The sequence below is a fragment of the Comamonas humi genome, from assembly GCF_054782535.1.
Genome location: NZ_BAAGSH010000021.1, coordinates 1 through 52,741 on the forward strand (window position 1 = coordinate 1; position 52,741 = coordinate 52,741).

Below are 52,741 nucleotides of genomic sequence, written 5' to 3' on the forward strand. Positions count from 1 at the left end.
GAACGTGTTGAACACGTTCCCTTTTACTGCATCAATTGGCTTTCTGGCTTAACTGACTGGCATTGACCCTCGCGGGTGGCTTTTGGGTCGCACGAGGCGCTGAAAGGATCAGCGCTTCTGGCGGTACTTCTGCAGGGCGGCAACCTGGGCGGCCAGCACAGCCAGCTCGGACTGGGCCTTGGCCAGGTCCAGATCGCTCTTGGCCAGCTTGACGGCTTCTTCAGCCTTCTTCTTGGCTTCCTGGGCTTTCTTCTCGTCCAGATCCTTGCCGCGCACGGCGGTGTCGGACAGCACCGTGACACGGTCCGGCTGCACTTCCAAGATCCCCCCGGCCACGAAGATGAATTCCTCGCCGCCATCGGGTTTCTCGATACGCACCGAACCCGGCTTGATGCGGGTGATCAGCGGAATGTGGCGTGGGTAGATGCCCAGCTCGCCCATCTCGCCGGGCAGCGCGACAAAACGCGCCTCGCCGGAAAAGAGGGACTCTTCTGCACTGACCACGTCAACGTGGATGGTGTTCATCTTTGCTCCTAGAAACAGTGGGTCATCGAACAGGCGCCGCCACTACCGAGCGGAAGCGCCTCGTACGCATCAACCCACCTTCTTGGCCTTTTCCATCGCTTCGTCGATGGTGCCGACCATGTAGAAGGCCTGCTCGGGCAGGTGGTCGCACTCGCCGTTCACGATCATCTTGAAACCACGGATGGTTTCGGCCAGCGGCACGTACTTGCCGGGCGCGCCCGTGAACACTTCGGCCACGTGGAACGGCTGCGACAGGAAACGCTGGATCTTGCGAGCGCGAGCCACGGTGAGCTTGTCTTCGGGAGCCAGCTCGTCCATGCCCAGAATCGCGATGATGTCGCGCAGTTCCTTGTAGCGCTGCAGCGTGCCCTGCACGGCGCGGGCCACCTTGTAGTGCTCTTCGCCGACGACCTGCGGGTCGAGCTGGCGGCTGGTGGAGTCCAGCGGGTCCACGGCGGGGTAGATACCCAGGGCGGCGATGTCACGCGACAGCACCACGGTGGAGTCCAAGTGGGCGAAGGTCGTGGCAGGCGACGGATCGGTCAAATCGTCCGCAGGCACGTACACGGCCTGGATCGAGGTGATCGAGCCGACCTTGGTCGAGGTGATACGCTCTTGCAGGCGGCCCATTTCCTCGGCCAGCGTAGGCTGGTAGCCCACGGCGGAAGGCATACGGCCCAGCAGAGCGGACACTTCGGTACCGGCCAGCGTGTAGCGGTAGATGTTGTCCACGAAGAACAGCACGTCACGACCTTCGTCACGGAAGGCTTCAGCCATCGTCAGGCCAGTCAGCGCCACGCGCAGACGGTTGCCCGGCGGCTCGTTCATCTGGCCGTAGACCATGGCCACCTTGGACTCGCCCAGGTTCTCCTGGTTCACCACGCCGGCGTCCGACATTTCATGGTAGAAGTCGTTGCCTTCACGGGTACGCTCGCCCACACCAGCGAACACCGACAGACCGCTGTGGGCCTTGGCGATGTTGTTGATGAGTTCCATCATGTTCACGGTCTTGCCCACGCCGGCGCCACCGAACAGACCCACCTTGCCGCCCTTGGCGAACGGGCACACCAGGTCGATCACCTTGATGCCGGTTTCCAGCAGTTCCTGCGAAGGCGACAGTTCGTCGTATGCAGGAGCCTTGCGGTGGATGGAGGCCGTCAGGGCCTGGTCCACGGGGCCGCGCTCGTCGATGGGGTTGCCCAGCACGTCCATGATGCGGCCCAGAGTGGCCTTGCCCACGGGCACGGTGATGGAGTTGCCGGTGTTGGTCACCATCAGGCCGCGCTTGAGGCCGTCGGAAGAACCCAGCGCAATGGTACGCACCACGCCGTCGCCCAGCTGCTGCTGCACTTCGAGCGTCAGCGCGGAGCCTTCGAGCTTCAGTGCATCGAACACCTTGGGCATCTTGTCGCGTGGGAACTCAACGTCCACCACAGCGCCGATACATTGAACAATCTTGCCTTGTACTTGAGCCATTTCGTCGCTCCAATATTGATTTCAGCGAAGCTGCTTACACAGCGGCGGCGCCAGCCACGATTTCCGACAACTCGGTCGTGATCGCCGCTTGACGCGTCTTGTTGTAGACCAGCTTCAGCTCGTTGATCACGTTGCCGGCGTTGTCCGTCGCAGCCTTCATCGCGACCATGCGCGCGGACTGCTCGGAGGCCATGTTGTCGGCCACTGCGGAGTAGATCACCGACTCCACGTAGCGCACCAGCAGCTCGTCGATCACGCTTTGCGCATCGGGCTCGTAGATGTAGTCCCAGCCGTGAGCCGGCGCGGATCCCTGCATCGCCTCGGTGGACAGGGGCAACAGCTGCTCCACCACCGATTCCTGCTTCATCGTGTTGATGAACTTGGTGTAGCACAGGTAAACCGCCTGGAGCTTGCCTTCCGCATAGGCGTCCAGCAGCACCTTGACCGGTCCGATCAGCGACTCGAGATGAGGCGTGTCGCCCAGCGCGGTGGCGTTGGCCACCACCTTGGCGCCCACGCGCGTCAGGAAGCTCAGGCCCTTGCCGCCAATGGCGACGGCCTCGGCACTGACACCTGCGGACTGCAGATCCTTGAGCTTGTTCGTCACGGCACGCAGCACGTTGGTGTTCATGCCGCCGCACAGGCCCTTGTCGGTGGACACCACGATCATGCCCACCTTCTTGGCGTCATGCGACACCATGAAGGGGTGGACATACTCGGGGTTCGCCTGGCTCAGATGAGCCGCAATTGCGCGAATCTTGTCGCTGTATGGACGGGCCGCCAGCATCCGTTCCTGCGCCTTGCGCATTTTGGATGCGGCAACCATTTCCATGGCCTTGGTGATCTTCTTGGTGTTTTCCACCGATTTGATCTTGCCGCGTATTTCCTTGCCTGCTGCCATGATGACTCCTCGCCTGAATTAAGCGAAGGACTTCTTGAATGCAGTGATGGCTGCAGTCAGTTCAGCTTCGTCCTTGCCTTCCTTGTCGAAGGCACGGTTCTGGTTCAGGCGGTCCAGCAGGGCACCGTGGCTGGTCTTCAGGAACTGGTGCAGGCCCGATTCGAAGGGCAGCACTTGCTTGACTTCGATGTCGTCCATGAAACCCTTGTTCACTGCGAACAGCGAAGCTCCCATCAGCGCGGTGGACAGCGGGCTGTACTGCGCCTGCTTGAGCAGTTCGGTCACGCGGGCACCGCGGTCCAGCTGCTTGCGGGTGGCTTCGTCCAGGTCGGAAGCGAACTGCGCGAACGCAGCCAGTTCACGGTACTGTGCCAGGTCGGTACGGATACCGCCGGACAGGCCCTTCACCAGCTTGGTCTGGGCAGCACCACCGACGCGCGACACCGAGATACCGGCGTTGATAGCGGGGCGGATACCAGCGTTGAACAGGTTGGTTTCCAGGAAGATCTGGCCGTCCGTGATCGAGATCACGTTGGTCGGAACGAAGGCGGACACGTCGCCGGCCTGCGTTTCGATGATCGGCAGCGCCGTCAGCGAACCGGTCTTGCCCTTGACTTCACCCTTGGTGAAGGCTTCCACGTAGTCGGCGTTCACGCGAGCTGCACGCTCGAGCAGACGGCTGTGGAGATAGAACACGTCGCCGGGGAAGGCTTCGCGTCCCGGGGGACGGCGCAGCAGCAGCGAAACCTGGCGGTAGGCCACGGCCTGCTTGGACAGGTCGTCATAAACGATCAGGGCGTCCTCGCCGCGGTCGCGGAAGTATTCGCCCATCGTGCAGCCGGAGTAGGCCGACACGTACTGCATGGCAGCGGATTCGGAAGCGGTGGCAGCCACGACGATGGTGTATTCCATCGCGCCGGCCTGCTCCAGGGAGCGCACCACGTTCTTGACCGACGAAGCCTTCTGGCCGATGGCAACGTAGATACAGGTCACGCCCTGGCCCTTCTGGGCCAGGATGGTGTCGATGGCCACAGCGGTCTTGCCGGTCTGGCGGTCACCGATGATCAGCTCGCGCTGGCCACGGCCCACGGGCACCATGGCGTCGATCGACTTGATACCCGATTGCAGCGGCTGGTCCACGGACTGGCGTGCGATCACGCCAGGAGCGACCTTCTCGATCACGTCCGTCATCTTGGCGTTGATCGGACCCTTGCCGTCGATCGGCTGGCCCAGGGCGTTCACCACGCGGCCCACGAGTTCGGGGCCCACGGGCACTTCCAGAATGCGGCCCGTGCACTTGACGGTGTTGCCTTCGGAGATGTGCTCGTATTCGCCCAGAATCACGGCGCCGACGGAGTCGCGCTCGAGGTTCAGTGCCAGGCCATAAGTCGGCTGGCCATCGGCGGTTGCCGGGAATTCCAGCATTTCGCCCTGCATCACGTCGGACAGGCCGTGCACGCGCACGATACCGTCCGTCACCGACACCACCGTACCTTCGTTACGGACATCAGCGCTGCCTGACAGACCCTCAATGCGGCTCTTGATCAGTTCAGAAATTTCTGCGGGATTGAGTTGCATCACTCTTTCCTTTTCATTGTTTAGCCGAATCCTTCAACTGCTTTAGGCAGTGAGGGTCGCTTTCATTTGTTCCAGACGGGCCTTGACGGACGTGTCCAACACCTCGTCGCCCACCACCACGCGGATACCGCCAATCAGCGAATCGTCCAGTTGGGCTGTCAGGTTGAGCTTGCGGCCGAAGCGCTTTGCCAGCACGGGCTCCAGAGCCTGGAGCGCGGCCTGATCCAGCGGGAATGCGCTGTACACCAGCGCATCCGAGGAGCCATTGCGCTGGTTCACCAGCGTGCGGAACTGCACAGCCACTTCGGGCAGCACTTCCAGACGGCGGTTTTCCACCAGCGTGCGCAGGAAGTTGCGTGCCAGATCGGACAGTGCCGCGCCACGAGCCTGCACCACCCCGGCCACCACGTCGATCACCTGATCGTCCGTGGTCTTGGGGCTGTCGGCCAGCTGGCGCATTTGGGGGTCGGCGGCAACCGCCGCCAATACGTCCACCCACGACACGGCGTCGTCCAGGCTTGCGCCCTTGTCGGCGCAGGCCTTGAACAAGGCTTCGGCGTAAGGGCGGGCAATGGTGGCGATTTCTGCCATATCTTGCTTCCTTACAGCTCGGTCTTCAGGCGGCTGAGCAAATCGCTGTGAACAGCGGGATTCACTTCCTTGCGCAGAATCTGCTCGGCACCCTTCACGGCGAGGGCAGCCACTTGCTCGCGCAGGGCTTCACGCGCCTGGACGGCTTGTTGCTGGGCTTCGGCACGGGCGGCGGCAATGATCTTGTTGCCTTCATCGGTGGCGCGGGCCTTGGCTTCTTCCACGATGGCTTGGGCACGACGGTCGGCATCCGCGATGCGCGACGCTGTTTCATTGCGCGTCTGGGCCAGCTCGGACTCCACACGCTTGTTCACAGCCGTCAACTCCGACTTTGCCTTATCAGCAGCAGCTAGACCATCGGCGATTTTCTTTGCTCGCTCATCCAACGCCTTGGCAATAGGTGGCCACACGAACTTCATCGTGAACCACACCAGAATCAAGAAGACTATGGCCTGAACGAACAGGGTCGCGTTAATACTCACGGCAACACCTTTCTATCTAGGGCGTTGATCGGAGCTTAGGCCAGTGCGAAGGGGTTGGCGAAAGCGAACAGCAGAGCGATAGCCACACCGATCAGGAATGCAGCGTCGATCAGACCGGCCAAGATGAACATCTTGGTTTGCAGTTCGTTGATCAGCTCAGGCTGGCGAGCCGAGGATTCCAGGAACTTGCCGCCCATCAGAGCAATACCGATCGAAGCGCCGATAGCACCCAGACCAACGATCAGACCACAAGCCAGAGCGACGAGACCGAGAATGTTTTCCATGATGACTCCTGAGATAAAAAGAGAGAAAGGTTAAGAGAAAAGGGAAAGGTCAGTGAGCTTCATGCGCCTGGCCGAGGTAGATCAGCGTCAGCATCATGAAAATGAAGGCTTGCAGGGTGATCACCAGAATGTGGAAGATCGCCCAGATCGCACCCGCAATGATGTGCCCCACGGGGAGCAACACACCAGAGAGTGACATAGCTGCTGCCCCACCCATCAGGGCGATCAGCATGAACACCAACTCACCAGCGTACATGTTGCCGAACAGTCGCATGCCATGCGACACGGTCTTGGCAACGTATTCGATGATCTGCATCAGCAGATTCACAACGCCCAGGATCAGGGCGAAGATGGGATTCTTGCTGGTGCCGAAAGGCGCGGTCACCAGTTCGTGCGCCCAGCCGCCAGCGCCCTTGATCTTGACGCTGTAGTAGAAGCACAGCATCAGCACGGCGAAGGCCAGGCCCAGCGTGGTCGACAGGTCGGCCGTGGGCACGACGCGCAGGACGGCGTGGTGGTCGCCCTGGGCGTGCTGCCACAGCCAGGGCAGCAGGTCGACGGGCAGCATGTCCATCGCGTTCATCAGGAAGATCCAGACGAACACGGTCAGGGCCAGCGGAGCGATGAACTTGCGGCTCTGGGCGTTGTGGATGTTGGCCTTGGCCTGGTTGTCCACCATCTCGACCAGGATTTCCACCGCGGCCTGGAAGCGGCCGGGCACGCCGGACGTTGCCTTGCGGGCAGCCAGCCACATCACGAAGATACCCAGCAGACCGATGATCGAGGCGACCACGATCGAGTCCAGATTGACCACGGAGAAGTCAATGATGGTCTTTTGCTTGATGTTCTGGAGATGCTGCAGGTGGTGAACGATGTATTCACTTGCAGTTGGAGCGTTCGCTTCTGCGGCCATCGGACAACTCTTCTCTATTCACAAACAGTTATTTGGATCTGGTCGACATCCATAGTGCCAACCAGTACGTTTTCATCACTACCACCAGCCCTATCACCAGGGCCAGCCAGTTGAGGTCTCGCACCAGCTTGGGCGCCACTGCCAGCAGCACCACCGTCAATGCGAGTTTCGCGATCTCCAGGCCAAAGAACCGGACCATCGCGGCAGAGGCATGCCCAGGGGCCAGACGCATCCGCAGTCCCCTGGCAAACATCGCCGACGGGATCACTACCGCCAAGGCTCCGTAGCCGGCCGACAGCGCAATCGCCTGCTGCTGCCAGACCAGCCCGGCCAACAATGCCAGCGCCAATCCAACCGCCACCTGCCACCACACCACGCGCATCACCGATATTGGGGGATGCCGCTTACGCCACTCTTGCGCTTCTTGCGCGGTGAGGGGCTTGAAATCCGGTTCCTCGACCTCATGTTCATTCTCGGGAGCACGATTCATCTGACCCAGGCTCCTTGGAACGACACAAAGCCTCCCATTATAAGTAAAAACCCGTTGCAATCGGAAGGCGTTTTTGCGCCCGTTCCTTTTTCAACCGACCCTGCGTCGCTGCCGTGACCGCGTATATTGGCTGCATTTCCTGGCGGACGCAGCCCTTCCCGGCCCCTGCACGACGCAGCCGCGATCCTAACAGCTTCCAAAAACCTGCCAGTCCATAACCAACCTGCAGTACAGCAATATGAGCGACACCTCCAGCACCGCATCGGACCCCCGCAAGGACTCCCTCATCGAGTATCCATCGCAGTTTCCCATCAAGGTGATGGGGCTGAACCAGGACGGTTTCGTGCACGCGATCACGCAGCTGGCCAAGGAATATGACCCCGGCTTCGACGCCGCCACCATCGAGCTGCGGCCCAGCAAGGAAGACAAATACCTGGGCATCACCATCACGGTGACGGCCACCAGCCGCGAGCAGCTCGACAACCTGTACCGGGCGCTCACCGCGCACCCGATGGTGAAGATCGTGCTGTAAGGACCGGCCCATGCGCACGCGCTTTCTGGGCCGCGCGGACTATGTCGCCACCATGTCCGCGATGCAAAGTTTCACCGAGTCCCGCGCACCGGATGTAGAGGACGAGCTATGGATTTGCGAGCACGCGCCCACTTTTACCCAGGGGTTGGCGGGCCAGGCCTCGCATCTGTTGCAGGCAGACAACATTCCGGTGGTGCAAACCAACCGCGGCGGGCAAATAACCTACCACGGCCCAGGGCAAGTGGTGGCCTATCCGCTGCTGGACCTGCGCCGCGCCGGCTATTTCGTCAAGGAATATGTCTATCGACTTGAGGAAGCAACGATCCGCACGCTGGCGCACTGGGACGTGGTGGGCCACCGCGTGGCGGGCGCGCCGGGCATCTACGTGCGCCTGGATGACCCCGGCAGCCATGCGCTGCTGCCGCAGCGCCCGCAGTTCCGCCCGGCCGGCAGCGCGCCGCCGGAGCCGAGCTTCGACGGCCTGGGCAAGATCGCGGCGCTGGGCATCAAGGTGAGCCGGCACTGCACCTACCACGGAGTGGCGCTCAACGTGCACATGGACCTCGAACCCTACCGCCGCATCAACCCATGCGGTTATGCCGGGCTGCAGACGGTCGATCTTTCTACAATGGGCGTCCATACCAGCTGGGAAGCCGTGGCCGACGTGTTCGCGGCCGAGTTGGCATCCCGCCTAGCCCCCTGAATACCCGCCGTGAGTCCCCACCATGAGCTCCTCTGAAGTCGTCCGCGAAGCCCAGTCTGCCGCCACCTACAACCCGCTGGCCAAGCAGAAGGCCGCCGCCAAGCTGTCGCGCATCCCCGTGAAGGTGGAGCAGGCCGAGGTGCTGAAGAAGCCCGAGTGGATCCGCGTGAAGGCGGGCTCGCCCACCACGCGCTTCTACGAGATCAAGGACATCCTGCGCGAGAACAAGCTGCACACGGTGTGCGAGGAAGCCTCGTGCCCCAACATCGGCGAGTGCTTCGGCAAGGGCACGGCGACCTTCATGATCATGGGCGACAAGTGCACGCGCCGCTGCCCGTTCTGCGACGTGGGCCACGGCCGGCCCGACCCGCTGGACGTGGACGAGCCGCTGAACCTGGCGCGCACCATCGCCGCGCTGAAGCTGAACTACGTGGTGATCACCAGCGTGGACCGCGACGACCTGCGCGACGGCGGCTCGGGCCATTTCGTCGAGTGCATCAAGAACATCCGCGAGCTGTCGCCGCGCACGCAGATCGAGATCCTGGTGCCCGACTTCCGCGGCCGCGACGACCGCGCGCTCGAGATCCTCAAGGCCGCGCCGCCCGATGTGATGAACCACAACCTCGAGACCGCGCCGCGCCTGTACAAGGAAGCGCGCCCGGGCTCGGACTACCAGTTCTCGCTGAACCTGCTGAAGAAGTTCAAGGCACTGCACCCCACGGTGCCGACCAAGAGCGGCATCATGGTCGGCCTGGGCGAGACCGACGAGGAAATCCTGCAGGTGATGCGCGACATGCGCGCGCACGACATCGACATGCTGACCATCGGCCAGTACCTCGCACCCAGCAACAGCCACCTGCCGGTGCGCCGCTACGTGCACCCCGACACCTTCAAGATGTTCGAGGAAGAGGCCTACAAGATGGGCTTCACCCACGCCGCCGTGGGCGCGATGGTGCGCAGCTCGTACCACGCGGACCAGCAGGCCCATGCCGCCGGCGTGACCGGCCACGAAGCGGCCTGAGTCTTTTCCGCCCCGCTGCCGGCTCAAAAACAGGAGCGGCTAGCGCTTATTGTTGCTGGGTTTCAAATGCTTTTCACATTGAAATCCAGCAGGAGCAAGCGCTAGCCGCTCTTCTTTTTATTAAATCCTCACCCTACACCGAGCGGTCGGCCGTCGCCTCGCGGTCCCCTTCGCGCCAGGACCGGCGCAGCTCGGCCATGTGCCGCAGTGCGGCCTGCGCCATGGTCCACCAGCCGAAGGGCCGCGGATCGGCCAGCATGCTCATGGCGCGCGCGTAGTCCAGCATCAGGCCCGGCGTCCAGGCCATGGTCATCGCGCGCTTGCGGATCTGCGCGGCCACCCACAGCTCGGGCGTGAGCAGCAGGCGCAGCAGCACGAGCCAGCCGAGCCGCTCGCCATGCAGGCGGCGCGCGGCGCCGTCGAGCGCCGCCTCCAGCGCCCGGGCCACCGAGGTCGAGCAGTTGCGGTAGGTCAGGTTGTAGGTCGCGTCGCGCCGATATTCCTGCCAAAAGGCCCGCAGCTGCGCCGGGTCGTAGTTGCGGATGCGCACCTGCGCGGTCGACGGCTGCCAGGCCGCGGCCTCGGTGGCGTAGTCGGGCTGGAACACGCCCGGCACATGGTTGTCGGGCGAGGCGCGCAGCGTGGCGCCGAACTGGTCGGGCGAGCGGTCGATCTCGGTCGCGGGGTAGAGGCTGATGTACACGCCCTCGGGCGACTCCAGCGCCGCGTGGCCGGTGGAGACCACGCCATTGACATCCATCGCGGCGATGTAGCGGTCCACCAGCGGGTAGCTGCGCGTGTCGGCCTTCGCCGAGCCGGAGGGCGTCCACACATGCACCGTCAGCGCGGGTTCACCGGGCGCCGGCGGGCCGTCGAACAGCACGGCACGGGGAATGGCGGCATCGAGCGCAGCGGCTGCCGTGGGCACGCCGTCCAGCACCACCGGATTGACCACCAGCCGGCGCGCGCGCCGCGCCAGCGCCACCAGCTTGAGCCCGGCAAAGCACAGGAACAGGCCCAGCCCGTAGGGCAGCGTGCCCACGTAGTGCGTGGGATAGGGCTGGAAGAAGAAGATGGCGATCAGGATCTCGGCCACGCCGGCCGCGAACACGTATTTCCAGCGCTGGTAGCGCACCACCGAGCTGGCCATGCACTGCAGCAGCCCATCGACCAGGAACAGCGCGCCGAACAGCATGGACAGCAGGAAATGCCCATGGTGGTGCCCGGCCAGCACCAGCGCCCCCACCAGCACCGCGAACAGGCCCTTGCCCAGCCGCAGCAGGCGCTGCCCGCCCACGCCGGAGCGGGCCACCAGCAGCGTCGCCATGCCCTCCAGCACGAACAGCAGGCCGAAGAAATGCAGCGGGAAAAAGAGCGCGCCATCCAGCGCGTCGATGAAGACCGCGGCCCCCGCCACCAGCAGCAGCACACCGGCAACGAACAGGCCGCGCGAGCGCTCGCGCAGGAACTCCACGCCGAGCAACAGCAGGATCAGCTTGGCCATACCGCAGGCAGCCGCGCCCGGTCAGTAGGCATGCTTGCGCATGGCCGCACGGTCCATCGAGCGCTGCACACCCTGCTCCTCGATCGCCTGCTGCTGCAGCATGCATTGGTCGTAGGTGGGCGTGCCGCGGGCAATGCCCAGCCCGTCGCACTGGCGCCGGTAGTTGTCGGCCGCCATCTGGTCCAGCGAGGCGCAGCCGGACAGCGCCGCAGCCGCCAGCAGGCAGCCGCCCAACAGGCGCAGCAAGGGTATGGTTGAGGGCATGCGATCGGTCTCCCGGGATTGATTGAATGAGTGAATGGAATAATAGAAAGAAACGATTGCGACCGCAACCCATCCGCTGCCGCAAACCCACACCCACTCGGAAAGGCCGCCATGCTCCGCCCCTGCTCCATTCCGTTCGCCCTCGCCCTGGCCACCGCCTGCACCCTGGCCCAGGCCGCCGGCGAGCCGCCCGCCATCGCGCAGAGTGCCTGCCTCGACAGCGCCACCACCACTGCCGGAATGCAGGACTGCGTGGCCTCGGAAAACAAGACGCAGGATGCGCGGCTCAACCGCCTCTACCGGGCCGTGATCGCGCAGCAATCATCCGCCAGCCAGAAGGCGCAGCTGCAGGCTGCGCAGCGCCAGTGGCTCAAGTTCCGCGATGCCAATTGCGTGTTCTATGCCGCGTCCACCGGCGGCAGCATGGCCACGCTGGCCGCCGACGAATGCGTGCGCGCCACCACCACGCGCCGGGCCGACGAACTGGAGCAATTGCTGCGGCCGTAGGCCGCGCGGCCCTCAGCCGCAGGAGCCCAGCGCCCCGCAGGCCGTGCAGTAGTCGCAGCCGTCCTTGCGGATCACCGCGTGGGCGCCGCATTCGTGGCATTTCTTGCCCGCCATGGTGTGGATCAGCGGCGCGGAGACCACCGGCGCGGGCTCCGGCTCCAGCAGGCTGGCCTGCATGCCGGGCAGGCTGTGCTGGCGCCGGCGCTCCAGGATCTGCTGCACCGCGTAGGCGATGGCGGCGACCTCGGAGTCGTGCCACATCGGCACGCGCGTGCCATCGGCCTTCTGGTAGGTGCCCAGGCGCACCGGGCCGCGGTCCCAGGCCACCTTGCGCATGTCGGCCAGCGCGCGCTCCAGGAAGCCGCCGCGCGCCGCCAGCGACAGCAGGCGCATGCTCGACGTGATCCACTGCTGCGACTCGCCGCTCTGCCCCACGGGCATGAAGAACTCCACCGCGCGCTCGACTAGGCCCTTGCCGTCGGCGCTTTCCATCGGCAAAAAGGAGATGACGATGTAGAGGCGCTGTGCGCCTTCCTGCGTCCAGTACTCCACCTTGTCGACCACGGCGGCCAGCTCGCCCTCGGGGCGGCGCTCGATCACCACCTTCATCGGGTCGATGGGCGGCACGGCCGCGGCTTCCGGCACCGCAGCGGGCGCCGAGACCGGTGCCGGCGCCGTGGTCTCCAGCACCGCGCCGAGGATGCTGTTGGGGCGGTAGGTGGCCAGTCCCTTCAGGCTGGCGCGCCAGGCCTGCAGGTACAGGCCCTTGAAGTCCTCGTAGGGGTAGTCGGCCGGGATGTTGACGGTCTTGGAGATCGCCGTGTCCACAAAGGGCTGCACCGTCTCCATCATCGCCAGGTGCTCGCCGGCCGTCATCGAGAGCGCCGACACGAAGTACGGCGGCAGCGCGTTCACGTCGCCGCCCAGCTCGCGGTACAGGCGCCAGCTGTGGTCCTCGACCTGGTACTGGCTCTTGCTGCCGTCGGCCTCGCGCTTGTTGCGCGTGTAGGTCCACGAGAACGGCGGCTCGATGCCGTTGCTGGCGTTGTCGGCAAAGGCCAGGCTCACCGTGCCGGTGGGCGCGATCGACAGCAGGTGGCTGTTGCGGATGCCGTGCGCGCGGATGCGGTCCTGGATGTCCTGCGGCAGCCGGCTGGCGAAGGTGCCCGGCGCGAGGTAGCCGTCGGCGTCGAACTTGGGAAAGGCGCCCTTCTCGCGCGCCAGCTCCACCGACGCGCGGTAGGCCGCATCGCGCATGCTCTCGGCAATGCGCCGGGCCATGCCGCGGCCCGCCTGGTCGCTGTAGCGCAGCGTGAGCATGGCCAACGTATTGCCCATGCCGGTGAAGCCCACGCCGATGCGGCGCTTGGCGGCCGACTCGGCCAGCTGCTGCGGCAGCGGCCAGAAGGTGAGGTCGAGCACGTTGTCGAGCGCCCGCACCTGCGTGGCCACCACCTGCGCGAAGGCCTCGAAGTCGAAGTCCGGCAACCCGCCGAAGCCGAAGGGATTGCGCACGAAGCGCGTCAGGATGATAGGGCCGAGGTCGCAGCAGCCGTAGGACGGAAGCGGCTGCTCACCGCAGGGATTCGTCGCCGCGATGCCTTCGCAGTAGCGCAGGTTGTTGTCCTGGTTGATGCGGTCGAGGAACAGGATGCCGGGCTCGGCGAAGTCGTAGGTCGACTGCATGATCGTGTCCCACAGCGTGCGGGCGCGCAGCGTCTGGTAGACCCACTGGCCGTCGGCACGCTGGAAGGCGCCCGCGGCCAGCAGCTTGGCGCCGGGGCGGCCGCCGTGCACGAGCTGCCAGTCGGCATCGGCCTCCACGGCCTGCATGAAGGCGTCGGGCACGCCGACCGAGACGTTGAAGTTGTTCCAGCGGCCCGGCGTGCGCTTGGCGGTGATGAATTCCAGCACGTCCGGGTGGTCGATGCGCAGCACGCCCATCTGCGCGCCGCGGCGGCTGCCGGCGCTCTCCACCGTGGAGCAGCTCTGGTCGAAGACGTTCATGTAGCTGCAGGGGCCGGAGGCCATCGAGGCCGTGCCCTTGACCTCAGCGCCGCGCGGGCGGATGCGCGAGAAGTCGTAGCCCACACCGCCGCCGCGACGCATGGTTTCGGCGGCCTCGCGCAACGCCTCGTAGATGCCGGGGTAGCCCTCGTCGTCCACGCCCTGGATGCAGTCGCCCACCGGCTGCACGAAGCAGTTGATCAGCGTGGCCTGGATGTCGGTGCCCGCCGCGCTCATGATGCGGCCCGCGCCGATCGCGCCGGCCTGCAGGTTGGTGAAGAAGCGCGCCTCCCATTCGGCCTGCAACTCGGGTTTTTCCACCGACGCCAGCGCGCGTGCCACGCGGGTGTACAGCTCCTCGATGCGGGTCTCGCCGCCCTTGAAATATTTCTCCTGCAGCACGTCGAGGCTGATGGCCTGCGGGGCAAGCGAGAGCGCGGGCTGCGCCAGGTGGTCACGCTTCATGCGGGCTCCTTGGGTCGTTGGTCCAAAATCGCATTCTGCGCCATCCGCCTGCCGGCGTGTTGCCCCTGATCAAGCCCCGCAGAGAACAAAGACCCTGGCCGCCCCATGCCCTTTGGGAAAGAGCCGCAGCCCGCGCGGCCGTCCCCAAGCTGCGACAATGGCGCGCTTATGACCAACGCATTCATTCTGACGCTTTCGTGCCCCGACCGCCTGGGGCTGGTGCACGCGGTTTCCGGCTTTTTGCTCGACAACGGCGGCAACATCGAAGAGGCCGCGCAGTTCAACGACCCGGCCACCGGCCTGTTCTTCATGCGCGTGCGCTTTGCCTGCGACGCCGACTGCGCCTCGTTGCGCACCGACCTCGCCGCCTTCGCCGCGCCCTACGAGATGCGCTGGCAGCTGCACCCCGCCAGCGAGGCGATGAAGACCGTGCTGCTGGTCAGCCGCCAGGGCCACTGCCTGAACGACCTGCTGTTCCGCTTCAAGAGCGGCCTGCTGCCGATCGACATCCGGGCCATCATCAGCAACCACCGCGACTTTTACCAGCTCGCGGCCAGCTACAACATCCCGTTCCACCACATCCCGGTCACCGCGGCCACCAAGGCCCAGGCCGAGGCCAAGCAGTACGAGATCATCCAGGCCGAGGGCGCCGAGCTGGTGGTGCTGGCGCGCTACATGCAGGTGCTGTCCAACGACATGTGCAGCAAGCTCTCGGGCCGCGCCATCAACATCCACCACAGCTTCCTGCCCAGCTTCAAGGGCGCCAAGCCCTACTACCAGGCCCACGACCGCGGCGTGAAGCTGATCGGCGCCACCGCCCACTACGTGACGGCCGACCTCGACGAAGGCCCGATCATCGAGCAGGACGTGGCCCGCGCCGACCACACCGACACCGTCGAGGACCTGACCGCCCGCGGCCAGGACACCGAGAGCCAGGTGCTGGCCCGCGCCGTCAAGTGGCACTCGGAGCACCGGGTGCTGATGAACGGGCACAAGACGGTGGTTTTCAAGTAAAAAAGACCTCTAGCGCTTGTCCAACAAGCGCTAGCAGCTATCTTTTTGATATTAAAAGCTCAATACAGCCTGCGGCCCAGCAGGCTGACCAGCCCGATCGCCAACACGCCGCCGAGCAGGAACTTGCCGTAGTCGGCCCAGCTCGGCGCGGGCGATCCTTCGGGCATCGCGGTGGCGGACATCTCCCGCACCGGGCTGTCCGACACCACCTTGCAACCGCCGGCCGCGCAGGCATCGGCGAGCTGCACCACGGCCACCGTGGTGCTGGCCTGGCAGTGCTGCGCCGTCGCGGGGCTGCAGTTGGAAAGATCGTGAGCCTGCGCGCTGGCCCCCAGAGTGGCCGCGCCCCACAGGCACAGGACGAAAAAATGCCGCATGAATCGATTGAAAAAATCTGTCAATCGACTGTAGCGACAAACCGGCGCCCCGAATCTGAGCAAATCTGAGCATTACCGTATTGGCAACACCAGCCGCAGGCACACCGGCTCGTCGCCGCCCGCGGCCGCCAGCGCCACGCTGCCGCCCAACCGCTCGGCGATGCGCCGCACCAGGTACAGGCCCAGCCCCGCGCCCGGCTGGTGGCGGGCGTTCTGGCCGCGGTAGTACTTGTCGAACAGCTGGGTTTGGTCCTCGGGCGCGATGCGCGGCGCCGGGTTGGCGATCTCGATGTGCAGCCCGGCCCCGGCGCGCGCCGTGCGCAGCTGCACCACCGCGCCCGCGGGCGCATGGCGGTCGGCATTGGCCAGCAGGTTGCGCAGCGCGATCTTCAGCAGGCCGGCATCGCTCATCAGGCGGTCGGCGCCCGCGCCGAAATCGCAGGCCACGCGGCCGGGCGCAAAGCCCTCGCACAGCTCGGCGGCCAGCGCGCGCAGGTCGCAGTCCACGAGCTGCGGCTCGGACAGCGAGGCCCGCAGCCGGTCGTCGCTCAGGTAGTCGTCCAGCAGCGCCAGCAGGCGCTGCGCGGCCTCGCGGATGTGGCGGCTGCGCGCCAGCTGCTTCTCGGGCGGCGCGTCGAGATTGCGCCCCAGCTGCTGGGCCGAGGTGGTGATGATGGCCAGCGGCGTGCGGAACTCGTGCGACACCATGGCCACGAACTCGCGCTGCTCCTGGTGCACGCGCCGCTCCAGCGCCAGCGCCTCGCTCAGTTCGCTCTCGCGCCGCTGGCGCTGGGCCAGCTCGGCCTCGAGCTGCACCTGCTGGCGCTCGCGCGCCTGGCGCCGCAGCTCGTGCCCGCCGATGATCCACACGCTCAGCAGCAGCATGTGCGCCAGCGTGCCCAGCGCCGCGGCGTTGGCCACCAGCTGCTCGGACACCACGGCCAGCAGCGGCACCACGCCCAGGTTGCGCAGGAATGCCACCAACACGCAGGCATCGAAGATGCCGAACGCCACCAGGAAGAAGCCCGCCGGCCGGTGGCCGCGGCGCAGCCACAGCCACAGCGCCAGGCCCAGGAAGCCCAGCATCAGCGCCATGAACACCATCTGCAGCGGCACGATGCCCCAGGCATAGCGCAGCAGCAGGGCCGCCAGGGCGCAGGCGATGCAGAACAGCCACACGCTGCGCACCAGCACGGGCACGGCGTGCGGATAGCGCCGCGCCAGCGCGAGCTGCCGGCAGGCCAGCTGCACGCCCACCGCCACGGCGCTGCACAGGCCCAGGGCCAGCAGCCGGTCGCTCCAGGCCACGGGCATGCCCGTCAGCTGCTGCAGCAGGCCCAGCCACAGCACGGCGTTGAGCACGCAGCTGCTGACATAGGCCAGGAACAGCCCGCTCAGCGCCGCGCGCGTGGCCCACCAGAACACGCCGTGCACGCAGATCAGCAGCAGGTACACGCCGAAGTACAGGCCGAAGACCAGGGCCTGGCGCCGCGTGTGGTTGTCAAAGTCCAGGCGCTGCCACACATCGAGCCGCAGCGCGATCGCGTTCTTGGACTCCAGCCGCACCAACAGCTCGTGCGCGCCGGCGGTGTCGGCGTCGAACACGATGGCGGGGCTGCGGTAGTCCACCGGCCAGGCGCGGCGCGGCACATCCTCGCCGCTACGCCCGAGCAACCGCCAGCCGCCCTCCTGTCGGCGCGCGTAGACCTGCACGTCGTCCAGCAGCGCATTGCTGAGCACCAGCACCCAGTCGCCGGGCTGGGCCACCTCGAGCGGCAGGCGCAGCCAGACGGCCGACGTGGTGAAGCCCGCGTTCAGGTGGCCGGGCAGCGCCTGCCAGCCCGGCGCCTCGGCCGCCTGCGCGGCGCTCCAGCCGCGCGAGGGGTCGTCCAGCCGCTGCAGATGGCCTGCCGTGGCCTGCATCGGCTCCTCGCCGTCCAGCCGCAGCACCTGCGCGCCGGCCAGCAGCGGCCAGACCCAGGCGAGCAGCACCAGCAGGCGGATCAGCAGCGGGGTTGCGCAATAATGGCGCATGGTTGATGGTTCGGGATCCATGGCAGACAGCGAGCGTAACTCGGAACGCCTGCCCTCCCCCATGCCGCACGTCATCCTGCTCGAAGACGAGCCCGTGCTGCTCGAAGAGCTGGGCGATTTCCTGGGCACGCTGGGCTACACGCCCTGCGCCACCGCCAGCCTGGCGGAGTTCGAGCGCCGGTTCGACCCCACCCTCCACCGCCTGGCCATCATCGACATCGGCCTGCCCGACGGCGACGGCCTGCAGCTCATCCAGCGCCTGCGCAGCCATGGGCAGCATCTGGGCATCGTGGTGTTCAGCGCGCGCAGCACCAGCGCCGACCGCGTGCGCGGCCTGGCCGCCGGCGCCGACCACTACCTGGGCAAGGGCTGCGACCTGGACGAGCTGGAAGCCACGCTGGCCGCGCTGGCGCGCCGCCTGGGCCTGCAGCAGCGCCAGCCCCAGTGGCGGCTCGAGCTGGGCCCGCGCCGCCTGCTGGCGCCCGGCGCGCCGCCGGTGCCGCTGTCGCAGCAGGACCTGCAGGTGCTGCAGTGCCTGATGCGCGAGGCCGGCGCCCAGGTCAGCCGGCGCCGCATCGTCGAGGCGCTGGGCGCCGACTACCTCGACTACGACCAGCGCCGCCTCGACACCCAGATGCGCCGCCTGCGCCGCAAAGTGCTGGAGGCCAGCGGCCAGGAGCTGCCGGTCAAGACCCTGCGCAACACCGGCTACAGCTTCTACCTGCCGGCCACCATCGCCGATTGAACCCGCCGCCATGTCCACCCCACCCGGCAAGCCCGCCCCCGTAACGCCCGCCAGCAGCCTCGCGCGGCGCATCCCGCCCATCCAGTGCCTGCTGACCTTCGAGGCGCTGGCGCGGCTGCGCAGCGTGACGCAGACCGCCGACGAGCTGTGCGTCACGCCCAGCGCCGTCAGCCACCGCATCCGCCAACTCGAGCAGGTGCTGGGCGTGCGGCTCTTCGGCCGCGCCGACTTCTCGCTCACCACCGAGGGCCACGCCTACCTGGCCCATGTGCGCGAGGGGCTGGACTCGCTGCAGCGCTTTCCCGGCTCGGCCACGCTGCCCGGCAAGCGGCGGCTGAAGATCGCCGTCACGCCCACCTTCGCGCGCGCCATCCTCATCCCGCGGCTGCGCCAGTTCACCGATGCCTACCCCGAGATCGACCTGTCGCTGCACGTCGCCATCCCGCTGCTCGACGTGATTGCCGAGGACGCCGACCTGATGGTGCGCTACGGCGCCGGCCGCTACGCCGACGTGGAGCACCTCGAGCTCGCGCGCGACGAGGTCACGCCCATGGCCTCGCCCGCCTTCGTGCGCGAGCACGGGCCGTTCGAGTCGTTCGACGACATCGCCGAGCTGCCGCTGCTGCGCAGCGCGCTCGACCCCTGGCGCACCTGGTTCGCCGCCTGCGGCCTGCTCTGGCCCGAGCCGCACGAGGGCTCGCAGTTCAACGACGTGGGCCTGATGTGCGATGCCGCCGCCGCCGGCATGGGCATCGCGCTGATCCGCCTCAAGCTCGGCGCGCCCTGGCTGGACGAAGGCAAGCTCGTGCGCCTGTACGACAAGAGCGCGCTCAGCCCGCACGCGCACTACCTGTGCTGGCACACCGGCACCATGGACCGCTGGGAGTGCAGCGCCTTCGCGCAGTGGCTGCAGCAGGCCATGCGCTAAAAACCATAGCTTCTCGCGCTTGGTGTGCAATGGCTTCAATGCCATTCATATCGATAAACCTTGTATAGCAAGCGCCAGCAGCTCTCATTTTTGACAGAACCCGCCACCGGTTGCAGCCGATTCACGCCCCGCCCGCAAAAACTCTCACGGGCGCGGCGCGCCGGGGCCGGCGCCAATGGCGGTACAGTTGGGGCCATGTCCTCCATCGCCGAATCCCCCGCCACGGCGCCTGCCGTCGACCGCGCCGCGCGCCAGCGCGAAGTGGTGGCCGCGCTGCGCAAGCACCTGCCCGAGCATGCCCTGCTGTGGCACGACGAAGACACCGTGCCTTACGAATGCGACGGCCTCACCGCCTACCGCCAGCGCCCGCTGGTCGTTGCCCTGCCCGAGACCTACGAGCAGGTGCAGGCCGTGCTGCGCGCCTGCCACTCCATCGGTGCGCCGGTGGTGGCGCGCGGCGCCGGCACCGGGCTGTCGGGCAGCGCGCTGCCGCTGGCGCTGGGCGTCACGCTGTCGATGGCGCGCTTCAACCAGATCCTGCGCATCGACCCGGCCGCCTGCACCGCCGTCGTGCAGTGCGGCGTGCGCAACCTCGCCATCAGCGAGGCCGCCGCGCCGCACGGCCTGTACTACGCGCCCGACCCGAGCAGCCAGATCGCCTGCACCATCGGCGGCAACATCGCCGAGAACTCGGGCGGCGTGCACTGCCTCAAGTACGGCCTCACCGTGCACAACGTGCTGCAGATCAAGGGCTTCACCATCGAGGGCGAGCCTATCGAGTTCGGCTCCGAGGCGCTGGACGCGCCCGGCTACGACCTGCTGGCCGCGGTGATCGGCAGCGAGGGCATGCTGGCCGTGGCCACCGAGGTCACCGTCAAGCTCATCCCCAAGCCGCAGCTGGCGCGCTGCATCATGGCCAGCTTCGACGACGTGCGCAAGGCCGGCGACGCCGTGGCCGCGGTGATCGCGGCCGGCATCATCCCCGCGGGCCTGGAGATGATGGACAAACCCATGACCGCCGCCGTCGAGGACTTCGTGCGCGCCGGCTACGACCTCACGGCCGAGGCCATCCTGCTGTGCGAGAGCGACGGCACGCCTGAAGAGGTTGAAGAAGAGATCGCCCACATGAGCCAGGTGCTGCGCGCCGCCGGCGCCACCGCCATCAGTGTGAGCACCAGCGAGGAAGAGCGCCTGCGCTTCTGGAGCGGGCGCAAGAACGCCTTCCCCGCCAGCGGCCGCATCAGCCCCGACTACATGTGCATGGACTCGACCATCCCGCGCAAGCGCCTGGCCGACATCCTGCTCGCCATCCAGGACATGGAGAAGACCTACGGCCTGCGCTGCGCCAACGTCTTCCATGCCGGCGACGGCAACCTGCACCCGCTGATCCTGTTCGATGCGAACGACCCCGACCAGCTCGCGCGCTGCGAGAAGTTCGGCGCCGACATCCTGGAGACCAGCGTGGCCATGGGCGGCACCGTCACCGGCGAGCACGGCGTGGGCGTCGAGAAGCTCAACAGCATGTGCGTGCAGTTCTCGGCCGAGGAAAACGCGCAGATGCTGGCACTGAAAGCCGCGTTCGATCCGCAGGGCCTGCTCAACCCCGGCAAGGTCATCCCCACGCTGAACCGCTGTGCCGAGTACGGCAAGATGCTGGTGCGCGCCGGGGCGATCAAGCACCCTGAGCTCGAAAGGTTCTGAACCCATGCAGGCGCTGCAAGGCATGGCCTGGCTGCTGGTGCTGCAGCTCGCCGGCGAGGCGCTGGCGCGGCTGCTGGGCCTGCCCTTTCCCGGCCCGGTGGTCGGCATGCTGCTGCTGGCGCTGGCCCTGCACTGGCCGCTGGTGCGCGAGCCGGTGCAGACCGCCGCGGGCTTCCTGCTGTCGCACCTGTCGCTGCTGTTCGTGCCGGTGGGCGTGGGCGTCATCACCCACCTCGACCTGCTGCGCGACTATGGGCTCAAGCTGATGCTGGTGATCGCGCTCTCCACCTGGGCCGGCATGGCCGTCACGGTGCTGCTGGTGCGGGCGCTGATGCGCAACCACACCGCCCCCGCGAAGGACGCCCCCGATGCCTGATTTCGTCCAGCTCTGGGTCTACCTTTCGTCCGCGCCGCTGTTCGGGCTGACGGCCACGCTCGTGGTCTATGTGCTGGCGCAGGCGCTGTATGCGCGCGCCGGCCAGGAGCCCTGGGCCAACCCGGTGCTATGGTCGGTGCTGGCGCTGGGCTCGGGCCTGCTCATCCTGCAGGTGCCCTACCCCACCTACTTTGCCGGCGCGCAATTCATCCACTTCCTGCTCGGCCCGGCGGTGGTCGCGCTGGGCTTTCCGCTGTGGGAGCGGCGCGCCGAGCTGCGGCGCAGCTGGGGCCGCTTCCTGCTCGCGGCCCTGGTGGGCGGCGCCACCGCCGCCATCGTCGCCGTGAGCCTGGGCTGGGCCGTGGGCCTGTCGCCCGAGGTGCTGCGCTCGCTGGCGCCCAAGTCGGTCACCGCGCCGGTGGCCATGGGCGTGGCCGAGAAGATCGGCGGCGTGCCGGCGCTGGCGGCCATCTTCACGGTGCTGACCGGGCTGATCGGCGCGCTGTCGGCACGCTATTTGTTCCGCCTGCTGGGCGTGGGCACCAGCGACGTGGACTGGATGGCACGGGGCTTTGCGCTGGGCACGGCCTCGCACGGCGTGGGCGCCGCGCGGGCGCTGCAGGTGAATGCGGACGCCGGCGCCTACGCCGGCCTCGCGCTGAGCCTGCAGGTACTGCTGGCCGCGCTCTTAATGCCGCTGGTGGCGCGCTGGTTCTGAATCAGCGCTTGGCGCGGCGCACCGCCAGCCCGATCAGGCCCATCGACGCCAGCAGCAGCGCCCAGGGGTTGTCCGCCGGCACCGGCTTGGCGGCGCCCGGTCCTGGCAGCGGCTTCACTGCGCTGACCACCACCGTCACCTGGGCCGTCGCGCAGGCCGGCTTCGGATACGGGCCTTGCGCGGTGCAGATCTGGTACTGGAAGGCATCCGTTCCCGTGAAGCCGGCCGCCGGGGTGTAGGTGGCCGTGCCGTCGGCGTTGTAGACGACCTGGCCGTGGGCGGGGGCAGCCACCTCGGTTGCCGGCCCGGCCAGCGGCGCATTCGCGGGATCGCTGGAGGCATCGTTGCCCAGGATGGCAATCGTCACCGGCACGTCCTGCTTGGTGGTGGCCGAATCGGCACCTGCCGTCGCGCCCAGCACGCCCACGCTGACCGAGGCCTGCTTGCACTGTGTCGGCGCCGTCTGGATGCAGACCTGGTAGGTGAAGGTGTCGGTGCCCGTGAAGCCGGGGCTCGGGGTATAGACCACCTGGCCGGAGCCATCGACCGCCACGCTGCCGTTGGTGGGCTGCTGGACGATGGTGGGAACGCCAAGGCTCGCCGCCGGAGAGGAAGTGGAGTCGTTGGCCCGCACGTCGATGGTGACCGGCTGGCCCTGGGTGGTGCTGCCGGTATCGTTGGCGGGCGCGGGCACCGGCGGAATGCCCAGCATGAAGTCCACGGTGCTGGAGCCGGATTCGCGGGTCCGGATCTCGCAGACGTCGGCGGCCTTCACGACCAGGCCGGAAGTCGTGCCGTTCAGGGCGACGTTCGCCACGCTGGCCAGCTTCCAGAAAGAATCCGTCGCGCCTGCCACGGGGGGCGTCTGGGCCGGGTTGTTGGCCGTGGCGATCTGCAGGAACTCCACCGAAGTCGCATCGACCTGCGAGCCATCGCAGCGGTAGAAGCGGTACTCCACCGCATCCGTCCCATCGAAGTCGTGGCTGAACAGCGTGGTGCCCGCCACCATGGGCGCCGGGAACTTGACCGAGATCTCGCCGGCGCCCAGCTCCCACACATTGCCGGGATCGGTCGGCAGGCCGATATTGGCCGGCAGGTCGGTGGAGCCCATGAGTCCGCCGTTTTGTCCGCCACCCCAGGTGGCATAGGTGCGCGGCGTGGCTCCCAGCGTATTGATAGTGAACGGCGCGCCACCCAGCGTGGCGTTGATCGGCGTGCCGGCCACCGGCTTGGCCACCGTTGCGGTGAACTTGGCCATCTGCCAACCGGTGAAATATTGCGAGTTGGCCGCCACCGACGTTTGCGCATGGGCTGCGGCACCCATCGCCGAAGCCGCACACAAGCCCCAGATCCAAGTCTTCGTTCTCATTGTTTTCGCTCCAACCTGCTGCAGGACACGCGACATGCGGCTGCACAGGCTGGCGAATTTATGATTTATTTTTACTAATATCAACTTCAAATTGATTTATTAACTTTATTTAAAAATCAAACTGAAGAATCAAGCAAGCGCAGTCCTTGCCTCGCTCAAGAGCCAACCCGTGCGAGAGAAGACGGCGGCGTGCCGATCAAGCGGCCTTGATCGGGACTGTCGGGAATCGTGAAGTTGGGAGAGCGGCCTGTTGAATGCGCCGTCTAGCGCTGGCACGCGAATGGCTCTGGCCTGGGCCAAGAGCCAAGCATATCGGCCAGGCCCTAGGCGGGCACCAGTTGCCCGTTCAGGCTGGCGATGCGGCCCTGCGCATCAAGCTGCGCCACGAGGCGGTCACTGCCGCGCGTGGCGGTGATCTCGTGCGCCGACTCCTGCACCGCCATGCCCTTGGCCTGCAGGTAGTGCAGCAGCATCAGGCGATGGCTCATCGGGTACTGGCTGATGACCTGCGGCACCACGCTCAGCACGCGGGCCAGATTGAATTCGGCCTTGGGCAGGCCATGGCCCGGGTCGATCAGCACCAGCATGATGCCTTCGCCGTAGTCGGCCAGGTAGTAGCCGGCGCTTTCGTCAGCACCGCAAGCGATGAGGCCGAGCTGGTGCAGGTCCTGCTGCGCCAGCGGGTACTGCGGCTCGGTCAGGAAGGCGATGGCCTCCTGCTCGCCATGCACGCGCATCTGGCGTGCGACCACCATGCTGTCCTCGCTGACCTGCGCCTGCTCGTTGGCCCAGATCCAGCGCCAGGTGCCCGAGACCGCCGAGAACGAGCCCAGCACCTGCATCGGGAAGGTCAGCTCGCTGCCGAACGAGATGGTGCCGGCCTCGGCGTCGGCCGTCCAGTCGTGCTCGCCGATCAGTGCGGCGAAGTCGATCTGCCGGTCCCAGGCCATGCCGCCGTACAGCGCCAGCATCTGCCGCTGGCGCGCGCTGCCCCAGCCGGAGCCGGCCACCAGGGCCTCAGCGGCCGGTTGCTCGCTGTCGAAAGGCAGCTCGGACTGCGCGGGTGCCGGTTCCGGCAGCGGGTCCAATGCCGCGAGGGGATCGGCGGTCGTGCCCGGCTCGACGCGGTCGTCAGCCGCGGCCGCAGCCGTGTTCGCCAGTGTTGGGGGCTCCGATGGCCTGAACCAGCGGAGCAAGGATTGCCACAAGCCCATTGTCTAGGTTCCTTGGTTGCCTGCCGGCCACAGCCGGCGTGATTGCGAACCAGTATAGAACGCGAGCAACTGCAACTCCGCACACACCCTTATTGCAGATGCAACAGGCTGTTGACCCTGCCGCGCCGCGAATCCGCTCAGTTCAGCGCCATGCTGAGCCGGCGGCGGTAGCCGTTGAGCAGCTGGGTCAGCTCGTCTTCCTGCTTGCCGGCCTTGCCGGTCAACTCGATGCCGCCGGCGCTCTTGCCGGCGGCTGCGGCGTCGGCCTTGGGCTTGGGCGGGGTCATCAGCTCCAGGATGGCGACGTAGAGCTTGCGCGCGGCCTGGCCGTTCCAGTCCTTGTCGCGCATGATGATCTCGAGCAGCTCATCCATGGACGCCGGCCACTGGCCCTCGGCCATCAGCGCCTGGGCCTTGGCGAAACGGGTGTCGAAGTCGCGCTTGTTCTGCGCGATCAGCGCGTCGAACTGCTCGACGGGCCAGTCGCCACGCTCGTCAGTCAGCACGAAGCGCGTGGCCAGCAGCCACTGCTGCAGCGCCTCGAAGCGCAGCGGGCGCTGCACGCGCCTGAGCGGCTCGGCGATCAGCGCCTCGGCCTCGTCCACCGCACCGGTCTGGACCAGCAGGCGGGCGTAGTCGTAGCGGGCATCGTCGTTGGCAGGATCGACCTCCAGGGCTTCGGCGAGTTTCTGCAGCGCGGCCGCGGTGTCGCCGGCATCCAGCAGCTGCTGGGCTTCGTCGGCCTGCTCCTCGGCCTGCAGCGCGCCCTCGCTGGGCACGTGCTTGTCGAGGAAGGCGCGCAGCTGGCCCTCGGGCTGGACGCCCATGAAGCCGTCCACCGGCTTGCCGCCCACCATCATCACGCAGGTCGGGATGCTGCGGATGCCGAACATGGAGGCGAGCTGCTGCTCCTGGTCGGAGTCGATCTTCACCAGCTTGAAGCGGCCGGCGTATTCGAGCTCGAGCTTCTCCAGTATCGGCCCCAGGGTCTTGCAGGGGCCGCACCACGGCGCCCAGAAGTCCACCAGCACCGGCACCTCCATCGAGGCGTGGATCACTTCGGCTTCGAAATTCTGAATGGTGACGTCGATCATGTCGCAAAAATCCCAGTAGAGGCGGGCAGCTTCGCTGCAAAAGTAAAATTCTAGTTTGGCGGTGGATATGGCACGTTGCCTGATCCCGCAAGCAACATCATCTATGACACCCATCCAGATTGGCGTGGTCATGGGTTCCAGCAGCGACTGGGACACCATGCAGCACGCGGTAGCGATTCTCCAGCAATTCGGCATCTCCCACGAAGCGCAGGTCGTTTCGGCGCACCGCATGCCCGACGACATGTTCGCCTATGCCGAAGCCGCCGCGGGCCGCGGCCTGCAGGCCATCATCGCCGGCGCGGGCGGCGCGGCCCACCTGCCGGGCATGATCGCCGCCAAGACCACGGTGCCCGTGCTGGGCGTGCCGGTGGCCAGCCGCCACCTGCAGGGCGTGGATTCGCTGCACTCCATCGTGCAGATGCCCAAGGGCGTGCCGGTGGCCACCTTCGCGATCGGCGCGGCCGGCGCGGCCAACGCGGCGCTGTTCGCCGTGGCGCTGCTGGCCAATGCCGACCCGGCGCTGCGCAGCAAGCTCGAGGCCTTCCGCGCCGAGCAGACCGCCGCCGCGCGCGCGATGACGCTTCCGCCGGTGTCCGCATGAGCGCGCCCGCCACCATCCTGCCCGGCGCCACGCTCGGCGTGCTGGGCGGCGGCCAGCTCGGCCGCATGTTCGTGCAGTCGGCCCAGGCCATGGGCTACTTCACCGCGGTGCTCGACGCCGACCCGACCAGCCCGGCCGGCCTCGTCAGCCACCACCACATCCGCACCGGCTACGAAGACCGCGAGGGCCTCGAAGCCCTGCGCCGCCTGTGCGCGGCCGTGACCACCGAGTTCGAGAACGTGCCCGCCGCGTCGCTGAACCAGCTGGCGGCGCACATGCCGGTGTCGCCCGCCGGCAGCGCCGTCTCCATCGCGCAGGACCGCGCGGCCGAGAAGGCGCATTTCGTGCGCTGCGGCGTGCCCTGCGCGCCCTATGCGGTGATCGAGACCGAGGCACAGCTGGCGGCCGTGAGCCCGAGCCTCTTGCCCGGCATCCTGAAGACCGCGCGCATGGGCTACGACGGCAAGGGCCAGGTGCGCGTGAAGGACGCCGCCGAGCTGGCCACCGCCTGGCAGCAGCTGGGCCGCGTGGCCTGCGTGCTCGAAAAGATGCTGCCGCTGGCGCACGAGTGCTCGGTCATCGTCGCGCGCGGCCGCGATGGCAGCATCGTCAACCTGCCGGTGCAGCGCAACCTGCACCGCGACGGCATCCTGGCCGTGACCGAGGTTTATGAAGGAAATCTGCCTGCAGCCCAGGTGGAACAAGCGCTGGCAGCTGCAAAATCGGTAGCAGACGGCCTTGACTACGTGGGCGTGCTGTGCGTGGAGTTCTTCGTGCTGCAGGACGGCATGCTCGTGGTCAATGAGATCGCGCCGCGCCCGCACAACAGCGGCCACTACAGCCAGAACGCCTGCGACGTCTCGCAGTTCGAGCTGCAGGTGCGCTGCATGACCGGCCTGCCGCTGACGCAGCCGCGCCAGCACAGCCCGTCCATCATGCTCAACCTGCTGGGCGACCTGTGGTTCGCCCGTGACGGCAAGGAGAGCGACCAGCCCGTGGCCCCGGCCTGGGACCAGGTGCTCGCGCTGCCCGGCTGCCACCTGCACCTGTACGGCAAGCGCGACGCCAAGCGCGGCCGCAAGATGGGCCACCTCAACGTCACCGGCGCCACCGTGGAGCAGGTGCGCGCCACCGCGCTGCGCGCCGCCGAAATCCTCGGCATCGCCGCGTTCTGACGATGGTCCTGGACGGAAACCAGCCCGCATCGGTACAGGCCGCCGCCGAGGCGCTCGCACGCGGCGAACTGCTGGGCCTGCCGACCGAGACCGTCTACGGCCTCGCGGCCGATGCCGACAACGACGCCGCCGTGGCGCAGATCTTTGCCGCCAAGGGCCGCCCCAGCAACCACCCGCTGATCGTGCACGTGGCCGACAGCGCCGCCATCACGCGCTACGCCAAGGAGGTGCCGCTGTTCGCGCAGCAGCTGATCGATGCCTTCTGGCCCGGCCCGCTCACCGTCATCCTGCCGCGCCTCGCGCAGGCCGCCGTGGCCTCGACCGGCGGGCAGGACAGCGTGGGCCTGCGCTGCCCCGCGCACCCGGTGGCGCATGCGGTGCTGGCGGCCTGCCAGCGGCTCGCGCCGCCGGTCTGGGGCGTCTCGGCGCCCAGCGCCAACAAGTTCGGCCGCGTCAGCCCCACCACGGCGCAGCACGTGGCGGCCGAGTTCGGCGACGACCTGCTGGTGCTCGATGGCGGCGCCTGCGCCGTGGGCATCGAGTCGACCATCGTCGACTGCACGCGCGGCATGCCCGTGCTGCTGCGCCCCGGCGCCATCACGCGTGCCGACATCGAGCGCGCCTGCGGCCTGCGACCGCTCTCGAAAGAAGAGCTGCCCGCGCATACCCCGCGTGCCTCAGGAACACTTTTGGCTCACTATGCGCCCAATGCCAAGGTGCGGCTGATGGATGCGAAGCAGTTGCAGTCGGCGCTGGACGTACTGGGCCCGGACGCCCGGCACATCGCGCTGTACCACCGCGCGCCGCTCACCACGGCCTCGCGCCACATCGTGCAGCGCACCATGCCCGGCGACGCGCTGGCCGCGGCCCGCGAGCTGTTCGGCACGCTGCGCGACCTCGATGCCCTGGGCGTCAAGCTCATCTGGATCGAGACACCGCCGGGCAGCCCCGACTGGGAAGGGGTTTACGATCGGTTGCAACGCGCTGCGGCAGCTTGACACCGGATGCACGTGTTTACCAGAAGCCGCGCGGGCAGTCGCTACACTACCCACCTACTTTCATGGATCTGGAGATGAATATGGCAGCAACCTGGATGCGCCGAACCTTTGCAATCGCGGCCTGCGCCTCCGCCACGCTGCTGGCGGCCTGCGGCGGCAGCTCGACGGCGGACTCGGTGACACCCACCCGCATCATCAGCTTCGGCGACACGGTGAGCGACCTGGGCCAGGGGCCTTCCGGCTCGCGCTATTCGGTCAACAACGGCAGCATCAACAACTGGATCGCCGAAGTGGCCGACCGCTACGGCATCAGCGTGGCCGCAGCCAATGCCGGCGGCGCCGGCTACGCCCGGGGCAATGCCCGCGTGAGCCTGGCGGACGCCACCGGCGTGACCAACGCGCCTTCCGTCACCCAGCAGGTCGATGCCTACCTGGCCGGCGGCGGCTTCACCTCCACCGACTTCGTCTTCATCGGCGGCGGCCAGAGCGATATCGTCGCCGGCATGAACGAATACCTGGCAGGCACCAAGACGCAGGAGCAGTTCACCGCCGACATGGTGACCGCGGCCGAGCAACTGGCCGGCCAGGTCGACCGCCTGGTGAATGCCGGTGCGCCGCACGTGCTGGTGTCGCAGTCGCCCAACGTGGGCCGTTCGCTGTGGGCCGCCCAGTTGAACAACATCTACCCCACCGCCACCACCAAGCCCAGCGACGTGCTGGAAACCGCGGTCACCAAGTTCAACCAGACCGTGCAGCTGGCCGTGGGCAAATACTCCGGCACCAAGGTGCTGTTCGTCGACCTGCAGGGCTTCTTCAACTCGATTTCGGGCGAACTGGGTGGCACGCCAGGCTCCGGTTTCAGCAAGAACACCGAGCCGGTCTGCACCTCGGTCGATGCCAGCAACGGCCTGGGCATCGGCCTGAACCAGATCAACTCGCTGCTGTGCAACGACAGCACGCTGATCCCCGGCGCCACGCTGTCGGCCTATGTGTTTGCCGACCCGCTGAACTACACGCCGGAAGCGCATGTGGTGGTGGGCGACCGCGTCTACAACCGCATCAAGGCCAACTGGTAAGCCCACTCCGGGCTGCCGCAAAAAACCGCCTCGACAGGCGGTTTTTTCTTGGCCGCCCGCCGCGGCGATGGCTACAGATGGGCGGCGAAGAACCTGCGTGCCGCCGAGACGCAGAACGGCGGCACCAGGCCGCCGTGGTAGGCCGCGGTCACGCCGGCCGCGCCGCCGGACTGCTGCGCCTGCGCCTTGGCCGCCCGGAAGCCGGCTTTCTCGACGGCAAACGCATCGTTCGCACCGGTGGCCGCGGCCTCCAGGTCCAGCGCGGTCACGAGGCCCGAGCCCAGGTCCTTCCAATAGTCCAGCATGGCCGTGGTATTGGCGCCGTAGAACACCGTCGGGTCGCCCGCGCCACCGCACAGCAGCATGGGGCTGGAGGGCTTCCAGTTGCGCAGGTCGTTGCGCGCCAGCGCCTGGCGCAGCGGGTTCTGCGGCGCGGCCGGGTTCTGGGCCAGGTCATCCAGGAAGGCCCGCCGCACGGCATTGGTGATCAGGTGGTCGCTGCCGAAGCCCCGCGCGAACAGCGGCGCCAGCTCGGGCGGCGTGGTGGGCGGCGTCAGCGCCTGGTACTGCTGCGCCGGTGCCTCGGTGCTGAACAGCGCGGAGGCCGGCAGCCGGCCCTGCTGCACCAGCGTAGCCACCGGCGTGGCCGATGGCAGCAGGCCCGGCACCGAGTCCGCATAGCGGCCCGCAAACAGCTGCGCCGGTGCCTGGTAGAGGTTGCCGTAGGCGCGCTGGTAGCTCTCGACGACCAGCGGCGTGAACACGGTGGCGCCGGCGTTCACCCGGCCCGAGAAGATGGCATCGCCGAACGCGGCCAGCGCATACGGGCCGGACAGCGGCGCCGCTGCCGCCACCTTCTCGCCCGCCTGCTGCAGCGCCCGCTGCGTGGCCATAGCCACATGGCCGCCCTGCGAATAGCCCGAGAGCAGCAGTGCGCCGCCCGCAGCCTCGCCCAACTGGTTCATCGCGGTGCGCGCGGCCCGGAGGGCATCGCGCATGTCCCGGGCCGACTGGTCGGCATGCAGGTAGGGGTGGTAGCCCAGGCGCGACTGGTCGTAGCCGGCATAGTTGGGCGCCACCACGCGGTAGCCTTGCGCGGCGAAAAAGGCCGCCAGGATCATGCCTTCGCCCGCACCAGGGTTGGCCTTGTTCAATGGGTTGGAGATATCGAAGCTGCGGTCGGCCGCGGTGCCGTGCGCATACAGCAGCGTGGGGCGGGCGCCCTGGCAGGCCGGATCGTCGCCCTGCGGCAGCATCAGCGCGCCGGTGGCATTCGTGGCCTCGCCCTTCGCCCCCACGGTGCGGTACTCGATCTTGTGGAAGCGGATGCCGCAGCGCGGCTTCGAGGCCAATTGCAGCAGCGCACGGCCCGAGTCCGTGGCCGACAGCGTCTGCGCCAGTTGCTCGCCCGTGACCACGGCCAGCGGCGTGGCGGGCTGGTTGAGCAGCTCGCCACCCCGCTCCCGATCGCCCAGGCCGCCTCGGCCCCCGCAGGCCGACAGCAGGCTGGCCATGGCCAGCGCCACGGCGGTGCAGACGGTATTGCGACGCATGCAGGTCTCCTTGGTCTTGGGGGATCAATCTAGGCTGGCTGCGGGCCGGCGTCAGAACAGCAGCGGCCGCACACGCTCTGCCGCCCGGCGCAGCGCGGGCAGCGCGGCCAGCGCATCCTTGGGCTTCATGCGCGCCGTGGGTGCGTGCAGGGCCATGGTAGCGCGGCATTCGCCCTTGTCGTCCAGGATGGGCACGGCCATGCCGATCAGGCCGAGCATGAATTCCTCGATGTCGGCGGAATAGCCATCGATGCGGATCTGCGCACAGGCTTTTTCGAGCGCCTCGGGCTGCGTCAGCGTGAATTCGGTGAGCTGCGCAAAGTGCGCGTGCTGCAGCACCGCGGCGCGCTTGTCGGCAGGCATCAGCGCCAGGTACATCTTGCCGCTGGCCGTGGCGTGCAGCGGCACATGCGAACCAGCCTCCAGCTGCGTGCGCAGCGGCCAGTGCGTTTCCACCCGGTCGAGGTAGCGCACCTGCAGGCCGTCGAGCACGGTGAGGTTGCAGGTCTCGTCGATCTCCCCGACCAGCTCGGCAAGCACCTGGTGACGCAGTTCGCGGCGCGGGTCGCGCTCCAGCGTGGCCAGTGCCATCTTCAGCAGGCGCGGGCCTGGCGAGAAGCTGCGGTCCGCCACATCGCGGCTGAGCCAGTGCTGCGCCTCCAGCTGGCTGCACATGCGCGAAGCGGTGGCCTTGGGCAGCCCGAGCGCTCCCGCCACATCCATCAAGCCCACGCGCCCCGATGCGGCGACGAAATCCAGCACGGACAGCGCCCGCTCCGAGACGGAAACCGGCTCGCCGCTGGTGTCGGAATCAGCTGGCGCCGGGGTGCCTGGATGGGCCCTCCTGGCGGTGGCGAGCGGCTTGCGAATCGTCATGGTTCTATAGGTCCAGGTGTGTCTGGTACCACGGGTTTTTTCCCATTGTACGGCCCGGCATTTGGAATAAAGTTCCATTAAAAGGAACAAATAGTTCCATTCAACGGAACAAAAAAGGAGACCCATGGCTTCGGACAGTGCAAAAACCTACGACTACATCGTGGTCGGCGCCGGCTCGGCGGGCTGTGTGCTCGCGGCCCGGCTGAGCGAGGACCCGCGCAACCAGGTGTTGCTGCTGGAGGCGGGGCCGCCCGACCGCTCGCCCTGGATCCACCTGCCCATCGGCTACGGCAAGACGATGTGGAGCCCGGTCTACAACTGGAAGTTCGAGACCGACCCCGATCCCAACATGAACGGCCGCCGCATCTACTGGCCGCGCGGCAAGACGCTGGGCGGCTCCAGCTCCATCAACGGCCTGATCTACATCCGCGGCCAGGCCGAGGACTACGACCACTGGGCCGCGCTGGGCAACGAGGGCTGGGCCTTCCGCGACGTGCTGCCCTACTTCATCAAGTCCGAGGGCAACGAGCGCGGCGACAGCCCGTTCCATGGCGGCCGCGGGCCGCTGCAGGTCTCCGATATCGGCGCCAAGCACGAGCTGATCGAGGCCTTCATCGCCGGCGCCGAGGAATCCGGCGTGCCGCGCACCGACGACTTCAACGGTGCGCAGCAGGAAGGCGCGGGCTACTACCAGCTCACCACGCACAACGGCCTGCGCTGCAGCACGGCCAAGGCCTACCTCACCGACGCCAAGCGCCGCCCCAATCTGCACATCGAGACCGACGCGCAGGCCACGGCACTGGCGCTACGCGGCAAGCGCGTGGTGGGCGTGCACTACCGGCAGCACGGCCAGGACCGGTCGGCCATGGCCGGTTGCGAGGTGGTTCTGTGCGCCGGCGCCATCCAGTCGCCGCAGCTGCTGCAGCTCTCGGGCATCGGCCCGCGCCAGCTGCTGGAGGATCTGGGCGTGCCCGTGGCCCACGAGCTGCCCGGCGTGGGCGAGAACCTGCAGGACCACCTGCAGATCCGCCTGGGCTTCGAATGCACCAAGCCCATCACCACCAACGACCAGCTCAATTCGCTGTTCGGCCAGGCCAAGCTCGGACTGGAGTGGCTGCTGCACCGTTCTGGCCCGCTGGCCGTGGGCATCAACCAGGGCGGCTGCTTCATGCATGCGCTGCGCGATGCCGAGGGCCGGCCCGTCACGCAGACGCCCGACATCCAGTTCCACGTCGCCACGCTGTCGGCCGACATGGCGGGCGGCAAGGTGCACCCGTATTCGGGCTTCACGATGTCGGTGTGCCAGCTGCGACCCGAGTCGCGCGGCTATGTGCGCATCCGATCGCGCGATCCGCTGCAGCCGCCCAGCATGCAGCCCCACTACCTGGACACCCAGCTCGACCGCGACACCAACGTGGCGGCGGTGCGCGCCGCGCGCGCCATCGCCGCATCGCGCGCGATGGCGCCCTATGTCAAGCGCGAGGTGAAGCCGGGGCGCGAGGCGCAATCCTATGACGAGCTGCTGGAGTTCTGCCGCAACAACGGCGCGACGATTTTCCATCCCAGCGGCACCTGCCGCATGGGCCGCGACGCCATGGCCGTGGTCGACCCGAGACTGCGTGTGCATGGCGTGAAGGGCATCCGCGTCGTGGATTGCTCTGTCATGCCCACACTCGTGTCGGGCAATACGAATGCGCCTGTCGTGATGATGGCCGAGAAGGCGGCCGACATGATTCGCGAAGACGCAAGGCAGGCTGCGGCGGCCTGAGGCCGGCCACCGCACCGGGACATGCATCCCGGATGAATTTCCCAAGAGCAACAGCAACGGCGACAGCAAAGTGACCGCCGCGGCTCCGCGCGTCCCGACATCCGAGGGACGGGCCGCTGCATGCGCCGCTTTCCCCTGTGGCCTTCACCGGAGACCAAGAAATGGCAAGCACTTCCCCAGGCACGGACCCGCGTGTCATCCGCAAGGTGGTCACCTCGGCCATCGTCGGCGCCACCATCGAGTGGTACGACTTCTTCCTGTATGGCGTGGTGGCGGGCATCGTCTTCAACAAGCTCTACTTTCCCAGCGACGATCCGCTCATCTCCACGCTGCTGGCCTACACCACGTTCGCGGTCGGCTTCGTGACGCGCCCGCTGGGCGGCGTGATCTTCGGCCACTTCGGCGACAAGATCGGCCGCAAGAGCATGCTGGTGATGACGCTGATGATCATGGGCGTCGCCACCTTCCTCATCGGCCTCGTGCCCACCTATGCACAGATCGGCGTCGGTGCGCCCATCCTGCTGCTGCTCCTGCGCGTGGCGCAGGGCATAGGCCTGGGCGGCGAATGGGGTGGTGCCGTGCTGATGGCCTATGAATACGCGCCGCCGGAAAAACGCGGCTTCTACGCCTCGCTGCCGCAGATCGGCCTGGCGCTGGGCCTGTTCATGGCCTCGGGCGTGGTCGGCCTGCTGTCGTGGCTGCTCACCGATGAACAGTTCATGGCCTGGGGCTGGCGCGTCGCCTTCCTGCTCTCGGGCCTGATGGTGGCCGTGGGCATGTTCATCCGCCTGCATGTGAAGGAGACGCCCGAGTTCGCCGCGATCAAGGCGCGCAATGCGGAGACCGCGATCCCGTTCATGGACATGCTGCGGCGCTTTCCCGGCAACGTGGTCAAGGGCATGGGCGCACGCTATATCGACGGCGTGTTCTTCAACATCTTCGGGGTGTTCTCCATCACCTACCTCACCAACACGGTGAAGATCTCGCGCTCCGAGGCGCTGATCGGCGTGATGGTGGCCGCCGTCGTGATGTGCTTCAGCATCCCGATCTTCGGCAAGCTGTCCGACAAGATGGGCCGTGCCCGCATGTACCTGTGGGGCTCGATCCTGACCGGCCTCGTCTCCTTCCCCGCGTTCTGGCTGATGAGCACCAGCAACGGCAACATGCTGCTGATCTGGATAGCGACCATCGTGCCGTTCGGCATCCTCTACGCGATGGTCTATGCGCCGGAGGCCGCGCTGTTCTGCGACCTGTTCGATGCCAAGGTGCGCTACACCGGGATCTCGTTCGTCTACCAGTTCTCGGGCATCTTCGCCTCCGGCATCACGCCCCTCATCGCGACGGCGCTGCTCAAGGCCAATGGCGGCCAGCCCTGGCTGATCTGCGCCTATGTGCTGTTTGCCGGCATGGTTTCCGCCTGGTGCGCGGCGCTGATCGGCAGGGACCAGGCCCGCACACGGGCCCCGGCGCAGATGCAACCGGCCCGCACCTGAGCATCTGCACCCAGAAAAAAAGCCGCTCCCGGGGGAGCGGCTTTTTTTCTGCATCAAGCAGCGCCCATGCGCCCGAACTTGCCGCTGTTGAAGTCATTCACCGCATCCACGATCTGCTGCTGCGTGTTCATGACGAACGGCCCGTAGCCCACGATGGGCTCGGCGATGGGCTCGCCGCTCAGCAACAGCACGGTGGCGTCGTTGTTGGCCTCGATCTCCACCGAGCTGCCTTCGGCATCCAGCACCACCAGCTGCGACTCGCGGGCCACGGCGCTGCCGCCGACCTGCACCGTGCCGTCCAGCACCACCAGCGCCGTGCTCCAGCCCGAGGGCAGCTCCAGGCGGGCCGTCTGGCCGGCGCGGATGCGCAGGTCCCATACGTTCATCGGCGTGAAGGTGCGGGCCGGCCCGGTCTGGCCGCCATAGCTGCCGGCGATCAACCGCGCCACGCCGGCACCGCCGGGCAGATCCACCACCGGGATCTGGCCATTGGTGATGGCCTGGTAGCCGGCGGGCGCCATCTTGTCCTTGGCCGGAAGGTTCACCCACAGCTGCACCATCTTCAGCAGGCCGCCCTGCTCGGTGAAGGCGGGCGAATGGAACTCCTCGTGGAGGATGCCGGCGCCCGCCGTCATCCACTGCACGTCGCCGGGGCCGATCACCCCGCCCTGGCCGGTCGAGTCACGGTGCGCCACCTCGCCGTCATAGACGATGGTCACGGTCTCGAAGCCGCGGTGCGGATGCTGGCCGACGCCACGCGGAGCCACGGTGGGCGGGAACTCCTGCGGCCCGGCGAAGTCCAGTAGCAGGAACGGGCTCAGCTCCTTGCCGTGGTCCTGGTACGAAAACAGGGACCGCACCGGAAAGCCATCGCCCACCCAGTGCTGCCGGGGGGCGCTCTGCACTTGCAATACTTTCTTCATCACCAGCTCCTGAAGGTTGGAGCGGCATCTTCAGCCGCCATGGAACTATTATGGGTATTGAACACTGGGCGCGGTAGCCGGCAAAATCTTGATGCATCGTTCCATTTTTTGAACAACAAAACCAAGACCTCTCCATGCAGCAGGACCTGAACGATCTGTACTACTTCGTGCAAGTGGTGGACCATGGCGGCATCGCGCCCGCGGGCCGCGCGCTGGGCATGCCCAAGTCCAAGCTCAGCCGGCGCCTGGCGCTGCTCGAAGAGCGCCTGGGCGTGCGGCTGGTGCAGCGCTCGACGCGGCGCTTCACCGTCACCGAGCTGGGCCAGACCTACTACCAGCACTGCAAGGCCATGCTGGTGGAGGCCGAGGCTGCGCAGATGAGCATAGACACCGTGCGCGCCCAGCCGCGCGGCGTGGTGCGGCTGAGCTGCCCGGTGGCGCTGCTGCACACGCTGGTGGAATCCATGCTGACCGACTACCTGGTGCGCAACCCCGAGGTGACCGTGCAACTCGAAGCCACCAACCGCCGCGTGGACGTGATCGCCGAAGGGCTGGACCTGGCCATCCGCGTACGCCCGCTGCCGCTGGCCGACAGCGACCTGGCCACGCGCATCCTGCAGGAGCATTCGACCTACCTGGTCGCCAGCCCGCTGCTGCTGCGCCAGCATGGCATGCCACAGGCCCCGCAGGATATCGCCGCCTGGCCCACGCTGTGGCACGGCACGCCCGAGCAATCGTTCGCCTGGCAGCTGACCCATGCCAGCCAGGGGCAGTTCAGCGTCACGCACCAGCCCCGGCTGGTGACCACCGACATCATGGCGCTGCGCAGCGCGGCGCTGGCCGGCGTGGGGGCGGTGCTGCTGCCCAGCATCATGGTGCACGAGCAGGTGCTATCGGGGCGGCTGGTGCAGTTGCTGCCGGATTGGCTGCCGCGCAAGGACGCGGTGCATGTGGTCTTCCCGTCGCGCCGGGGCATGCTGCCGGCGGTGCGCTCGCTGATCGACCACCTGGCCGAGGAATTCTCCAAGCTGCCGTCCTGCTAAACGGCGGCCGGCCGGAATTTACATGGCGACACGGCTCCAGACAAAAAAAGCGCGATGTCGTGGACATCGCGCTTGGTGACTCAACTTTTCTAATCGCTGGAGGTTTTTGCCTTTCGGCGCATCGATTGTATCTGATCCCGCAGCATTTTGTTGAATCCTGCGGAATGTTGTTGCTTTTCTAACGCCTTGTCCCTAGTTCAAGGGGCGCGCCGGCAGCACCGTTCCCTCGCAGATGCCGAAGCCGAGGCGTGCAAAACCGGGCTTTTCGCACCAGCCGCGCAGCACCACCGAGTCGCCGTCTTCCAGGTAGGTGCGCTGTTCGCCATCCGGTAATTCAACCGGCTTCTTGCCCCCCAAGGTCAACTCGATCAGCGCACAGGCCTGGTCCAGCGTGGGGCCGGACAGGGTGCCGGAGCCCATGAAGTCGCCGGGCTGCAGGTTGCAGCCGTTGACCGTGTGGTGCGCCACCATCTGCGCCACCGTCCAGTAGGCGTGGCGGTAGCTGGTCTGCGCCACGGTGGCGTAGCCCTGGCCGGCTGCGCGCATGCGGGGCGTCTGCAGGTCGAAGGCGAGCTGGATGTCGAACGCGCCTTCGGCGCTGTTGGCGGTGCTTTGCAGATAGGGCAGCGGCTGCGGGTCGGCGGCCGGGTGGGCGAAGGCAGTGCGGTACGGCGCCAGCGCCTCGAGCGTCACGATCCACGGCGAGACGGTGGAGGCGAAGTTCTTCGACAGGAAGGGGCCGAGCGGCTGGTATTCCCAGGCCTGGATGTCGCGCGCCGACCAGTCGTTGAGCAGGCAGATGCCGAACACGTGGTCTTCGGCGTCCGCCATGGCCACCGGCTCGCTCAGCGCGTTGCCGGTGCCGATGAACACGCCCAACTCCAGCTCGATGTCCAGGCGCTTGCAGGGGCCGAGGCTGGGCGCGGCGGCGTCGGGCGCCTTGGTCTGGCCCACGGGGCGCTTGAAGGCCTGGCCCGAGACGACGATGCTGGAGGAGCGGCCGTGGTAGCCGATGGGTACCCACTGGTAGTTGGGCAGCAGCGGGTTGTCCGGGCGGAACTGCTTGCCGATGTTGGTGGCGTGGTGGATGGAGGTGTAGAAGTCGGTGTAGTCGCCGATCTGCGCCGGCACGGCGTATTCGGCCTGCCCCTGCGGCACCAGGCAGGCCTGCCAGGCCGCCTGCTCGGCCGCGCCTGCGCGCAGGCCGCGCGACAGCGCCAGGCGCAGTGCGCTCCAGGCCTTGGGGCCCAGCGCCATCAGCGCGTTGAGTTTGGGCGCGGCGCCGGCCTGGGCGGCAGCGGCGGCATCGCCCTGCAGCGTGCCGGTGGCGGCGAGCGCGGCCAGGTCGAGGATCTGGTCGCCGATGGCGACGCCGCCGCGGAAGGCCTCGCCGCTGCCCTGGCGGCGGAAGCTGCCGAAGGGCAGGTTCTGCAGCGGGAAGTCGGTGCCGGCCTGCTGGGCGCTGGCCACCCAGCTTTGCAGGCTGGCGTCGTGGGTTTCGTTCAGAGCTGTCATGCTTTTTCCAGTCAAATTGGCCGCCAGCGCCCTATCCATGAGCGCTAGAAGCTATTAATTTAATAGCGATAACCGCGCACCATCACTGGCCGCCGGGGTTGAAATGCTTCTTCAGGCCTTGCCAGCAGCGATAGTACTCGTGCTGCAGCTGCACGGTCTCCAGCGCATGGCGCGTGGGCTGGATGACCTCGGGCGTCTCGAACATGAAGGCCATGGTGTCGGTGACGTAGTGCGGCTTGGTGGTGTCGGCGGCGCTGGCCTTGGCGAAGGTGTCGGCGTCGGGGCCATGGCCGCTCATGCAGTTGTGCAGCGAGGCGCCTCCGGGCACGAAGCCCTCGGCCTTGGCGTCGTAGGCGCCATGGATCAGGCCCATGAACTCGCTGGCGAAGTTGCGGTGGAACCATGGCGGACGGAAGGTGTCCTGCATGGCCAGCACGCGCGGCGGGAAGATCACGAAGTCCAGCGTGTCCACGCCCGGCAGCGCGCTGGGCGACTGCAGCACAAGGAAGATCGACGGATCGGGATGGTCGTAGCTGATGGAGCCGATGGTGTTGAAGCGGCGCAGGTCGTACTTGTACGGCGCGTAGTTGCCATGCCAGGCCACCACGTCGAGCGGCGAATGGCCGATGCGGGCGGTCCAGAAATGGCCGCGCAGCTTGGCCACCAGCTCGAAGTCGCCCTCGACGTCCTCGTAGGCGGCCACCGGCGTCTGGAAGTCGCGCGGGTTGGCCAGGCCGTTGGAGCCGATCACGCCCAGGTCGGGCAGCTTGAGCAGCTCGCCGTAGTTCTCGCACACGTAGCCGCGCGCCTCGCCATCGGGCAGTTGCACCGCGAAGCGCACGCCGCGCGGCACCACGGCGATTTCCTGCGGCTCCACGTCCAGCGTGCCGAGCTCGGTGGCGATGGTGAGCCGGCCCTGCTGCGGCACGATCAGCAGCTCGCCGTCGGCGTTGTAGAAGTAGCGCCCCTGCATGCTGCGGTTGGCCGCATACAGGTGGATGCCGCAGCTGGCATTGCCTGCCATGCTGACCATGCCTTCGATGAAGTCCACCGGCTCGGCGGGCAGCGGCAGCGGGTCCCAGCGCAGCTGGTTGGGCGGCGTGGGCACTTCGTCGAAGCCGCCGGTCACGTGGCTCTTCCAGCGCGGCAGCTCCAGCGGCCCGAAGGGCTCGTGCATCGCGCCGGGGCGGATGCGGTACAGCCACGAGCGGCGGTTGCTGTGGCGCGGCGCGGTGAAGGCCGTGCCCGACAGCTGCTCGGCATACAGGCCCAGCGGCGCGACCTGGGGCGAATTGCGTCCCACGGGCAGCGCGCCCGCGATGGCCTCGGTGGCCCATTCATTGGCAAAGCCGGTCAGGTACGACCGGGCGGCGGAAGTGGTGGTCATGGTGCTCATCTCCTCAGAGGTTCTCGGTCCTAAGTGCTTTCCCGCAAGCACCCCGCCTTTGCGGGGGTGGCGGGAGAAATCTCGATCCATGCGGGCGTGGTCCGTGGCATATTGGTGTTCGTTGACATTGCGGGGAACTCCAATGAACACGACAACCCCCTCCGCCGCGCCCGTGCTGGATCGCACGTTCACGCATCGCCTGCATGCGCTGGCCAAGGTCACCGACCGGGTGAGCCAATGGGCCTACGAGCACGAGGTGGGCATCCCCATCAGCGAAGGCCGATGTCTGGCCGCCATCGGCGCCTTCTACCCGCTGTCCGTCAACGACCTGGCCATGTACACCAACCTGAACAAGGCCCAGGCCAGCCGCTCCACACAGTCGCTGGTCGAGCGCGCGCTGGTGCTCAAGCAGACCAGCGATGTCGACGGCCGCAGCGTGGTGCTGACGCTGACGCCCACCGGCCGCGACCTGTGGCTGCGGCTGATGGCCGTGATCGAGCGGCGCAACCGCGAGATGGTGTCGGCGCTGAACGCCGAAGAGCAGGCACTGTTCAGCCAGATGCTGGACCGGCTGCTGGAGCACGCGCGCAACTGCGCGTCGGCGACTCCGGCCTAACAGCGCCCGCCTTTGCATCACACCGGCTCCGCTTCGGCTGCCGGCTCTGCCGCTGCTGCCGCGGCCGCCACCCGGGTGCGCCGCGTGCGCACTTCCTGCACGCTGACGAGGTTGTGGTCGATGGCACCGCACAGGCTGGCGCCGTCCTTGCCCTTCATGTCGATGCGCACGCTGTCGCCCAGCTGCAGGTAGTCCGTCTTGGCCTCGCCGTTCTGCAGGATCTCCATGCCGCGCTTGTCGGCGATGCAGCCATAGCCCTTGGGCCAGTCCAGGTTGCCCTTCTTGTCCACCACCGCATTGGCCACCGTGCCACAGCCGACCACCGTGCCGGCGCGCAGATGGCGCGTGGCGGCCGCGTGGGCGATCAATTGGCCAAAGTGGAAGCCCATGTCGGCGCCGGCATCGCACATGCCGACCTTGCGGCCATTCCACGAGGTCTGCAGCGTGAGATGCACGCGCCCATGGCGCCAGGCCTCGCCCACTTCGTCCAGCGTGACGGCCACCGGCGCGAAAGCCGTGGCGGGCTTGCTCTGCACCCAGCCGCAGCGCTTGTCCAGCTCGGCCGGGGCCAGCTGGCGCAGGCTGATGCAGTCCACCACGGTCAGCAGGCGCACGGCGTCCAGCGCGTCCTCGGGGCTGGTGCCCAGCCGCACGTCGGCCGTCACCACCGCGAGGCCGGCGCCGAAGTCCACGCCCATGGCATCGCTCAGCACCGCGACATCGTCGCAAGGCCCCAGGAAGTCGTCGCCGCTGCCCTGGTACATGGCGGGCGAGAGGCCGGGCGCCACGGGCTCCAGGCCCAGCGCGCGCTGCGTCAGCTCGGCATGGCTGGGGTAGGCGGTGCCGTTCAGCCACTGGTAGGCGCGCGGCAGCGGCGCCATGCACTGCTCGGGGTTGAAGTCGAAGACGTGGCGGGCGCGGCCGGCGTTCAGCGCGTCGTACACGTCCTGCAGCTGCGGGGCGAGAAAGCCCCAGTCGTCCAGCACCTGCTGCAGGCGGTGGGCGATGCCGGTGGCGTAGTGGGCGGTGCGCAGATCCCGCGAGACAACGATCAGTTGCCCGTCGCGGGAGCCGTCTTTATAGGTTGCAAGCTTCATGGCGCATTGCTTTCGTTGGAACACAAGCCCTTATCGTGCCAGAACGCGGTGGCTGTCGGCACCGCATCGCCCGGTTGAGATTAAACTATAAGAAATCAATTTACCTAAACGAAATCGATAATACCGGAAAATCAAGCGATGGACAAGGAACGCACGGGCATTCAATCGGTGGAAGTGGGCTTTGCCCTGCTGCAGGCGCTCGCCGACGCGCCGGGGCCCTTGATGCTCAAGGACCTGGCCGCAGCCGCGCACATGCCGGCCGCCAAGGCCCACCGCTACCTGGTGAGCTACCAGCGCAGCGGCCTCGTGGTGCAGGACGCCGCCACCGCCCGCTACGACCTGGGCCCGATGGCGCTGCAGCTGGGCCTGGCCGCGCTGCGCCGCAGCGACCCGGTACGGCTGGCGCGCGAACGCCTGCCCGAGATGCTGGCGCAGCTGAACCACACGGTCGCGCTGGCCGTGTGGGGCAACCGCGGCGCCACCATCGTGCATTGGGAGGAGCCGCCGCAGGGCACCACCGGCCACCTGCGCCTGGGCGATGTGATGCCGCTGCTGTCGTCCGCCACCGGGCGCTGCTTCGGCGCCTGGCTGCCGGCCGGGCGCACGGCCCCGCTGCTGCAGTCGGAGCTGGAACTGGCCCGCAGCAACCAGCGCGGCGACCTGCCGCAGACGCCCGAGGCCGCCGAGGCGCTGTTCGCCGAGGTGCGCGAACGCGGCTCGGCCCGCGTGGCCGACACCCTGCTGCCCAGCGTGGTGGCCTTCTGCGCACCGGTGTTCGATGCCCGCGGCCATGTGGCGCTGGCCATCACCACGCTGGGCACGATCGCCAGCTTCGATCCGCACTGGGGCGGCGCCGTGGACCGGGCCCTGCAGGCCGTGGCGGCGCAGCTGTCGCATGACGTGGGCTTCGACGGCCGGGCGCAGCGCTGAATTCGGCGGTACCCCGGCTTTATCCCAGCATTACCCCGGCTTTATCGGCCCTGCCTACACTTTCCCCCATGCGCTCCCGCTTGCTGTACCCGCTGACGGCCGCCGTGCTGGCGGCGCATGCGATCGCGCTGCTGTCGCCGGACCTGCCGGCCTGGATGCGGCCGCGGGCAGCCCCTGCGCCTGAGGACCTGCGCTTCAGCACCCGCAGCATCAATCCTCCGGCGCCTGCGCCGGCACCCGCCACGGCACCCGTGCCCCGGCCGGCGCCCACTCCACGGCCCAAGCCACCGCGCCCGCCCCAGGCGCCACCGCCCACCGAGCCGCCGCCGGCCACGGCCAGCCCCGCACCGGCATCCGCCGCCACCATCGGCCCGGCCATCCGCAAGGAGCCGCCTGGCGCCAGCCTGGACGACCTGCTCGGCGGCGCGGATGCGCCCGGCGATGCCGCCGCACCGCCGCAGGGCAGCGCGCCCGCGCCTGAGCCCGATAGCGCTGCCACGGAGGCACCCGCCCCGCCCCCGGCGCCACCCGCAGCCGAATCCCCCGGCGACGCCGCTCCGATAGGCATCGGCAGCGCCGGCTACACCGGCGCCCTGCCCGCCGCCCAGGTGCCGCCGCCCCTGGAGCTGAAATTCGATGCCAAGGGCTCGGCCAAGCGCTTCAACTATTCGGCCAGCGCCTCGCTGCAGTGGAAGACCGACGGCAAGCAGTACCAGGCGCGCCAGGAGGTGTCGGCCTTCCTGATCGGCTCGCGCGCGCAGACCAGCACCGGCCGCATCGATCTCAACGGCCTGGTGCCGCAGCGCTTCGGCGACCAGGCACGCCGCGAGCGCGTGGCGCAGTTCGATGCCGGGCCGGGCCGCGTGGCCTTCAGCAACGGCAACCCCGACAGCGTGGTCACGCCGGGCGTGCAGGACCGGCTGTCCATCTTCATCCAGCTCGCCGCCATGTTCGCGGCGGCGCCCGAGCGCTACCCGCCCGGCACGGCCATCAGCATCAACACTGTGAGCGCCAGCCGCGCATCGGTCTGGACCCTGGTGGTGGACGGCCCCGAAACGCTGGACTTGCCCGCGGGCCGGCGCGAGACCATCCGGCTCACGCGCCAGCCGCAGCCGGGCGACGACCAGAAGGCCCAGCTCTGGCTGGCGCCCGACCTGCACTACCTGCCGGTGCGCATCCATCTGTCGCAGCCGGATGGCGATTTCGCCGACCTGTCGCTGCAATCCGTCAACAAACTGCCTTGAGGGCGGAATCTGTCGGTTTTTTGGCGCGCTGGCGCGTTAAGAACAGGAAAGCCCGCCAATTTGGGAAAAACCGGCTGCAAAAGCTGCTACAAAGAGCTTGTGGCGCTTCTTGCAAACCCAGGCGGCGCCACCACCTGCGAAGCAAAGGAGGTTTGCCATGCAAATGATTTACGACTCGGATTCTTTCGCGGTGCTGCACCTCATGCCCGAAGTCCCCTTGTCTGCAGACGGCGCCACCATCCAGCCGCCCGTGACGGAGCCCGTTCGCACGCTGTTGCGCCAGGGATTCGAGATCGTGGACAAGCGCAGCGGCAAGGAGCTGTACCTGGACGGCGTATGGGCCGAGATATTCCAGCAGCAGCTGCAGGCCTGGCAGGCCAACGCCCCCACCGAAGAAGAGGTGGAAGCCGCCCTGGACCGCTACACCGGCCTGGCCCAGCAACCCGTGATCATGCACTGAGCGCGCACGAATCCAAGCCAAATGAGCTTCCAGCGCAGGCCGTATCTGCGCGAGAAGCTCATTTTTTTATAGCGATTATTTCACCCGACCCGCGCAGTCAGCCTGGCGCATGCTCGTCCATGCAGGCCTGTGGGTCCTCGGCCTGCAGTACCCGCTGGGCCCAGGTTACCAGCGGCTGCGTGTTGGCCTGCAGCATGTGCTGCTTGATCGGCAGGATGCCCGCGGGCTGCATCGAGAAGCTGCGCAGGCCCAGGCCCAGCAGCAGGTTGGTCATCGCCGGATCGCCGGCCATCTCGCCGCAGATGCTGATCTTCTTGCCGGCCTCGTTGCAGGCGGCGATCACATCGGCAATCAGGCGCAGCACCGCCGGGTGCAGCGGGTCGTACCAGTCGGCCACGGCCTCGTCGGCGCGGTCGATGGCCAGCGTGTACTGGATCAGGTCGTTGGTGCCGATCGACAGGAAGTCGAAATACTGCAGGAAGCTGCGCACCATGATGGCCGCGGCCGGCACCTCGATCATCGCCCCCAGCTTGACGGTGCCCTGGACCACGCCGCGGTCGCGCAGTTCCTGCGATGCCAGTTCCACCTGGGCCAGGATCTGGCGGATCTCGCTCAGGTGCGCCACCATGGGGAACAGGATCAGTACCGGCCCGTGGGCCGCCGCGCGCAGCATGGCGCGCAGCTGGGCGCGGAACATCTGCGGGTCGGACAGGCTCCAGCGGATGGCGCGCAGGCCGAGCGCCGGGTTGAGCGTGGTTTCCTTGGTCTTGTCGAGCGGCTTGTCGGCGCCGACATCGACGGTGCGCAGGGTCACCGGCATGCCCTGCATGCCCTGCACCACCTCGGCATAGGCGGCGTACTGCTCGTCTTCGCCCGGTATCCTGCCGCCACGCCCCATGAACAGGAACTCGGTACGGAACAGCCCCACGCCCACCGCGCCGGCGCGCACCGCAGCGGGAATGTCGCCGGGCTGCTCGATGTTGGCCAGCAGCTCGATGCGCTCGCCGTCGAGCGTGAGCGCCGGCGTGTCGCGCAGCCGCGAGAGGCGCTCGCGCTCGAGCTTGAGCTGGCGCTGCCGGAAGCGGTATTCCTCCAGCATGATGGGCGAGGGATTGACGATCACCTCGCCCGCGTCGCCGTCGATGATGACCAGATCGTCGGGCCGCACCAGCTGGCTGGCGCTGCGCGCGCCCACCACGGCGGGAATGTCCATGCTGCGCGCCACGATCGCGGTGTGCGAGGTCTTGCCGCCCACCGCCGTAACGAAGCCGGCGAACACGCTTTGCTTGAACTGCAGCATGTCGGCCGGCGACAGGTCGTGGGCGATCAGCACCATCGGTGCCTCGCGCTCGTCGCCCACCCAGTCCTGCTGCGCCTTGCCGGGGGATGGCGCCGGCGCCGTCACCGGGCTGGCCACGCCGCGCATGTGGCGCAGGATGCGCTCCACCACCTGCTGCAGGTCGTTCTTGCGCTCGCGCAGGTACTCGTCCTCCATCTCGTCGAACTGGTGGCACAGCACCTCGAGCTGGGCGGTCAGCGCCCATTCGGCGTTGTAGAGGCGTTCGGAGATCCAGTGGCGCACGCCGCTGCTGAGCATGTCGTCCTGCACCAGCATCAGGTGCACATCGAGGAGCGGCGCCAGCTCGTGCGGCGAATCCGCGCCCATGCCGCCGCGCAGGCGCTGCAACTCCTCGATGACGGCCATGCGCCCGGTGCGCACCCGCTCCATCTCCAGCGCCACCTGGTCGGGCTCGATGAAGTAGTGCACCACCTCCAGATGACTCGATGCCGCCAGCACGGCACGCCCAATGGCGATGCCCCGCGCAACGGCGAGTCCATGGATGGCAAAGGTCATAACGGTATCCTGCGATGCACAACAAAGGCCGCACACGGGCGGCCTCGCTACTGTAGCGGATCAGCGCCCGCCGTGCGCGCTATTCACCTTCGCCGAACTTGTCATTGATCAAGGCCAGCAACCCGTCCATGGCGGCCTGCTCCTGCTCGCCATCGGTCTCCACCACCACCTCGGTGCCCATGCCGGCGGCCAGCATCATGACGCCCATGATGCTCTTGGCGTTGACGCGGCGCTCGCCCCGGGAGATCCACACGTCGCAGGGGAAGCTGCCGGCCAGCTTGGTCAGCTTGGCAGAGGCGCGGGCATGCAGTCCCAGCTTATTGCTGATGGTCACGTTGGTCTGGATCATGGTGCCTTGTGTTCTGGTTTTGGGGAGTGGCGGAGGTCACCTGCAGAATGCCCTGGGTGCCGCCGGCCACGGCGCGGGCGGCCAGGGCCTCCAGCGGCTCCTGCCCGTAGCAGATGCTGCGCAGCAGCATCGGGAGGTTCACGCCCGTGACCAGCCGCGTATCCGGCCGCTTGGCCAGCTCCTGCGCCACATTGTGCGGCGTGGCGCCGAACACGTCGGTGAGCAGCAGCACCGGCGCATCTCCCGCCTCGGCCAGCAGCGCACGGGCCTCGGCGAGGCTGGCCGCCGGATCGGCATCGGCCACGACGTCCAGCGTCAGCACCTGCGCCGCGCAGTCCGGGAACACATGCCGCGCGCACTCGCGCAGGGCATGTGCCAGCGGAGCGTGGGCGATCAGGAAAATCCGGTTGTTCATGGAGGCTGGTCGAACGGGATAGCTACCGACCAAGTGTAGCGTTTATGCGGCACTGCAACATAGACGAAAACCACTAGGCTGTCACCTTGAAACATGTTCACGTTTTCGCCCCGGCCGGCTACTGCATGACCATGCCCTGCAGGAAGGTGTCGCGCGCGGCCTGCCCCACCGGGCGCGGCGACAGCACCACCGCGTGGTAGACCCGCGCCTGCGGGCCTTCGAGCCGCGCAAACCAGACCGCGTCCACCGACACCGGCTGGCCTCTGTCGTCACGGCCCTGCCACTGCACGCGCTGCGACTGCGGCAGGCCCATCACGCCCGGCACGGCGAAAGCCGTGCCCGCGGGCGGCGTGCCCTCGAGGTGCAATTGCTTTTGCAGCGCCTCCTGCCAGCGCTGCAGCACCGCGGAGGCCTGGGCCGGCTGCGCCACGGGCATGTGCGAGACGGCAAAGGTCGCGCCGTCCGCCTCGCAGCCGGCCATGGCCAGGCTGACCGGGCCCTGGCCCCAGTCCACGCTGCGCACGGCGTGGTCGGGCTTGCAGGGAAAGGTGGCGGTGACCGGCGCGCCATCGAGCGGCATGCTGCGCCAGTTGAGGCTGGGGCTGCAGGCGACCAGCGCGAGCCCGGCGGCGGCCACACCGGCCGCATGCGAGAGAGAACGGAACATCGGCCGATTATCGCCATACCCTTGAACTTCTCCCGGGTCGGCGACTCTAGCTACACTGGACTCCCTCACCAATACCCGCCATGGCATCCAAAACCGCAAAATCCCTCCTGGCAGGCGTGGCCGTCGCGGCCGCGCTGGGCGTGGGCGCCTATGTCTACCTGGGCACAGGCCAGTCGCCGGCGCCGCAAAGCACCTTCGTGCTGCTGGACGGCTCGTCCAAGACCACGGCCGACATGCAGGGCAAGGTCACGCTGGTGAACTTCTGGGCCACCAGCTGCACCACCTGCGTGGCGGAGATGCCCGAGATCATCGCCACCTACAACAAGTACCAGTCCAAGGGCTTCGACACCATGGCCGTGGCCATGAGCTACGACCCGCCCAGCTACGTGGTGAACTACGCCGAGACCCGCAAGCTGCCGTTCAAGGTGGCGATCGACAACACCGGCAGCGTGGCCAAGGCCTGGGGCGACGTGCAGCTCACCCCCACGACCTACATCGTCAACAAGCGCGGCCAGATCGTGAAGAGCTACATCGGCGCGCCCAACTTCGACGAGCTGCACCGGCTGATCGAAAAACTGCTCGCCGAGGCCTGAGCGCTACACTCGGCTCCAGATCAACTCTGCCAACGGAACAGTGGACACGCCCGCGGTCACGCTCATCACCCCGACCACCGCCGAACAGCTCGTACTGACGCGCGAGATCTTCCAGGAATACGCCGACAGCCTGCAGATCGACCTGGACTTTCAGGGCTTTGGCGAAGAACTGGCCGGCCTGCCCGGCGACTATGCGCCGCCGCGCGGCGAGCTGTTCCTGGCCATCGTCGATGGCTCGGTGGCCGGCTGCTGCGCGCTGCGCCCCATCGACGACGTGGACTATGCCAATGCCTGCGAGATGAAGCGCCTGTACGTGCGCAAGGCCTTCCGCGGCTTCGGGCTCGGCCGCCTGCTGGTGGATGCCACGATGGGCGCGGCCGCCCGCCTGGGCTACGACTGCATGCTGCTGGACACGCTGGACTCGATGGAATCGGCGCGCGCCCTCTACGCCGACGCGGGCTTCGAGGAGATCCCGCCCTATTATCACAACCCCATCGTCGGCACCCACTACCTGAAGGCCGACGTCAAGATATAAATCGGCCGCCAGCGCTTTATCCATCAGCGCTAGCAGCTCCATTTTCAATAGCTAACCCAGGCTGGATACCCACCACACAAAGCCAGCGCAGGCGCCCAGCACCAGCAGCGCGAGCAGGCGGGTCACTGCCGTGTCAGTGGAGTGCTCCACGTGCTGGGCCAGTTCCTTGTGCCCGTGGAACATGGGGCGCAGCACGGTCTTGCGCAGCCGGATGATGTAGAACACGATGGCCAGCAGGTGCAGCGCGATCATGCCCAGCAGCAGGTACTGCCCTATGGCCTTGTGGTAGCTGGTGGCCTGGCCCACAACCTCGCCGGACACGAAGCGCGTCAGCGGCCCGGCAAAGGCGATCTCGTCGTCGCTCATCAGCCCCGACGCCACCTGCAGGCCCAGCAGCAGCAGCATCGCCACCACCGCCCAGGCGCCCATGGGGCTGTGGCCCACGTCGTGCAGGTTCTCGCCACGCCCCCGCATATAGGCCAGCACCTTGCCTGGCCCGAGCGCAAACTGCCCGAAACGCGACCAGTAGCCGCCCACCAGGCCCCAGACAAAGCGGAACAGCAGCAGCGCCGCGATCGTATAGCCGCTGCGGAAGTGCCAGACCATGGCATTGCCGCCGATCTGGCCGCTGATGAACGAGCCCAGGAAGCACAGCACCAGGGCCCAGTGGAACAGCCGGGTCGGCAGATCCCATACGCGAACACGATAAGAAGTCGTCATAGGTGTCCCCACCTGGATATGTTACAAAGCCAATGCGCAATGCCCTGCATTGTGCGCCAGGGCCGCCGTCCTGGCCGAAAACTCCATACAGCCCACGACGAAGGATTTTGCATGACCCCGAAAAAAGCGCTCTGGACCAGCCTCGCGCTGGCAACCGCCCTGGCCGGCTTCGCCGCCCCCGCCTCTGCGCAGTTCGCCAAGGCCGAAGACGCCGTGAAGTACCGCCAGTCGGCGCTGTTCGTCATGGGCCAGCACTTCGGCCGCCTGGGCGCGATGGCCAACGGCAAGATCCCGTTTGATGGCAAGGCTGCCGAGGCCAACGCGGAGATCGTCGCCGACATGGCCAAGCTGCCCTGGGCCGGCTTCGAGGCCGCGCACGAGGGCGGCAAGGCCAAGCCCGAGATCTGGAAGGAGCAGGCCAAGTTCAAGGACCTGGCCGAGAAGATGCAGGCCGAGACCGTGAAGCTGGCCGCCGCCGCCAAGACCAACAACCTGGACAACCTCAAGGCCGCCTTTGGCCCCGCGGCATCGAGCTGCAAGAGCTGCCACGACAGCTTCCGCAACAAATAAAAAAAGAGAGCTGCTCGCGCTTGCTGCATAGGCAATCCAAATACAAATGTATTGAGAAACGCCATATAGCAAGCGCCAACAGCTATTATTTTTGAAATGAAAAAGGGCCCGCAGATCTGCGGGCCCTTTTTGCTGAAGGCGAGAGAGAGGATCAGGCCTTGGCTTGCTTCAGCAGCGTGTCGGCGTCGCTGACCTCGAACTTGCCGGGGCCTTCGACGTTCAGCTGCACCACCTTGCCGTCCTTGACCAGCATGGAGTAGCGGTTGCTGCGCAGGCCCAGGCCCTTGCCGTTCAGGTCCAGCGTCAGGCCGGTGGCCTTGGCGAACACGGCGTCGCCGTCGCCGATCATGCGCACCTTGCCTTCGGTCTTCTGGTCCTGGCCCCAGGCGCCCATCACGAAGGCGTCGTTCACCGACAGGCACCAGATCTCGTCCACGCCAGCGGCCTTGAACTCGGCGGCCTTCTCGACGAAGCCGGGCAGGTGCTTGGCCGAGCAGGTGGGCGTGAAGGCGCCGGGCACGGCGAACACGGCCACGGTCTTGCCGGCGGCTTCCTTGGCCACGTCGAAGGCGTTCGGGCCCAGGCTGCAGCCGTTGCCTTCGACGGCTACGAATTCGCTCAGGCTTGCCGCGGGCAGTGCGTCACCAACTTTGATCATCATGTTCTCCTTGTTTCAGTGCCACGAGGGCGGATGGCGGCCGTCGTGCCCTGCGGCAAACGGCCATAAAAAAACGACCCACGCATTGTGGGTCGTTTTTGGGGTTGCAGTGGCAACAGCCTGAATAGGCTTAGACCAGGGCAGCCTTTTGCACCAGGTTGGTCACAACCCAGTTCTTGGTCTTCGAGAGCGGACGGCTCTCGGTGATTTCCACCGTGTCGCCCAGCTTGTACTCACCTTGCTCGTCGTGAGCGTGGTACTTGCTGGACTTGATCACGATCTTGCCGTAGATCGGGTGCTTCACACGGCGCTCGACGAGCACCGTCACCGTCTTGGCACGCTTGTCGCTGACCACCTTGCCAATCAAGGTGCGCTTGAGGGACTTTTTCTCTTCCGTCATGTCGGCTCCTTATTACTTGGCGGCTTGCTTTTCAGCAAGAATGGTCTTGGCACGGGCCACGTCGCGGCGGGTAGCCTTGAGCGTTGCCGTGTTACCCAGCTGTTGCGTAGCCTTCTGCATGCGCAGGCCGAAGTGGGCCTTCTGCAGGGACTTGATTTCAGCTTCGAGGCCAGCAACATCCTTTTGGCGCAATTCAGCAGCTTTCGTCATATCGATCTCTCCTGATTAAGCGCCAAGTTGGCGAGCAACGAACGTGGTGCGCAGCGGCAGCTTGGCGGCAGCCAGGCGGAACGCTTCGCGGGCCAGTTCTTCCGGCACACCCAGGATCTCGAACACCACTTTGCCGGGCTGAATTTCAGCCACGTAGTACTCGGGGTTGCCCTTACCGTTACCCATACGGACTTCGGCAGGCTTGGTCGAGATCGGCTTGTCGGGGAACACGCGGATCCAGATGCGGCCACCACGCTTGACGTGGCGGGAGATTGCACGACGTGCAGCCTCGATCTGGCGAGCCGTCAGGCGGCCGCGGTCCGTGCACTTGAGACCGAAATCACCGAACGCAACCGTGTTGCCACGGGTTGCGATGCCGGTGTTGCGGCCCTTTTGCTCCTTGCGATATTTGCGGCGAGCAGGTTGCAGCATGTTTATTCTCCTTTACCGTCCGCTGCTGTAGCGGGCGCGTCAGTCTTGCGAACGCGCTTAACGGAATCGGCGCCAGCGCCGGCAGGCTTGTCGCTGCCATCCGCAGGTGCGCCACTGCCACCACGGCGGCCATCACGGCCACCACGGGGGCCACCACGACCATCACGGTCGCCACGGCCATCGCGGCGGGGGCCGCGAGGACGACGCTCTTCCTCAGGACGCGGCGTTTCTGCAGCAGGCAGATCGTTGCGGCCCAGGGTGTCGCCCTTGTAGACCCACACCTTCACGCCGATCACACCATAGGTGGTCTTGGCTTCGGACGTGGCGTAGTCGATGTCGGCGCGCAGGGTGTGCAGCGGCACACGGCCTTCGCGGTACCACTCGGTACGAGCGATTTCGATACCGTTCAGACGGCCCGACGACATGATCTTGATGCCCTGGGCACCCAGACGCATGGCGTTCTGCATCGCGCGCTTCATCGCACGGCGGAACTGGATGCGCTTTTCGAGCTGCTGGGTGATCGAGTCGGCGATCAGCTGGGCATCGATTTCGGGCTTGCGCACTTCTTCGATGTTCACTGCAACCGGCACGCCCAGACGGGTCGAGAGTTCCTTCTTCAGGTTCTCGATGTCTTCGCCCTTCTTGCCGATCACCACGCCCGGACGTGCCGAGAAGATGGTGATGCGTGCGTTCTTGGCAGGACGCTCGATCAGAACGCGCGACACGGCGGCGTTCTTCAGCTTTTCCTTCAGGTACTCGCGCACCTTGA

General features: G+C 67.2%; 57 protein-coding genes (1 of these 57 cut by a window edge). 24 read left to right on the top strand and 33 right to left on the bottom strand.

From position 1 onward, the window contains the following. Positions 1-108: 108 nt before the first annotated feature. The 9 genes from ACYVKR_RS22400 to ACYVKR_RS22440 form a co-directional block, all read right to left on the bottom strand. Positions 109-525 (bottom strand): F0F1 ATP synthase subunit epsilon, encoded by a 417-nt coding sequence (locus tag ACYVKR_RS22400; protein ID WP_460483203.1) that lies wholly within the window; start codon positions 523-525, stop codon positions 109-111. A gap of 69 nt (positions 526-594) precedes the next feature. Beyond that, positions 595-2,001, bottom strand: coding sequence for a F0F1 ATP synthase subunit beta (gene atpD / locus ACYVKR_RS22405; RefSeq protein ID WP_460483204.1), 1,407 nt, complete (start codon positions 1,999-2,001; stop codon positions 595-597). A gap of 34 nt (positions 2,002-2,035) precedes the next feature. Continuing rightward, positions 2,036-2,902 (bottom strand): F0F1 ATP synthase subunit gamma, encoded by an 867-nt coding sequence (gene atpG, locus ACYVKR_RS22410; RefSeq protein ID WP_460483205.1) that lies wholly within the window; start codon positions 2,900-2,902, stop codon positions 2,036-2,038. Positions 2,903-2,920: 18 nt separating this feature from the next. After that, positions 2,921-4,480 (bottom strand): F0F1 ATP synthase subunit alpha, encoded by a 1,560-nt coding sequence (gene atpA, locus ACYVKR_RS22415; RefSeq protein ID WP_460483206.1) that lies wholly within the window; start codon positions 4,478-4,480, stop codon positions 2,921-2,923. A 42-nt stretch (positions 4,481-4,522) separates the two neighbouring features. Continuing rightward, positions 4,523-5,071, bottom strand: a complete 549-nt coding sequence (locus tag ACYVKR_RS22420; RefSeq protein WP_460483207.1) for a FoF1 ATP synthase subunit delta — start codon at positions 5,069-5,071, stop codon at positions 4,523-4,525. An 11-nt stretch (positions 5,072-5,082) separates the two neighbouring features. Beyond that, positions 5,083-5,553: a F0F1 ATP synthase subunit B gene (locus ACYVKR_RS22425; protein ID WP_460483208.1), complete on the bottom strand. Its 471-nt coding sequence runs from the start codon at positions 5,551-5,553 to the stop codon at positions 5,083-5,085. A 35-nt stretch (positions 5,554-5,588) separates the two neighbouring features. Then, positions 5,589-5,837, bottom strand: a complete 249-nt coding sequence (atpE, locus tag ACYVKR_RS22430) for a FoF1 ATP synthase subunit c (protein ID WP_460483209.1) — start codon at positions 5,835-5,837, stop codon at positions 5,589-5,591. Between the two features lie 49 nt (positions 5,838-5,886). After that, positions 5,887-6,750 carry a FoF1 ATP synthase subunit A gene (atpB, locus tag ACYVKR_RS22435; RefSeq protein WP_460483210.1) on the bottom strand — a complete coding sequence of 288 codons (864 nt, stop codon included), beginning with the start codon at positions 6,748-6,750 and terminating at the stop codon, positions 5,887-5,889. A 28-nt stretch (positions 6,751-6,778) separates the two neighbouring features. Next, entirely contained in the window at positions 6,779-7,240 is a 462-nt protein-coding gene (locus ACYVKR_RS22440; RefSeq protein WP_460483211.1) for an ATP synthase subunit I, read from the bottom strand. Between the two features lie 238 nt (positions 7,241-7,478). On the opposite strand from ACYVKR_RS22440, the gene ACYVKR_RS22445 reads away from it, so the two are divergent. From ACYVKR_RS22445 to lipA, 3 genes are read left to right on the top strand one after another with little or no spacing between them, the layout of a single operon-like run. Continuing rightward, entirely contained in the window at positions 7,479-7,772 is a 294-nt protein-coding gene (locus ACYVKR_RS22445; RefSeq protein WP_460483212.1) for a YbeD family protein, read from the top strand. A 10-nt stretch (positions 7,773-7,782) separates the two neighbouring features. Beyond that, positions 7,783-8,475 carry a lipoate--protein ligase family protein gene (lipB, locus tag ACYVKR_RS22450; protein ID WP_460483213.1) on the top strand — a complete coding sequence of 231 codons (693 nt, stop codon included), beginning with the start codon at positions 7,783-7,785 and terminating at the stop codon, positions 8,473-8,475. Between the two features lie 22 nt (positions 8,476-8,497). Further along, positions 8,498-9,496, top strand: a complete 999-nt coding sequence (gene lipA / locus ACYVKR_RS22455) for a lipoyl synthase (RefSeq protein WP_460483214.1) — start codon at positions 8,498-8,500, stop codon at positions 9,494-9,496. Positions 9,497-9,629: 133 nt separating this feature from the next. Here lipA and ACYVKR_RS22460 read toward each other — a convergent pair whose 3' ends face one another. Beyond that, positions 9,630-11,000 (bottom strand): HdeD family acid-resistance protein, encoded by a 1,371-nt coding sequence (locus ACYVKR_RS22460; RefSeq protein WP_460483215.1) that lies wholly within the window; start codon positions 10,998-11,000, stop codon positions 9,630-9,632. A gap of 21 nt (positions 11,001-11,021) precedes the next feature. Continuing rightward, positions 11,022-11,264 carry a hypothetical protein gene (locus ACYVKR_RS22465; protein WP_460483216.1) on the bottom strand — a complete coding sequence of 81 codons (243 nt, stop codon included), beginning with the start codon at positions 11,262-11,264 and terminating at the stop codon, positions 11,022-11,024. Positions 11,265-11,375: 111 nt separating this feature from the next. Between ACYVKR_RS22465 and ACYVKR_RS22470 the strand changes: the two genes are divergently transcribed. Next, positions 11,376-11,771, top strand: a complete 396-nt coding sequence (locus ACYVKR_RS22470; protein WP_460483217.1) for a lysozyme inhibitor LprI family protein — start codon at positions 11,376-11,378, stop codon at positions 11,769-11,771. 12 nt (positions 11,772-11,783) lie between these two features. Here the strand turns inward: ACYVKR_RS22470 and ACYVKR_RS22475 are convergent, their stop codons facing one another. Beyond that, positions 11,784-14,243, bottom strand: a complete 2,460-nt coding sequence (locus ACYVKR_RS22475; protein ID WP_460483218.1) for an adenosylcobalamin-dependent ribonucleoside-diphosphate reductase — start codon at positions 14,241-14,243, stop codon at positions 11,784-11,786. A 168-nt stretch (positions 14,244-14,411) separates the two neighbouring features. Here ACYVKR_RS22475 and purU point away from each other — a divergent pair, with 168 nt between their 5' ends. After that, positions 14,412-15,257, top strand: coding sequence for a formyltetrahydrofolate deformylase (purU, locus tag ACYVKR_RS22480; RefSeq protein WP_460483219.1), 846 nt, complete (start codon positions 14,412-14,414; stop codon positions 15,255-15,257). Positions 15,258-15,316: 59 nt separating this feature from the next. Here purU and ACYVKR_RS22485 read toward each other — a convergent pair whose 3' ends face one another. Continuing rightward, entirely contained in the window at positions 15,317-15,634 is a 318-nt protein-coding gene (locus ACYVKR_RS22485) for a hypothetical protein (RefSeq protein WP_460483220.1), read from the bottom strand. Positions 15,635-15,706: 72 nt separating this feature from the next. Further along, positions 15,707-17,668 (bottom strand): sensor histidine kinase, encoded by a 1,962-nt coding sequence (locus tag ACYVKR_RS22490; protein ID WP_460483221.1) that lies wholly within the window; start codon positions 17,666-17,668, stop codon positions 15,707-15,709. A gap of 61 nt (positions 17,669-17,729) precedes the next feature. Here ACYVKR_RS22490 and ACYVKR_RS22495 point away from each other — a divergent pair, with 61 nt between their 5' ends. From ACYVKR_RS22495 to ACYVKR_RS22515, 5 genes are all read left to right on the top strand, one after another. Then, positions 17,730-18,413: a response regulator transcription factor gene (locus ACYVKR_RS22495; protein WP_460483263.1), complete on the top strand. Its 684-nt coding sequence runs from the start codon at positions 17,730-17,732 to the stop codon at positions 18,411-18,413. A gap of 10 nt (positions 18,414-18,423) precedes the next feature. Next, the gene (locus ACYVKR_RS22500; protein WP_460483222.1) at positions 18,424-19,341 is read left to right on the top strand and encodes a LysR family transcriptional regulator; all 918 of its coding nucleotides are present in this window, start codon (positions 18,424-18,426) and stop codon (positions 19,339-19,341) included. Between the two features lie 195 nt (positions 19,342-19,536). Next, positions 19,537-21,042, top strand: coding sequence for an FAD-binding oxidoreductase (locus ACYVKR_RS22505; RefSeq protein WP_460483223.1), 1,506 nt, complete (start codon positions 19,537-19,539; stop codon positions 21,040-21,042). 4 nt (positions 21,043-21,046) lie between these two features. Beyond that, positions 21,047-21,418: a CidA/LrgA family protein gene (locus ACYVKR_RS22510; RefSeq protein ID WP_460483224.1), complete on the top strand. Its 372-nt coding sequence runs from the start codon at positions 21,047-21,049 to the stop codon at positions 21,416-21,418. Further along, positions 21,411-22,136, top strand: coding sequence for an LrgB family protein (locus ACYVKR_RS22515; protein ID WP_460483225.1), 726 nt, complete (start codon positions 21,411-21,413; stop codon positions 22,134-22,136). Before ACYVKR_RS22510 ends, ACYVKR_RS22515 begins: the two co-directional genes overlap by 8 nt. A 1-nt stretch (position 22,137) precedes the next feature. Here ACYVKR_RS22515 and ACYVKR_RS22520 read toward each other — a convergent pair whose 3' ends face one another. The 3 genes from ACYVKR_RS22520 to trxA form a co-directional block, all read right to left on the bottom strand. Then, the gene (locus ACYVKR_RS22520) at positions 22,138-23,505 is read right to left on the bottom strand and encodes an Ig-like domain-containing protein (RefSeq protein ID WP_460483226.1); all 1,368 of its coding nucleotides are present in this window, start codon (positions 23,503-23,505) and stop codon (positions 22,138-22,140) included. A gap of 323 nt (positions 23,506-23,828) precedes the next feature. Continuing rightward, complete coding sequence (locus tag ACYVKR_RS22525; RefSeq protein WP_460483227.1) at positions 23,829-24,719, bottom strand: DUF6882 domain-containing protein; 891 nt, start codon at positions 24,717-24,719, stop codon at positions 23,829-23,831. Between the two features lie 137 nt (positions 24,720-24,856). Continuing rightward, positions 24,857-25,813: a thioredoxin gene (gene trxA, locus ACYVKR_RS22530; protein WP_460483228.1), complete on the bottom strand. Its 957-nt coding sequence runs from the start codon at positions 25,811-25,813 to the stop codon at positions 24,857-24,859. Positions 25,814-25,916: 103 nt separating this feature from the next. Between trxA and purE the strand changes: the two genes are divergently transcribed. From purE to ACYVKR_RS22550, 4 genes are all read left to right on the top strand, one after another. Then, the gene (gene purE / locus ACYVKR_RS22535) at positions 25,917-26,414 is read left to right on the top strand and encodes a 5-(carboxyamino)imidazole ribonucleotide mutase (protein ID WP_460483229.1); all 498 of its coding nucleotides are present in this window, start codon (positions 25,917-25,919) and stop codon (positions 26,412-26,414) included. Then, on the top strand, positions 26,411-27,589 hold the full coding sequence (locus tag ACYVKR_RS22540; protein ID WP_460483230.1) for a 5-(carboxyamino)imidazole ribonucleotide synthase: 1,179 nt from the start codon (positions 26,411-26,413) through the stop codon (positions 27,587-27,589). Before purE ends, ACYVKR_RS22540 begins: the two co-directional genes overlap by 4 nt. 2 nt (positions 27,590-27,591) lie before the next feature. Beyond that, positions 27,592-28,587, top strand: a complete 996-nt coding sequence (locus tag ACYVKR_RS22545) for an L-threonylcarbamoyladenylate synthase (protein ID WP_460483231.1) — start codon at positions 27,592-27,594, stop codon at positions 28,585-28,587. A gap of 80 nt (positions 28,588-28,667) precedes the next feature. Further along, positions 28,668-29,663, top strand: coding sequence for an SGNH/GDSL hydrolase family protein (locus ACYVKR_RS22550; protein WP_460483232.1), 996 nt, complete (start codon positions 28,668-28,670; stop codon positions 29,661-29,663). 71 nt (positions 29,664-29,734) lie between these two features. Here ACYVKR_RS22550 and ACYVKR_RS22555 read toward each other — a convergent pair whose 3' ends face one another. Further along, positions 29,735-31,216: an alpha/beta hydrolase gene (locus ACYVKR_RS22555; RefSeq protein ID WP_460483233.1), complete on the bottom strand. Its 1,482-nt coding sequence runs from the start codon at positions 31,214-31,216 to the stop codon at positions 29,735-29,737. Positions 31,217-31,267: 51 nt separating this feature from the next. Next, positions 31,268-32,092, bottom strand: coding sequence for an IclR family transcriptional regulator (locus tag ACYVKR_RS22560; protein WP_460483234.1), 825 nt, complete (start codon positions 32,090-32,092; stop codon positions 31,268-31,270). A gap of 124 nt (positions 32,093-32,216) precedes the next feature. On the opposite strand from ACYVKR_RS22560, the gene ACYVKR_RS22565 reads away from it, so the two are divergent. Together ACYVKR_RS22565 and ACYVKR_RS22570 are read left to right on the top strand one after the other, a co-directional pair. Next, positions 32,217-33,860 (top strand): GMC family oxidoreductase, encoded by a 1,644-nt coding sequence (locus ACYVKR_RS22565; protein WP_460483235.1) that lies wholly within the window; start codon positions 32,217-32,219, stop codon positions 33,858-33,860. 161 nt (positions 33,861-34,021) lie between these two features. Further along, a complete protein-coding gene (locus ACYVKR_RS22570; RefSeq protein WP_460483236.1) occupies positions 34,022-35,353 on the top strand; it encodes an MFS transporter in 1,332 nt (443 codons plus the stop codon). A gap of 53 nt (positions 35,354-35,406) precedes the next feature. On the opposite strand, the gene ACYVKR_RS22575 is transcribed toward ACYVKR_RS22570, so the two are convergent. Then, a complete protein-coding gene (locus ACYVKR_RS22575) occupies positions 35,407-36,276 on the bottom strand; it encodes a pirin family protein (protein ID WP_460483237.1) in 870 nt (289 codons plus the stop codon). 134 nt (positions 36,277-36,410) lie between these two features. Here ACYVKR_RS22575 and ACYVKR_RS22580 point away from each other — a divergent pair, with 134 nt between their 5' ends. Next, positions 36,411-37,319 carry a LysR family transcriptional regulator domain-containing protein gene (locus tag ACYVKR_RS22580; protein WP_460483238.1) on the top strand — a complete coding sequence of 303 codons (909 nt, stop codon included), beginning with the start codon at positions 36,411-36,413 and terminating at the stop codon, positions 37,317-37,319. A gap of 192 nt (positions 37,320-37,511) precedes the next feature. On the opposite strand, the gene fahA is transcribed toward ACYVKR_RS22580, so the two are convergent. Continuing rightward, on the bottom strand, positions 37,512-38,834 hold the full coding sequence (fahA, locus tag ACYVKR_RS22585; protein WP_460483239.1) for a fumarylacetoacetase: 1,323 nt from the start codon (positions 38,832-38,834) through the stop codon (positions 37,512-37,514). 82 nt (positions 38,835-38,916) lie between these two features. After that, positions 38,917-40,221, bottom strand: coding sequence for a cupin domain-containing protein (hmgA, locus tag ACYVKR_RS22590; RefSeq protein WP_460483240.1), 1,305 nt, complete (start codon positions 40,219-40,221; stop codon positions 38,917-38,919). Between the two features lie 142 nt (positions 40,222-40,363). Between hmgA and ACYVKR_RS22595 the strand changes: the two genes are divergently transcribed. Beyond that, entirely contained in the window at positions 40,364-40,837 is a 474-nt protein-coding gene (locus tag ACYVKR_RS22595; RefSeq protein WP_460483241.1) for a MarR family winged helix-turn-helix transcriptional regulator, read from the top strand. A 17-nt stretch (positions 40,838-40,854) separates the two neighbouring features. Here ACYVKR_RS22595 and ACYVKR_RS22600 read toward each other — a convergent pair whose 3' ends face one another. Next, complete coding sequence (locus ACYVKR_RS22600; protein WP_460483242.1) at positions 40,855-41,934, bottom strand: fumarylacetoacetate hydrolase family protein; 1,080 nt, start codon at positions 41,932-41,934, stop codon at positions 40,855-40,857. A 138-nt stretch (positions 41,935-42,072) separates the two neighbouring features. Between ACYVKR_RS22600 and ACYVKR_RS22605 the strand changes: the two genes are divergently transcribed. The 3 genes from ACYVKR_RS22605 to ACYVKR_RS22615 all read left to right on the top strand — a co-directional run bounded on the left by ACYVKR_RS22605 (position 42,073) and on the right by ACYVKR_RS22615 (position 44,568). Beyond that, positions 42,073-42,864: an IclR family transcriptional regulator gene (locus tag ACYVKR_RS22605; RefSeq protein ID WP_460483243.1), complete on the top strand. Its 792-nt coding sequence runs from the start codon at positions 42,073-42,075 to the stop codon at positions 42,862-42,864. Positions 42,865-42,932: 68 nt separating this feature from the next. Then, a complete protein-coding gene (locus ACYVKR_RS22610; RefSeq protein ID WP_460483244.1) occupies positions 42,933-44,108 on the top strand; it encodes a DUF3108 domain-containing protein in 1,176 nt (391 codons plus the stop codon). 157 nt (positions 44,109-44,265) lie between these two features. Beyond that, positions 44,266-44,568, top strand: a complete 303-nt coding sequence (locus tag ACYVKR_RS22615; protein WP_460483245.1) for a DUF3567 domain-containing protein — start codon at positions 44,266-44,268, stop codon at positions 44,566-44,568. 97 nt (positions 44,569-44,665) lie between these two features. Here ACYVKR_RS22615 and ptsP read toward each other — a convergent pair whose 3' ends face one another. The 4 genes from ptsP to ACYVKR_RS22635 all read right to left on the bottom strand — a co-directional run bounded on the left by ptsP (position 44,666) and on the right by ACYVKR_RS22635 (position 47,854). Further along, positions 44,666-46,423: a phosphoenolpyruvate--protein phosphotransferase gene (gene ptsP, locus ACYVKR_RS22620; RefSeq protein ID WP_460483246.1), complete on the bottom strand. Its 1,758-nt coding sequence runs from the start codon at positions 46,421-46,423 to the stop codon at positions 44,666-44,668. Between the two features lie 79 nt (positions 46,424-46,502). After that, on the bottom strand, positions 46,503-46,772 hold the full coding sequence (locus tag ACYVKR_RS22625; protein ID WP_460483247.1) for an HPr family phosphocarrier protein: 270 nt from the start codon (positions 46,770-46,772) through the stop codon (positions 46,503-46,505). Continuing rightward, positions 46,741-47,187 (bottom strand): PTS sugar transporter subunit IIA, encoded by a 447-nt coding sequence (locus ACYVKR_RS22630; protein ID WP_460483248.1) that lies wholly within the window; start codon positions 47,185-47,187, stop codon positions 46,741-46,743. Before ACYVKR_RS22630 ends, ACYVKR_RS22625 begins: the two co-directional genes overlap by 32 nt. 118 nt (positions 47,188-47,305) lie before the next feature. Beyond that, positions 47,306-47,854 (bottom strand): hypothetical protein, encoded by a 549-nt coding sequence (locus ACYVKR_RS22635; protein ID WP_460483249.1) that lies wholly within the window; start codon positions 47,852-47,854, stop codon positions 47,306-47,308. An 80-nt stretch (positions 47,855-47,934) separates the two neighbouring features. Between ACYVKR_RS22635 and ACYVKR_RS22640 the strand changes: the two genes are divergently transcribed. Both ACYVKR_RS22640 and ACYVKR_RS22645 read left to right on the top strand, forming a co-directional pair. Then, entirely contained in the window at positions 47,935-48,447 is a 513-nt protein-coding gene (locus tag ACYVKR_RS22640; protein ID WP_460483250.1) for a TlpA disulfide reductase family protein, read from the top strand. Between the two features lie 40 nt (positions 48,448-48,487). After that, on the top strand, positions 48,488-48,982 hold the full coding sequence (locus ACYVKR_RS22645) for a GNAT family N-acetyltransferase (RefSeq protein ID WP_460483251.1): 495 nt from the start codon (positions 48,488-48,490) through the stop codon (positions 48,980-48,982). Between the two features lie 51 nt (positions 48,983-49,033). On the opposite strand, the gene ACYVKR_RS22650 is transcribed toward ACYVKR_RS22645, so the two are convergent. Then, the gene (locus ACYVKR_RS22650) at positions 49,034-49,702 is read right to left on the bottom strand and encodes a cytochrome b/b6 domain-containing protein (RefSeq protein ID WP_460483252.1); all 669 of its coding nucleotides are present in this window, start codon (positions 49,700-49,702) and stop codon (positions 49,034-49,036) included. A 111-nt stretch (positions 49,703-49,813) separates the two neighbouring features. Here ACYVKR_RS22650 and ACYVKR_RS22655 point away from each other — a divergent pair, with 111 nt between their 5' ends. Then, complete coding sequence (locus ACYVKR_RS22655; protein ID WP_460483253.1) at positions 49,814-50,272, top strand: c-type cytochrome; 459 nt, start codon at positions 49,814-49,816, stop codon at positions 50,270-50,272. A 151-nt stretch (positions 50,273-50,423) separates the two neighbouring features. Here ACYVKR_RS22655 and ACYVKR_RS22660 read toward each other — a convergent pair whose 3' ends face one another. The 5 genes from ACYVKR_RS22660 to rpsC form a co-directional block, all read right to left on the bottom strand. Beyond that, a complete protein-coding gene (locus tag ACYVKR_RS22660) occupies positions 50,424-50,930 on the bottom strand; it encodes a peroxiredoxin (protein ID WP_460483264.1) in 507 nt (168 codons plus the stop codon). 130 nt (positions 50,931-51,060) lie between these two features. Then, positions 51,061-51,330: a 30S ribosomal protein S17 gene (rpsQ, locus tag ACYVKR_RS22665; RefSeq protein ID WP_460483254.1), complete on the bottom strand. Its 270-nt coding sequence runs from the start codon at positions 51,328-51,330 to the stop codon at positions 51,061-51,063. Positions 51,331-51,342: 12 nt separating this feature from the next. Beyond that, entirely contained in the window at positions 51,343-51,540 is a 198-nt protein-coding gene (gene rpmC, locus ACYVKR_RS22670; RefSeq protein WP_184711657.1) for a 50S ribosomal protein L29, read from the bottom strand. Positions 51,541-51,555: 15 nt separating this feature from the next. Then, positions 51,556-51,972, bottom strand: a complete 417-nt coding sequence (gene rplP / locus ACYVKR_RS22675) for a large ribosomal subunit protein uL16 (protein WP_460483255.1) — start codon at positions 51,970-51,972, stop codon at positions 51,556-51,558. Between the two features lie 2 nt (positions 51,973-51,974). Further along, positions 51,975-52,741, bottom strand: partial view of a small ribosomal subunit protein uS3 gene (rpsC, locus tag ACYVKR_RS22680; protein WP_460483256.1) — the 3' portion only. Its footprint extends 109 nt past the window's final position; the window shows 767 of its 876 coding nt (coding positions 110-876); the start codon falls outside the window, past its right edge; it ends in the stop codon at positions 51,975-51,977.

Excerpts from the sequence above, each read along its gene's own strand:
- ACYVKR_RS22400 (WP_460483203.1), bottom strand. The coding sequence starts at position 525 with ATGAACACCATCCACGTTGACGTGGTCAGTGCAGAAGAGTCCCTCTTT.
- atpD (WP_460483204.1), bottom strand. The coding sequence starts at position 2,001 with ATGGCTCAAGTACAAGGCAAGATTGTTCAATGTATCGGCGCTGTGGTG.
- atpG (WP_460483205.1), bottom strand. The coding sequence starts at position 2,902 with ATGGCAGCAGGCAAGGAAATACGCGGCAAGATCAAATCGGTGGAAAAC.
- atpA (WP_460483206.1), bottom strand. The coding sequence starts at position 4,480 with ATGCAACTCAATCCCGCAGAAATTTCTGAACTGATCAAGAGCCGCATT.
- ACYVKR_RS22420 (WP_460483207.1), bottom strand. The coding sequence starts at position 5,071 with ATGGCAGAAATCGCCACCATTGCCCGCCCTTACGCCGAAGCCTTGTTC.
- atpE (WP_460483209.1), bottom strand. The coding sequence starts at position 5,837 with ATGGAAAACATTCTCGGTCTCGTCGCTCTGGCTTGTGGTCTGATCGTT.
- atpB (WP_460483210.1), bottom strand. The coding sequence starts at position 6,750 with ATGGCCGCAGAAGCGAACGCTCCAACTGCAAGTGAATACATCGTTCAC.
- ACYVKR_RS22440 (WP_460483211.1), bottom strand. The coding sequence starts at position 7,240 with ATGAATCGTGCTCCCGAGAATGAACATGAGGTCGAGGAACCGGATTTC.
- ACYVKR_RS22445 (WP_460483212.1), top strand. The coding sequence starts at position 7,479 with ATGAGCGACACCTCCAGCACCGCATCGGACCCCCGCAAGGACTCCCTC.
- lipB (WP_460483213.1), top strand. The coding sequence starts at position 7,783 with ATGCGCACGCGCTTTCTGGGCCGCGCGGACTATGTCGCCACCATGTCC.
- lipA (WP_460483214.1), top strand. The coding sequence starts at position 8,498 with ATGAGCTCCTCTGAAGTCGTCCGCGAAGCCCAGTCTGCCGCCACCTAC.
- ACYVKR_RS22460 (WP_460483215.1), bottom strand. The coding sequence starts at position 11,000 with ATGGCCAAGCTGATCCTGCTGTTGCTCGGCGTGGAGTTCCTGCGCGAG.
- ACYVKR_RS22465 (WP_460483216.1), bottom strand. The coding sequence starts at position 11,264 with ATGCCCTCAACCATACCCTTGCTGCGCCTGTTGGGCGGCTGCCTGCTG.
- ACYVKR_RS22470 (WP_460483217.1), top strand. The coding sequence starts at position 11,376 with ATGCTCCGCCCCTGCTCCATTCCGTTCGCCCTCGCCCTGGCCACCGCC.
- ACYVKR_RS22475 (WP_460483218.1), bottom strand. The coding sequence starts at position 14,243 with ATGAAGCGTGACCACCTGGCGCAGCCCGCGCTCTCGCTTGCCCCGCAG.
- purU (WP_460483219.1), top strand. The coding sequence starts at position 14,412 with ATGACCAACGCATTCATTCTGACGCTTTCGTGCCCCGACCGCCTGGGG.
- ACYVKR_RS22485 (WP_460483220.1), bottom strand. The coding sequence starts at position 15,634 with ATGCGGCATTTTTTCGTCCTGTGCCTGTGGGGCGCGGCCACTCTGGGG.
- ACYVKR_RS22490 (WP_460483221.1), bottom strand. The coding sequence starts at position 17,668 with ATGCGCCATTATTGCGCAACCCCGCTGCTGATCCGCCTGCTGGTGCTG.
- ACYVKR_RS22495 (WP_460483263.1), top strand. The coding sequence starts at position 17,730 with ATGCCGCACGTCATCCTGCTCGAAGACGAGCCCGTGCTGCTCGAAGAG.
- ACYVKR_RS22500 (WP_460483222.1), top strand. The coding sequence starts at position 18,424 with ATGTCCACCCCACCCGGCAAGCCCGCCCCCGTAACGCCCGCCAGCAGC.
- ACYVKR_RS22505 (WP_460483223.1), top strand. The coding sequence starts at position 19,537 with ATGTCCTCCATCGCCGAATCCCCCGCCACGGCGCCTGCCGTCGACCGC.
- ACYVKR_RS22510 (WP_460483224.1), top strand. The coding sequence starts at position 21,047 with ATGCAGGCGCTGCAAGGCATGGCCTGGCTGCTGGTGCTGCAGCTCGCC.
- ACYVKR_RS22515 (WP_460483225.1), top strand. The coding sequence starts at position 21,411 with ATGCCTGATTTCGTCCAGCTCTGGGTCTACCTTTCGTCCGCGCCGCTG.
- ACYVKR_RS22520 (WP_460483226.1), bottom strand. The coding sequence starts at position 23,505 with ATGAGAACGAAGACTTGGATCTGGGGCTTGTGTGCGGCTTCGGCGATG.
- ACYVKR_RS22525 (WP_460483227.1), bottom strand. The coding sequence starts at position 24,719 with ATGGGCTTGTGGCAATCCTTGCTCCGCTGGTTCAGGCCATCGGAGCCC.
- trxA (WP_460483228.1), bottom strand. The coding sequence starts at position 25,813 with ATGATCGACGTCACCATTCAGAATTTCGAAGCCGAAGTGATCCACGCC.
- purE (WP_460483229.1), top strand. The coding sequence starts at position 25,917 with ATGACACCCATCCAGATTGGCGTGGTCATGGGTTCCAGCAGCGACTGG.
- ACYVKR_RS22540 (WP_460483230.1), top strand. The coding sequence starts at position 26,411 with ATGAGCGCGCCCGCCACCATCCTGCCCGGCGCCACGCTCGGCGTGCTG.
- ACYVKR_RS22545 (WP_460483231.1), top strand. The coding sequence starts at position 27,592 with ATGGTCCTGGACGGAAACCAGCCCGCATCGGTACAGGCCGCCGCCGAG.
- ACYVKR_RS22550 (WP_460483232.1), top strand. The coding sequence starts at position 28,668 with ATGGCAGCAACCTGGATGCGCCGAACCTTTGCAATCGCGGCCTGCGCC.
- ACYVKR_RS22555 (WP_460483233.1), bottom strand. The coding sequence starts at position 31,216 with ATGCGTCGCAATACCGTCTGCACCGCCGTGGCGCTGGCCATGGCCAGC.
- ACYVKR_RS22560 (WP_460483234.1), bottom strand. The coding sequence starts at position 32,092 with ATGACGATTCGCAAGCCGCTCGCCACCGCCAGGAGGGCCCATCCAGGC.
- ACYVKR_RS22565 (WP_460483235.1), top strand. The coding sequence starts at position 32,217 with ATGGCTTCGGACAGTGCAAAAACCTACGACTACATCGTGGTCGGCGCC.
- ACYVKR_RS22570 (WP_460483236.1), top strand. The coding sequence starts at position 34,022 with ATGGCAAGCACTTCCCCAGGCACGGACCCGCGTGTCATCCGCAAGGTG.
- ACYVKR_RS22575 (WP_460483237.1), bottom strand. The coding sequence starts at position 36,276 with ATGAAGAAAGTATTGCAAGTGCAGAGCGCCCCCCGGCAGCACTGGGTG.
- ACYVKR_RS22580 (WP_460483238.1), top strand. The coding sequence starts at position 36,411 with ATGCAGCAGGACCTGAACGATCTGTACTACTTCGTGCAAGTGGTGGAC.
- fahA (WP_460483239.1), bottom strand. The coding sequence starts at position 38,834 with ATGACAGCTCTGAACGAAACCCACGACGCCAGCCTGCAAAGCTGGGTG.
- hmgA (WP_460483240.1), bottom strand. The coding sequence starts at position 40,221 with ATGACCACCACTTCCGCCGCCCGGTCGTACCTGACCGGCTTTGCCAAT.
- ACYVKR_RS22595 (WP_460483241.1), top strand. The coding sequence starts at position 40,364 with ATGAACACGACAACCCCCTCCGCCGCGCCCGTGCTGGATCGCACGTTC.
- ACYVKR_RS22600 (WP_460483242.1), bottom strand. The coding sequence starts at position 41,934 with ATGAAGCTTGCAACCTATAAAGACGGCTCCCGCGACGGGCAACTGATC.
- ACYVKR_RS22605 (WP_460483243.1), top strand. The coding sequence starts at position 42,073 with ATGGACAAGGAACGCACGGGCATTCAATCGGTGGAAGTGGGCTTTGCC.
- ACYVKR_RS22610 (WP_460483244.1), top strand. The coding sequence starts at position 42,933 with ATGCGCTCCCGCTTGCTGTACCCGCTGACGGCCGCCGTGCTGGCGGCG.
- ACYVKR_RS22615 (WP_460483245.1), top strand. The coding sequence starts at position 44,266 with ATGCAAATGATTTACGACTCGGATTCTTTCGCGGTGCTGCACCTCATG.
- ptsP (WP_460483246.1), bottom strand. The coding sequence starts at position 46,423 with ATGACCTTTGCCATCCATGGACTCGCCGTTGCGCGGGGCATCGCCATT.
- ACYVKR_RS22625 (WP_460483247.1), bottom strand. The coding sequence starts at position 46,772 with ATGATCCAGACCAACGTGACCATCAGCAATAAGCTGGGACTGCATGCC.
- ACYVKR_RS22630 (WP_460483248.1), bottom strand. The coding sequence starts at position 47,187 with ATGAACAACCGGATTTTCCTGATCGCCCACGCTCCGCTGGCACATGCC.
- ACYVKR_RS22635 (WP_460483249.1), bottom strand. The coding sequence starts at position 47,854 with ATGTTCCGTTCTCTCTCGCATGCGGCCGGTGTGGCCGCCGCCGGGCTC.
- ACYVKR_RS22640 (WP_460483250.1), top strand. The coding sequence starts at position 47,935 with ATGGCATCCAAAACCGCAAAATCCCTCCTGGCAGGCGTGGCCGTCGCG.
- ACYVKR_RS22650 (WP_460483252.1), bottom strand. The coding sequence starts at position 49,702 with ATGACGACTTCTTATCGTGTTCGCGTATGGGATCTGCCGACCCGGCTG.
- ACYVKR_RS22655 (WP_460483253.1), top strand. The coding sequence starts at position 49,814 with ATGACCCCGAAAAAAGCGCTCTGGACCAGCCTCGCGCTGGCAACCGCC.
- ACYVKR_RS22660 (WP_460483264.1), bottom strand. The coding sequence starts at position 50,930 with ATGATCAAAGTTGGTGACGCACTGCCCGCGGCAAGCCTGAGCGAATTC.
- rpsQ (WP_460483254.1), bottom strand. The coding sequence starts at position 51,330 with ATGACGGAAGAGAAAAAGTCCCTCAAGCGCACCTTGATTGGCAAGGTG.
- rpmC (WP_184711657.1), bottom strand. The coding sequence starts at position 51,540 with ATGACGAAAGCTGCTGAATTGCGCCAAAAGGATGTTGCTGGCCTCGAA.
- rplP (WP_460483255.1), bottom strand. The coding sequence starts at position 51,972 with ATGCTGCAACCTGCTCGCCGCAAATATCGCAAGGAGCAAAAGGGCCGC.